The sequence below is a fragment of the Anaerobacillus sp. 63XJN7_5_ISO-PGPR-S23-430 genome (assembly GCF_056173695.1).
On record NZ_CM149686.1, the window covers coordinates 2415893 to 2473225 of the forward strand.

Annotated in this window: 64 protein-coding genes (1 of these 64 running past the window's edge); 9 read left to right on the forward strand and 55 right to left on the reverse strand. The window is 39.9% G+C overall.

Translation table 11 applies throughout. The features are described from left to right. From AC0VYJ_RS12715 to AC0VYJ_RS12730, 4 genes are all read left to right on the forward strand, one after another. Positions 1-171, forward strand: partial view of an alanine/glycine:cation symporter family protein gene (locus AC0VYJ_RS12715; RefSeq protein ID WP_475365356.1) — the final stretch only. 1212 nt of this gene lie to the left of the window's left edge; 171 of the gene's 1383 nt are visible here — the last part of the coding sequence; its start codon lies beyond the left edge, outside the window; the stop codon is at positions 169-171. A 112-nt stretch (positions 172-283) separates the two neighbouring features. Further along, the gene (locus tag AC0VYJ_RS12720; protein WP_370314233.1) at positions 284-448 is read left to right on the forward strand and encodes a YjcZ family sporulation protein; all 165 of its coding nucleotides are present in this window, start codon (positions 284-286) and stop codon (positions 446-448) included. Positions 449-645: 197 nt separating this feature from the next. Further along, on the forward strand, positions 646-1179 hold the full coding sequence (locus AC0VYJ_RS12725; protein WP_475365357.1) for a 5' nucleotidase, NT5C type: 534 nt from the start codon (positions 646-648) through the stop codon (positions 1177-1179). Between the two features lie 10 nt (positions 1180-1189). Then, positions 1190-2104, forward strand: a complete 915-nt coding sequence (locus AC0VYJ_RS12730) for an NAD(P)/FAD-dependent oxidoreductase (RefSeq protein ID WP_475365358.1) — start codon at positions 1190-1192, stop codon at positions 2102-2104. Positions 2105-2158: 54 nt separating this feature from the next. On the opposite strand, the gene AC0VYJ_RS12735 is transcribed toward AC0VYJ_RS12730, so the two are convergent. Continuing rightward, positions 2159-3367 carry a D-alanyl-D-alanine carboxypeptidase family protein gene (locus tag AC0VYJ_RS12735; RefSeq protein ID WP_430243027.1) on the reverse strand — a complete coding sequence of 403 codons (1209 nt, stop codon included), beginning with the start codon at positions 3365-3367 and terminating at the stop codon, positions 2159-2161. 268 nt (positions 3368-3635) lie between these two features. Then, positions 3636-3800, reverse strand: coding sequence for a hypothetical protein (locus AC0VYJ_RS12740; protein WP_194221881.1), 165 nt, complete (start codon positions 3798-3800; stop codon positions 3636-3638). Positions 3801-3975: 175 nt separating this feature from the next. Here AC0VYJ_RS12740 and AC0VYJ_RS12745 point away from each other — a divergent pair, with 175 nt between their 5' ends. Then, complete coding sequence (locus AC0VYJ_RS12745; RefSeq protein WP_098443926.1) at positions 3976-4179, forward strand: alpha/beta-type small acid-soluble spore protein; 204 nt, start codon at positions 3976-3978, stop codon at positions 4177-4179. A gap of 51 nt (positions 4180-4230) precedes the next feature. Here the strand turns inward: AC0VYJ_RS12745 and AC0VYJ_RS12750 are convergent, their stop codons facing one another. The 5 genes from AC0VYJ_RS12750 to AC0VYJ_RS12770 form a co-directional block, all read right to left on the reverse strand. Next, a complete protein-coding gene (locus AC0VYJ_RS12750) occupies positions 4231-4728 on the reverse strand; it encodes a hypothetical protein (RefSeq protein WP_475365359.1) in 498 nt (165 codons plus the stop codon). 54 nt (positions 4729-4782) lie between these two features. Continuing rightward, a complete protein-coding gene (locus AC0VYJ_RS12755) occupies positions 4783-5037 on the reverse strand; it encodes a DNA alkylation repair protein (protein WP_194221883.1) in 255 nt (84 codons plus the stop codon). A gap of 102 nt (positions 5038-5139) precedes the next feature. Further along, positions 5140-5502, reverse strand: coding sequence for a YppE family protein (locus AC0VYJ_RS12760; protein ID WP_194221884.1), 363 nt, complete (start codon positions 5500-5502; stop codon positions 5140-5142). A gap of 107 nt (positions 5503-5609) precedes the next feature. Then, a complete protein-coding gene (locus AC0VYJ_RS12765) occupies positions 5610-6104 on the reverse strand; it encodes a MerR family transcriptional regulator (RefSeq protein WP_283154077.1) in 495 nt (164 codons plus the stop codon). A 333-nt stretch (positions 6105-6437) separates the two neighbouring features. Next, the gene (locus AC0VYJ_RS12770) at positions 6438-7388 is read right to left on the reverse strand and encodes a DUF2515 family protein (protein WP_475365360.1); all 951 of its coding nucleotides are present in this window, start codon (positions 7386-7388) and stop codon (positions 6438-6440) included. A gap of 98 nt (positions 7389-7486) precedes the next feature. Here AC0VYJ_RS12770 and recU point away from each other — a divergent pair, with 98 nt between their 5' ends. Together recU and AC0VYJ_RS12780 are read left to right on the forward strand one after the other, a co-directional pair. After that, positions 7487-8092: a Holliday junction resolvase RecU gene (gene recU / locus AC0VYJ_RS12775; RefSeq protein WP_194221886.1), complete on the forward strand. Its 606-nt coding sequence runs from the start codon at positions 7487-7489 to the stop codon at positions 8090-8092. Between the two features lie 78 nt (positions 8093-8170). Continuing rightward, positions 8171-10879, forward strand: a complete 2709-nt coding sequence (locus tag AC0VYJ_RS12780) for a PBP1A family penicillin-binding protein (RefSeq protein ID WP_475365361.1) — start codon at positions 8171-8173, stop codon at positions 10877-10879. Between the two features lie 103 nt (positions 10880-10982). Here AC0VYJ_RS12780 and nth read toward each other — a convergent pair whose 3' ends face one another. The 18 genes from nth to AC0VYJ_RS12870 all read right to left on the reverse strand — a co-directional run bounded on the left by nth (position 10983) and on the right by AC0VYJ_RS12870 (position 28073). Continuing rightward, a complete protein-coding gene (gene nth / locus AC0VYJ_RS12785; protein WP_475365362.1) occupies positions 10983-11645 on the reverse strand; it encodes an endonuclease III in 663 nt (220 codons plus the stop codon). A gap of 88 nt (positions 11646-11733) precedes the next feature. Beyond that, on the reverse strand, positions 11734-12450 hold the full coding sequence (locus AC0VYJ_RS12790) for a DnaD domain-containing protein (protein WP_475365363.1): 717 nt from the start codon (positions 12448-12450) through the stop codon (positions 11734-11736). Between the two features lie 210 nt (positions 12451-12660). Further along, positions 12661-13953, reverse strand: coding sequence for an asparagine--tRNA ligase (gene asnS / locus AC0VYJ_RS12795; protein WP_475365364.1), 1293 nt, complete (start codon positions 13951-13953; stop codon positions 12661-12663). 146 nt (positions 13954-14099) lie between these two features. Then, a complete protein-coding gene (locus tag AC0VYJ_RS12800) occupies positions 14100-15287 on the reverse strand; it encodes a pyridoxal phosphate-dependent aminotransferase (protein WP_194221891.1) in 1188 nt (395 codons plus the stop codon). A 22-nt stretch (positions 15288-15309) separates the two neighbouring features. Beyond that, complete coding sequence (locus AC0VYJ_RS12805; RefSeq protein WP_283154073.1) at positions 15310-15807, reverse strand: cell wall elongation regulator TseB-like domain-containing protein; 498 nt, start codon at positions 15805-15807, stop codon at positions 15310-15312. A gap of 12 nt (positions 15808-15819) precedes the next feature. Further along, on the reverse strand, positions 15820-15990 hold the full coding sequence (locus AC0VYJ_RS12810) for a YpmA family protein (protein ID WP_098443938.1): 171 nt from the start codon (positions 15988-15990) through the stop codon (positions 15820-15822). 324 nt (positions 15991-16314) lie between these two features. Continuing rightward, on the reverse strand, positions 16315-17139 hold the full coding sequence (locus tag AC0VYJ_RS12815; protein ID WP_194221893.1) for a ComEC/Rec2 family competence protein: 825 nt from the start codon (positions 17137-17139) through the stop codon (positions 16315-16317). Between the two features lie 43 nt (positions 17140-17182). After that, on the reverse strand, positions 17183-19978 hold the full coding sequence (gene dinG / locus AC0VYJ_RS12820; protein WP_475365365.1) for an ATP-dependent DNA helicase DinG: 2796 nt from the start codon (positions 19976-19978) through the stop codon (positions 17183-17185). Between the two features lie 210 nt (positions 19979-20188). After that, positions 20189-20572: an aspartate 1-decarboxylase gene (gene panD, locus AC0VYJ_RS12825; RefSeq protein WP_283154071.1), complete on the reverse strand. Its 384-nt coding sequence runs from the start codon at positions 20570-20572 to the stop codon at positions 20189-20191. A gap of 3 nt (positions 20573-20575) precedes the next feature. Continuing rightward, a complete protein-coding gene (gene panC / locus AC0VYJ_RS12830) occupies positions 20576-21439 on the reverse strand; it encodes a pantoate--beta-alanine ligase (RefSeq protein WP_430243047.1) in 864 nt (287 codons plus the stop codon). Next, positions 21436-22275 (reverse strand): 3-methyl-2-oxobutanoate hydroxymethyltransferase, encoded by an 840-nt coding sequence (panB, locus tag AC0VYJ_RS12835; RefSeq protein WP_475365366.1) that lies wholly within the window; start codon positions 22273-22275, stop codon positions 21436-21438. The genes panC and panB overlap by 4 nt, the downstream gene beginning before the upstream one ends. A 261-nt stretch (positions 22276-22536) precedes the next feature. Beyond that, the gene (locus AC0VYJ_RS12840; protein ID WP_475365367.1) at positions 22537-23514 is read right to left on the reverse strand and encodes a biotin--[acetyl-CoA-carboxylase] ligase; all 978 of its coding nucleotides are present in this window, start codon (positions 23512-23514) and stop codon (positions 22537-22539) included. Beyond that, positions 23499-24686, reverse strand: a complete 1188-nt coding sequence (locus AC0VYJ_RS12845) for a CCA tRNA nucleotidyltransferase (protein ID WP_475365368.1) — start codon at positions 24684-24686, stop codon at positions 23499-23501. Before AC0VYJ_RS12845 ends, AC0VYJ_RS12840 begins: the two co-directional genes overlap by 16 nt. Further along, positions 24683-25819: an N-acetyl-alpha-D-glucosaminyl L-malate synthase BshA gene (bshA, locus tag AC0VYJ_RS12850; RefSeq protein WP_194221899.1), complete on the reverse strand. Its 1137-nt coding sequence runs from the start codon at positions 25817-25819 to the stop codon at positions 24683-24685. The genes AC0VYJ_RS12845 and bshA overlap by 4 nt, the downstream gene beginning before the upstream one ends. Next, positions 25816-26529, reverse strand: a complete 714-nt coding sequence (gene bshB1, locus AC0VYJ_RS12855; protein WP_475365369.1) for a bacillithiol biosynthesis deacetylase BshB1 — start codon at positions 26527-26529, stop codon at positions 25816-25818. Before bshB1 ends, bshA begins: the two co-directional genes overlap by 4 nt. Beyond that, the gene (mgsA, locus tag AC0VYJ_RS12860) at positions 26510-26920 is read right to left on the reverse strand and encodes a methylglyoxal synthase (RefSeq protein WP_194221901.1); all 411 of its coding nucleotides are present in this window, start codon (positions 26918-26920) and stop codon (positions 26510-26512) included. Before mgsA ends, bshB1 begins: the two co-directional genes overlap by 20 nt. 11 nt (positions 26921-26931) lie before the next feature. After that, positions 26932-27732 carry a 4-hydroxy-tetrahydrodipicolinate reductase gene (dapB, locus tag AC0VYJ_RS12865; protein WP_475365370.1) on the reverse strand — a complete coding sequence of 267 codons (801 nt, stop codon included), beginning with the start codon at positions 27730-27732 and terminating at the stop codon, positions 26932-26934. A 2-nt stretch (positions 27733-27734) separates the two neighbouring features. After that, complete coding sequence (locus AC0VYJ_RS12870; protein WP_194221903.1) at positions 27735-28073, reverse strand: nucleotide pyrophosphohydrolase; 339 nt, start codon at positions 28071-28073, stop codon at positions 27735-27737. 243 nt (positions 28074-28316) lie between these two features. On the opposite strand from AC0VYJ_RS12870, the gene AC0VYJ_RS12875 reads away from it, so the two are divergent. Then, entirely contained in the window at positions 28317-29186 is an 870-nt protein-coding gene (locus tag AC0VYJ_RS12875; RefSeq protein WP_475367490.1) for a YitT family protein, read from the forward strand. 36 nt (positions 29187-29222) lie between these two features. On the opposite strand, the gene AC0VYJ_RS12880 is transcribed toward AC0VYJ_RS12875, so the two are convergent. The 23 genes from AC0VYJ_RS12880 to aroC form a co-directional block, all read right to left on the reverse strand. Then, positions 29223-29900, reverse strand: a complete 678-nt coding sequence (locus tag AC0VYJ_RS12880) for a zinc metallopeptidase (protein ID WP_475365371.1) — start codon at positions 29898-29900, stop codon at positions 29223-29225. Between the two features lie 114 nt (positions 29901-30014). After that, positions 30015-30776: a sporulation protein YpjB gene (locus tag AC0VYJ_RS12885; RefSeq protein ID WP_475365372.1), complete on the reverse strand. Its 762-nt coding sequence runs from the start codon at positions 30774-30776 to the stop codon at positions 30015-30017. Positions 30777-30835: 59 nt separating this feature from the next. After that, positions 30836-31429 (reverse strand): lipoprotein heptaprenylglyceryl N-acetyltransferase LhaT, encoded by a 594-nt coding sequence (lhaT, locus tag AC0VYJ_RS12890; protein ID WP_475365373.1) that lies wholly within the window; start codon positions 31427-31429, stop codon positions 30836-30838. Positions 31430-31518: 89 nt separating this feature from the next. Then, positions 31519-32286 carry a menaquinol-cytochrome c reductase cytochrome b/c subunit gene (locus AC0VYJ_RS12895; protein WP_194221908.1) on the reverse strand — a complete coding sequence of 256 codons (768 nt, stop codon included), beginning with the start codon at positions 32284-32286 and terminating at the stop codon, positions 31519-31521. A 64-nt stretch (positions 32287-32350) separates the two neighbouring features. Continuing rightward, positions 32351-33022, reverse strand: coding sequence for a menaquinol-cytochrome c reductase cytochrome b subunit (gene qcrB / locus AC0VYJ_RS12900; RefSeq protein ID WP_194221909.1), 672 nt, complete (start codon positions 33020-33022; stop codon positions 32351-32353). Positions 33023-33034: 12 nt separating this feature from the next. After that, positions 33035-33532 carry a ubiquinol-cytochrome c reductase iron-sulfur subunit gene (locus AC0VYJ_RS12905; protein ID WP_194221910.1) on the reverse strand — a complete coding sequence of 166 codons (498 nt, stop codon included), beginning with the start codon at positions 33530-33532 and terminating at the stop codon, positions 33035-33037. Positions 33533-33665: 133 nt separating this feature from the next. Next, positions 33666-34136: a YpiF family protein gene (locus AC0VYJ_RS12910; RefSeq protein ID WP_430243061.1), complete on the reverse strand. Its 471-nt coding sequence runs from the start codon at positions 34134-34136 to the stop codon at positions 33666-33668. After that, positions 34117-34953, reverse strand: coding sequence for a GNAT family N-acetyltransferase (locus AC0VYJ_RS12915; protein WP_475365374.1), 837 nt, complete (start codon positions 34951-34953; stop codon positions 34117-34119). Before AC0VYJ_RS12915 ends, AC0VYJ_RS12910 begins: the two co-directional genes overlap by 20 nt. A gap of 184 nt (positions 34954-35137) precedes the next feature. Beyond that, positions 35138-35674: a ReoY family proteolytic degradation factor gene (locus AC0VYJ_RS12920; RefSeq protein ID WP_194221913.1), complete on the reverse strand. Its 537-nt coding sequence runs from the start codon at positions 35672-35674 to the stop codon at positions 35138-35140. Between the two features lie 67 nt (positions 35675-35741). Beyond that, positions 35742-37016, reverse strand: a complete 1275-nt coding sequence (locus AC0VYJ_RS12925) for a tetratricopeptide repeat protein (RefSeq protein WP_303530994.1) — start codon at positions 37014-37016, stop codon at positions 35742-35744. After that, positions 36986-37945, reverse strand: a complete 960-nt coding sequence (locus AC0VYJ_RS12930; RefSeq protein WP_475365375.1) for a hypothetical protein — start codon at positions 37943-37945, stop codon at positions 36986-36988. The genes AC0VYJ_RS12925 and AC0VYJ_RS12930 overlap by 31 nt, the downstream gene beginning before the upstream one ends. A 444-nt stretch (positions 37946-38389) precedes the next feature. Next, positions 38390-39676 (reverse strand): 3-phosphoshikimate 1-carboxyvinyltransferase, encoded by a 1287-nt coding sequence (aroA, locus tag AC0VYJ_RS12935; protein ID WP_475365376.1) that lies wholly within the window; start codon positions 39674-39676, stop codon positions 38390-38392. 13 nt (positions 39677-39689) lie between these two features. Next, positions 39690-40796 (reverse strand): prephenate dehydrogenase, encoded by a 1107-nt coding sequence (locus AC0VYJ_RS12940; RefSeq protein WP_430243068.1) that lies wholly within the window; start codon positions 40794-40796, stop codon positions 39690-39692. After that, positions 40793-41896 (reverse strand): histidinol-phosphate transaminase, encoded by a 1104-nt coding sequence (gene hisC, locus AC0VYJ_RS12945; RefSeq protein ID WP_475365377.1) that lies wholly within the window; start codon positions 41894-41896, stop codon positions 40793-40795. Before hisC ends, AC0VYJ_RS12940 begins: the two co-directional genes overlap by 4 nt. 9 nt (positions 41897-41905) lie before the next feature. Beyond that, the gene (gene trpA / locus AC0VYJ_RS12950; protein ID WP_194221919.1) at positions 41906-42733 is read right to left on the reverse strand and encodes a tryptophan synthase subunit alpha; all 828 of its coding nucleotides are present in this window, start codon (positions 42731-42733) and stop codon (positions 41906-41908) included. Beyond that, on the reverse strand, positions 42726-43913 hold the full coding sequence (gene trpB / locus AC0VYJ_RS12955) for a tryptophan synthase subunit beta (protein WP_430243072.1): 1188 nt from the start codon (positions 43911-43913) through the stop codon (positions 42726-42728). The genes trpA and trpB overlap by 8 nt, the downstream gene beginning before the upstream one ends. A gap of 2 nt (positions 43914-43915) precedes the next feature. Then, entirely contained in the window at positions 43916-44554 is a 639-nt protein-coding gene (locus AC0VYJ_RS12960) for a phosphoribosylanthranilate isomerase (RefSeq protein ID WP_194221921.1), read from the reverse strand. After that, positions 44541-45311: an indole-3-glycerol phosphate synthase TrpC gene (trpC, locus tag AC0VYJ_RS12965; protein ID WP_475365378.1), complete on the reverse strand. Its 771-nt coding sequence runs from the start codon at positions 45309-45311 to the stop codon at positions 44541-44543. The genes AC0VYJ_RS12960 and trpC overlap by 14 nt, the downstream gene beginning before the upstream one ends. Further along, the gene (gene trpD / locus AC0VYJ_RS12970) at positions 45304-46329 is read right to left on the reverse strand and encodes an anthranilate phosphoribosyltransferase (RefSeq protein ID WP_430243076.1); all 1026 of its coding nucleotides are present in this window, start codon (positions 46327-46329) and stop codon (positions 45304-45306) included. Before trpD ends, trpC begins: the two co-directional genes overlap by 8 nt. Beyond that, on the reverse strand, positions 46322-47773 hold the full coding sequence (gene trpE, locus AC0VYJ_RS12975; RefSeq protein ID WP_242057404.1) for an anthranilate synthase component I: 1452 nt from the start codon (positions 47771-47773) through the stop codon (positions 46322-46324). Before trpE ends, trpD begins: the two co-directional genes overlap by 8 nt. Positions 47774-48113: 340 nt before the next feature. Next, positions 48114-48476 (reverse strand): chorismate mutase, encoded by a 363-nt coding sequence (gene aroH, locus AC0VYJ_RS12980; protein WP_430246211.1) that lies wholly within the window; start codon positions 48474-48476, stop codon positions 48114-48116. Continuing rightward, positions 48473-49549: a 3-dehydroquinate synthase gene (gene aroB / locus AC0VYJ_RS12985; RefSeq protein WP_475365379.1), complete on the reverse strand. Its 1077-nt coding sequence runs from the start codon at positions 49547-49549 to the stop codon at positions 48473-48475. The genes aroH and aroB overlap by 4 nt, the downstream gene beginning before the upstream one ends. Before the next feature lie 2 nt (positions 49550-49551). Next, positions 49552-50724 (reverse strand): chorismate synthase, encoded by a 1173-nt coding sequence (aroC, locus tag AC0VYJ_RS12990; protein WP_194221926.1) that lies wholly within the window; start codon positions 50722-50724, stop codon positions 49552-49554. Between the two features lie 280 nt (positions 50725-51004). Between aroC and AC0VYJ_RS12995 the strand changes: the two genes are divergently transcribed. Beyond that, positions 51005-52423 (forward strand): amidase, encoded by a 1419-nt coding sequence (locus AC0VYJ_RS12995; protein ID WP_430246207.1) that lies wholly within the window; start codon positions 51005-51007, stop codon positions 52421-52423. An 80-nt stretch (positions 52424-52503) separates the two neighbouring features. On the opposite strand, the gene ndk is transcribed toward AC0VYJ_RS12995, so the two are convergent. From ndk to AC0VYJ_RS13030, 7 genes are all read right to left on the reverse strand, one after another. After that, entirely contained in the window at positions 52504-52947 is a 444-nt protein-coding gene (gene ndk / locus AC0VYJ_RS13000) for a nucleoside-diphosphate kinase (protein WP_194221928.1), read from the reverse strand. 103 nt (positions 52948-53050) lie between these two features. After that, on the reverse strand, positions 53051-54019 hold the full coding sequence (hepT, locus tag AC0VYJ_RS13005; RefSeq protein WP_430246204.1) for a heptaprenyl diphosphate synthase component II: 969 nt from the start codon (positions 54017-54019) through the stop codon (positions 53051-53053). Positions 54020-54061: 42 nt separating this feature from the next. Next, positions 54062-54775 (reverse strand): demethylmenaquinone methyltransferase, encoded by a 714-nt coding sequence (locus AC0VYJ_RS13010; RefSeq protein ID WP_475365380.1) that lies wholly within the window; start codon positions 54773-54775, stop codon positions 54062-54064. Positions 54776-54778: 3 nt separating this feature from the next. Then, positions 54779-55606, reverse strand: coding sequence for a heptaprenyl diphosphate synthase component 1 (locus AC0VYJ_RS13015; protein WP_430246200.1), 828 nt, complete (start codon positions 55604-55606; stop codon positions 54779-54781). 213 nt (positions 55607-55819) lie between these two features. Beyond that, on the reverse strand, positions 55820-56041 hold the full coding sequence (mtrB, locus tag AC0VYJ_RS13020) for a trp RNA-binding attenuation protein MtrB (RefSeq protein ID WP_098443979.1): 222 nt from the start codon (positions 56039-56041) through the stop codon (positions 55820-55822). Positions 56042-56064: 23 nt separating this feature from the next. After that, a complete protein-coding gene (folE, locus tag AC0VYJ_RS13025; RefSeq protein WP_194221932.1) occupies positions 56065-56631 on the reverse strand; it encodes a GTP cyclohydrolase I FolE in 567 nt (188 codons plus the stop codon). A 118-nt stretch (positions 56632-56749) separates the two neighbouring features. Continuing rightward, positions 56750-57022, reverse strand: a complete 273-nt coding sequence (locus tag AC0VYJ_RS13030) for an HU family DNA-binding protein (protein ID WP_048309232.1) — start codon at positions 57020-57022, stop codon at positions 56750-56752. Positions 57023-57333: the final 311 nt, after the last annotated feature.

Genomic DNA, 57333 nt, shown 5'->3' on the forward strand with positions numbered 1-57333 from the left:
GGAGGACTTCAATTTGTTTGGGAGCTAGTCGACATTACACTCGCCTTGTTTGTTATCCCAAACGTTATTGCGATCTTATTCCTTAGTAAGGAAGTGAAAGAACTAACAGATGACTACAAATTAAATTTCTTAAAGCAAGCCCAAACGAAAGACAAAGGCATTAGTTCATAAGAAATTCACATGGGACATTCACCTAATTTAGGTTCCTCTCCGCTCCTGCCTATATCTTTTCTAGACGGAAACATACAGTGGTAAAGAAAGAGAATTTAAAGGGGGACCTAATATGTATCATGCAAACAATGCACCATACGGAAATGAGCCTTACCAACCAGTAGCTGGAGCTTCTTACGGCATGCCTTGTCACCGACCAGCTGGAAACGGCTTTGCGCTAATTGTTGTACTATTTATCCTGCTTATTATAGTAGGAACAGCTTTTATTAAATGTTAGTTTTTAACAAGCAAGAGCCACTTGGTTCTTGCTTTTTTTAGTTACGCTATGTTAGCTTAATTTTCGATTTATAGTTCATTCATTTTTTGATGAGTCAAAAATCAAGAACGTTCGTTCCATGTCCTTTCCTGAACAATTGTTCCAATTAACTTTGCCTGTTATAGTGATAAAGAATGTATGATGAAAGAAGTGAGACAATGAAAACCTTATTAATCGATATGGACTCGGTTATATGTGACCTTATGTCTGAATGGCACCAGAGATACAATAATGATTACAATGACGACTTGTCTGTTGAGAAACTTGAATGCTGGCGATCTGAAGACTATGTAAAAAATGAGTGTGGAGCTAAAATTTATGAATACCTTGATCAGCCAGGTCTATTTCTTGAACTCAAGCCTCTACCACATGCTATTGAAGTATTGGAACGTCTTTCATCCGTGTATGATGTTATGATTGTCACGAGTAGCCGTACATATGCTTACACTGAAAAAGAACAATGGGTAGAAAAACACCTTCCGTTTATCGGCAAAAGAAATTTGATTTTCTCGCATAGAAAAGAAATGATTCGCGGAGATTTATTATTTGATGATGCTCCACACAACCTCATCGCATTTAAAAATTCAGGGAGAATGGCCATTGCGATGAACTATCGTTATAATCAATATGTCGACGTCCCTCGCGTGAATAACTGGTTGGAATTTGAAGAATGGCTTTCAACATGGAAGTGAGGGTACGGTGGTGACTCAACGAACAGATTTGCTAATAATCGGTGGAGGACCCGCTGGAATTTCTGCTGGAATATGGGCTAAAAGACTAGGCATTAATCATTTATTGCTTGAAGCAAAGGATAGCCTTGGGGGGCAATTAAGTACAATCTATAATCAAATTGTAGACTACCCAGGTATGGTGGTTGCAAACGGTCAGGTTCTACAGGAACAGTTCATAAAACATGCTGAGGAAATCATGTGCGATTATGTTACAAACACTCGCGTAAAGTCGATCGATTGGACTAATCGGATACTTCAAACAGCAGAAGGTAATTCATATATATTTCGCTCTTTGCTTATTGCTTCAGGGTCTTCCCCACGTAGGCTAGATGTTCCTGGTGAACAAGAAATGATCGAGCAAAAAGAAGTATACTCGGCAACTCGAGATAAATTGAAATTCAAAGGCAAACATGTTGCTGTAATCGGGGGCGGAGACCGCGCATTCGAAGGAGCTCTTCTTCTTGCTGAAGCTGGTTCTCAAGTTACACTAATACATCGTTCTGATTGTTTTAAAGCTCGTAAGGAATACAAAGAACCTGTCATGCTCCACCCAAACATCGACATACTAACAAAAACGTTTATTACAAAAATAGATGGAAAAGGAAAGAAGAAACTATTCCTCGCTGACGAAGATCATCACTTTACAATGATGGTTGATGGTCTGTTCATTCGAATTGGTGTTAAACCAAACACTGAACCTTACGAGGATGGCATTGACGTCGATCAGGAAGGATACATTCGATGCAACTCTTATGGTGAAACATCTCTGCCATTCGTCTATGCTGCAGGAGATGTTTGCACTAGACCGCTGTTATCAAGTATTGCCTCCTCAGTTGGACAAGGAATGACCTCTGTCAAACAGCTATCGTTCTTTCTTGAAAATTAAAAAAGGACCCTGAGGTCCTTTTTTAATTTTCAATGTTAGGTTTGAAAGTTGATTTTAAGGAAAAGTTCGATGTCTTTTTTGAGAAGAGTGACTTCTTCCAAAAAATAAAGATAGTAAAATTACCACAAAAACGCCGATCCCAAAATAGAAAATATTTTCACTAGACAGCAATGATGCTGTTTCTTCATCTTTTACTTTTGCTGCTGGTTTTGTTTCACTTTCCACTATTGTCGCACCTTTGTCTTCTTCTAAAGAATTCACTTCAAGAAAATCAGCATCCAGAATGGAAACATATGAAGCCCCTTTACTTTCAAGAATATTGTTATCAGATATGGTAAGATCTAGCTCGTCATCTCCAACTTGATAAAGGGTCATATCCTCAGAAAGACTATATTCCTCATTATTTCCAACTCCTAAATCAGTCCCCTTCTTATACTCAACTGGCGTGAAAGCATTAAACCCATAGTTAAGCATGGATAATGTGTCCTGATAAGCGATTTGATCATCGTTTGCTTTCATCGTAACAGCAATCAATTCTTGACCGTCTTTTGATGCGGTTGTCACTAAAGTGAAGCCAGACTCTGAGACATACCCATTTTTTCCACCTGTAACAAAGTCATAATCGAGTAAGAGTCGATGATGGTTAATAAGCGTCGTTTCCCAATCTTCACCAACCCATTCTAATTTTTTGATTCCTATCAAAGATCGAAACTGCTCATTTTTCATGGCGTACTGTGTTATTCTAGCCATATCTTCTGCAGTCGTTACATGATTCTCATTAAAAAGTCCATTTGGGTTAACAAAATTCGTATTTTTGACACCAATTTCTTCACGTAAAAATTCGTTCATATCTTCAGAAAACGATTCCACGCTTCCACTTAAATGCTCAGCTATAGCGATTGCAGCGTCATTTCCGGAATTAACCATCATTCCTTTAACTAATTTTTCTAACGAAACGATTTCTCCTTCTTTCAAATACACCCTAGTACCATCTGCTTTACGTGCACGCTCGCTTACCGTTACCATATCATCCATCTCTCCGGATTTAACAGCCATAAATGCAGTCACAATTTTCGTAATACTCGCCGGGTACATTTCGTCATTGCCATTCTTATTAAAAAGAATTTGTCCTGTTTTGCCATCGATCAGTATAGCGGTTTCGCTTCTTACATTTGGTAGTTCCTGTGCTTGCGTTACTGATGGAAATAAGCTTACAGTTAAACATATGACCATTATAAGATTCGAATAGTGTTTTAGAATCATGGAAGCTCCTCTTTCTTTTAAATGCTATTTAAACTGTTCGTTCCATATTTTCATACATTGTCTAGTATAAAAGACCTGATCCGTTTTCTATTATAGCTAAGAGTGGTAAAACAGAAAATACTTATTTCTTTATACCCTCTCTAACAACTTTTAATATAAAAGTATTGGAATGAACTAATTTTTCATTTTCTTTTTTATTTGTGAATCCTGAATTTGATAGAAGTAAAAATAAATTCAACCATAATAAAAACCGCTCAGGGCGGTTTAGTTAAGAAGCATACGATCCTTTCCACTGCTCTACCATGGTTTGAGGGGCACTCCAGCAGACCCAGGATACAAGCACTTTATTTTCTTCAGATATCACCAACCAATATTCCAACCTTCTTTTATCGAGGTTTTGATAAAATCCTGTCTTAGTAATAAAGCGATCCATTCTTATATCCCTCCAGTTCATTAGTCTCTAAATAACATATTCGTTACCCAAATACAGAACCCTCTAAATTTTCAGAAAAATGAACGTCTCCGTAACTACCAAAAAGTTCCTATATTAAGATTGTATATCATTCTTTACTCCTGAGCATTATATTAGTCAAGGAGGTGTACACAACATGGCAAACAACAATAGCTCAAACAATCTGGTAGTCCCTGGTGTACAACAGGCTTTAGATCAAATGAAGTACGAAATTGCTAGCGAATTCGGCGTTCAACTTGGCCCAGACTCCACTGCTCGCTCTAACGGTTCTGTTGGAGGAGAAATCACTAAGCGCCTTGTCCAAATGGCTGAACAGCAAATGGGCGGCGGAAGCTACTAATCACCAACTGCATAGTATGGATATAGAGGGCGGAGCAATCCGCCTTCTTCTTTATTCTCCAAGTAATGTTGAAGTTTGTACAGCATGTGCAATTAACTCCGAAAGATCACTTATTTGATCTTCATTAATTCGACGGTTAAATTCTAAAACAATGTGAGTCTTTAATTGTTCCGCATCCTCGTATGGGAAAGATATCGTTTGTCGGATAGCAGGTCGATAACCCCAAATACTTCGGATATCTTCTTCAATCTGTTCACAGTCCTCTGCATCTGATATGGCAACATCAAACAGAATTTTGATTTCACATCCTGCTTGAACATGCTCTAGCTTAAGCTGCTCCGCACTGAAATTAGCTAGATCAGCAAAAAGTTCAATCGTTACATTCACATGTTCATTTTCACTAAACTCTACTTGATACTTTCTTGAAAGACAAGCTAAATCAACCAGATCTTTTCGATTGATGATGGAGATCTCACCATCAAGATCTCGATCATATAGCTCTCCCTCAAGAACTACTTTTACATTCTCATATATAGTTGGATCAAACATCCTGTCCCCCTCCTTACATTCTCACTATATCATGAATAAAGGAGGGAAAAGTCATTAAGAATTAGCACGTGGATGTGATCGAGCAAATTGAATAAAGGTTTCTTCGTCTCCAATTTCGCCACATGCCCCACATTGAACTCGTATGCTTGGTCCTTTATAAACCATATGGAATGGATCAGCTTTTCCCTCTTCTATAATAGACATCACTTCTCCAGATTGAGGATCTAATTTAACTGAAGTCGCTTTTTGCTCAATTTTATTAAATCTCATTCGATTGGTTTTACATCGTGGGCACAAATACGCAGTCATAAACTCACTCCCTTTTTCTTTAGTGTTACTCAAAAAAAGGGAAATTTATTCATTTTAGTATGGTATGTGAAATTATACATTAAATAACGAGCATCAAGCTCGTTATGTTACTTGCTCAATTATTTTTTCAAGTACATATTCAACAGATTGGACACGCTCATTAAATTTCTTAGGTCCAGTATCCTTCTGCCACGCCACAACTGAAACCATTTCTATATTTTCGAATGTGTTTTTAATTTGAATTGGATATAAATATTTAGGCTTGTTTTCCATTACCCATGCTCTTGCTAATGGTTCCCATACCTTCAAAATCTCAAGTGCTCGATCGGCAAAAGGTTTCACTTCTTCATAGAAGTTAACTTTGTACGTATCAAGATGTGTGCGAGTAGTATATTGTACTCTCGCTTCTTCATTTATTGTGATTAGCTGTTTTGTTAGCTTTAATAATTTTTGTGTATCTTCCATTTCATTCACCCCTACTCCCTTATCCTACCATACTCACTGGTCACCAAACACATACAAAAACCTTATATCCATTTAGGACATAAGGTCAGAAGGGAACGTAAAGATCTCTAGAAACTGAATAAACTCATGATCCAGGGACGCTTGCCTTTGCCCGTCGACTGACCTACCGCCTCTTGTATCGAAGTATGATCCTCAAGCTCAGATAATTTTTCTTCTAACGAAGAAACTTTCTTGACTAGCTCTTCCAGTTCAGATCGATGCTGAAGTACTTGAACGGTGATAACCTCATTAGCTTTTTCATCTAACTGTCGCTCAAGCTGTTCTAGCCTTACTGAGAAGCGATCTAACCTTTGCTCAAATCGTTCCGGTGTTACCATTGCAACTTTTGAATTGTTTTTACCAGCTGATTTAATTTTCTCCATTGAGTAACCCCTTCTTAAATCGTTTTTAATCGATTTTAGCTCCTCAAGTGTTTCATTAGAAAATAAAAAGTGGCCAAGTTCATTCTTCTCACATGATAGGTCAAAATACTTAACCCAACGCTGAACAGTAGTAGGGTTTACACCAAGTTCATCCGAAACTTGCTTTGTTTTTAATAACATGCAATCCCATCCCTTCTGTCATTCTCAGGCCTTCGCCTGTTAGTTTGTATACGTAATATTCGCCTTTCTTTTTTATTTGCCTTCTTCGTTGACAAAACTAGTACGGTTTCGGCAAAGGTAGTGGTTTAATGCTAAAGGAAAAGGATTTCGACAATGAATAGGAATGTTTTTGTAACATCTGCTCAAACTAAAGTAAGGAGGTGTCAGTATAATGACCAAAAAGCAAAAACTTGATCAAACAAAACGTAAAGGCAAAACTCAGGAAGAAACTAGAACTGGATATGGAAATAAGAAAATGGAAGGACCAGATCGACCTTCCACTTAAAAGCAGGGCTATTTCCTGCTTTTTTGTATGAGCAGATTTTCCACTTCCATCGCAATTCTGATCTGACTTCTCTTTCTTTCATACCAATCTGAAATGAGAACTTTATCTGGTAATTCCGCTTCAACTTTCATCATTTTTTTTACTAGTAATTGACCTCTAAACCAATCTTTCTTATCCTGTTGATGATGAGGAATAATTGGATAAACCTGTCTTAACATTGGTCCCTCTCTTCTCTTCCCCATGAACCTTTCATAATCGTAGCGTGATCCCGTTGGAGCAACTTTCATTGCAAAATGATAAAATGCACTAAAATAATTAGGATGAAAGAGGAGCTTAGCTAAGCTTTTTCCTAGCTTAATTCGGTTACGGGTATGACGAAAACCACTAACTGATAAACCAAATAGCTCTCCCCTCACTGTCGGAAAAAGAACTGTGCTAAAATGGAACCAATCTTGAATGGTGAATAGCAATGAATGAAATACCTTCTTAGCATATAAATGATGTTCCATAAGCGGTCCTTCAATCACGTGCTGCTCATTAATAATTAACGCCGTCATTAAACGATCCTGATCACCTAACTCAAGAAAAGTTTTCCATTCTTCTAACATAAAGCACGATATTCCAAGATCTCTACCAAAATGGAAGAAGGAAGTGCTTGCTTTCTTACCTAGCTCATAGAGCAATAGCTGTGGGGCTGCGTCTGCAAAGATGATCCAATTAGCTCGTTCATATGCGAGGAATAACTTCATTAATTGCTCTTCCTTGATTGCCTTAGGAAACCATTCTCCTTGTAAGTCAGTCATACTCCAACCGGCATTTCTAGAAACCATTGCGGCGAGGAACGACCATTTTATTTCTGGATTCCGATTGAAAAATTCCTGATAAAATACGGTACGTGAAATATTGTCAATGTTCCATTTTTCTATCGCTTTTGTGATTGTTTTAGGGACGTTCTCCACAATTTTTTTCACCTGCTTGAAACATTTTTGTCGTACAACTCGTAATAAGTAAAGTAAAATAGATTCAGTGCACCTTTTATACAGAAAGGATGGTTAACGTGCCGATTCGATATCCGAACGGAAAGCCGTACGTCCCTTCGGCTCAGAATCAGCTAGCAAGTCAGAAACAAAAAACATACAGCAATCGCGGTATGACATTAGAGGAAGATATTAATCATAGTAATACGTATTATCTCTCAACAGGCAAAGCTGTTATACACAAAAAGCCTACGCCTGTTCAAATTGTTAACGTTGATTACCCCAAACGAAGCGCAGCCGTGATAAAGGAGGCCTACTTTAAGCAGGCATCTACAACTGATTATAATGGCGTATACAAAGGCAGATATGTGGATTTTGAAGCGAAGGAAACAAAAAACAAAACAGCTTTTCCATTAAGTAACTTTCATCAACATCAAATTGAACATATGAAACAAGTTCATGAGCATAACGGAATATGCTTTGTGCTTTTACGTTTTTCAATCACTGACGAAGTTTTCTTAATGGATGCCGCTATGCTCTTTTCCCACTGGGAAACAATGAAAAATGGTGGAAGAAAATCCATAAAAAAAGAAGAGATTGAAAAGCAGGGAACGCTTATTCCTTATACCTATCAACCGCGCATTGACTATATCAAAATTATTGATAAAATGTACTTCAGTTATTAAACAATTGGTTTTAATTCATAAAATGAAGGATTCATTCGAATCCTATTAACAGTACAGGCTTGAAAGGCAGGAATATTCATGAGTGAATATCAATCACGTCAAGAACGACGTAAATCAAATGACAAGAAAAAGAAGTCCCCGAAGAAAGCTGGGAAGAAAGGCATTTTCAAAAAAATCTTTCTAACCCTCGTTATTTTGTTTTTAGTTGGTTTAGTTGCTGGAGGAATCACCTCTATTGCTTATATCAACAATGCACCAGAGCTAGATCCAGAAAAGCTTACGAATCCACAGTCCTCCATCATACTGGATAAAAAGGATGAAGAAGTTCAAACTCTCGCAGGAACCGATGCAAGAGAAGTCGCTAAAATTGATGAGATTCCGGATATTCTAAAAAATGCTTTTGTCTCTGTTGAAGACACTCGTTTCTATGATCATTTTGGAATTGATCCACGAAGGATTGGCGGAGCTGTTCTTGCAAATATTACGCAAGGGTTTGGCGCCGAGGGTGCTAGTACGATTACACAACAGGTCATCAAGAACTCTCTCTTAACATCTGAAAAATCATTAGAACGAAAAGTTCAAGAAGCTTATCTATCCATTAAGCTTGAACAAGAATATTCAAAAGATCAGATCTTAGAAATGTATTTAAATAAAATTTATTTCGGTAATGGTGCATGGGGAGTTGTTGATGCAGCCGAAACTTATTTTGGCAAAAACATTACAGAAGAAGACTTAACACCTGGAGAGGCCGCACTACTAGCGGGACTTCCGCAGCGTCCTACCTACTATAATCCATATGAATACGCTGATCAGGCCGAACAGCGTAGAAATGTTGTTCTTAGCTTGATGGAAAAACAGGGCGTTATTACAGCTGAGGAAGCTGACAAATATCAAGCAGAAAAAGTTAGTGACATGGTTGTTGCATTAACAGAAGATAAAGAAACAGATCAATATAAAGTCTTCATGGATCAGGTTGTGAAAGAACTACGAGAACGTGATGATATTTCAGAAAAAGATATCTACTCAGGGGGACTTGAAATTTACACGACCCTTGATACGCGCGCTCAAGATATTACAACTGATGTCATCGCAAACTATCCTTATTCGAATGAAGACATGCGATCAGGGCTTGTCCTGATGGATACTAAGACTGGTTCGATTAGAGCCATTGGTGAAACGCGTAAAGATGAGAACGTGATTACTTACGCAACAACAGGAAAGTTTCAGCCAGGATCAACAGCTAAACCGATTGTTGCTTATGGTCCTGCAATTGATACCGAGCAGTGGTCAACTGGCCGCTCCATTAAAGATGAGCCTCTAAAAATAGGTGACGCTAATATTCGTAACTGGGACCGCGAGTATCGTGGTCAAGTATCAATGAGACGTGCTCTTGAGATGTCTTATAACGTTCCGGCTGTTAACACTTTCCTTGAGATTGGTAAAGAACCTGCTCAAGAGTTTGCTAACAAGCTTGGTATGGATTTGAAAGATGAAGACATGGTACCTACTGCTGCTATCGGAACATTTAGCACCTCCCCCCTTCAAATGACTGGTGCTTATGCTGCTTTCGGTAACGGTGGAACGTATAATGAGCCTCACACGGTACGAAAAGTGGTCTTTCCTGACGGAAGAGAGATTAACATCGAACCTGAACCAGTAAAGGCAATGAATGATTACACAGCCTACATGGTTAGCGATATGCTTAAATCCGTCGTAAACGAAGGAACTGGAACAGATGCTAAAATTTCCGGTCTACCTGTCGCTGGTAAAACGGGTACGACAAACCATCCTCAAGAAGTCGTTCAATCACAAGGCTTCCCTACATCAGGTATTGTAAGAGATGCCTGGTTTGCTGGATATACTACGGAGTATTCCATGGCAGTATGGACAGGATTTAACGAACCAAATAAGCACTATTTAGATTCTAGCAAAGGCGAAGATGATACTTCCAAGCTCCTTTTCAAAGAAATTATGAGCCAAGTATCTGAAGGTATTAATACTGCCGACTTCCAGAAGCCCGACTCGGTCGTAGAGGTTGGCGTTGAGAAAAGCACTGGTCTATTGCCAAGTGACTACACGCCAAAGGATCAGATCGTCTATGAGCTATTTGTAAAAGGTAGTACGCCAGAAAAGACTTCTGATAAGTACAAACAACCAGACGGCGTCAAAGGACTTTCTGGAAAGTATAATGCTGACTCCAATAGCATTTCACTATCATGGCAGCCTGGTGAAGATAAGAGCTTCACTTATAAAGTGGAAATGGCTGTAAATGGTGGAGGTTATCAAGGGGTGACCGAAACAGGAGATACTGGATTTACGTTAGAAAATGCCCAAAAAGGTAGCGAATATAAATTTAAAGTAACAGCCGTTTCAGACTCAGGAGTATCAACGAAGCCGGCTGAAACATCCGTATCAGTTCCTAAAGAAGAAGAACAGGAACCTGAGGAGCCTACAGAAGAAGATACAAACGAAGATAGTGAAACACCGCCGGACGAAGGTAATGATGAAAATAGCGATGCTGGAGACGGAAACAGTGGTGACAATCAGGGAGAAGAAGAACCTCCAGCTGACGACCAAAGTGGCAACACTGATGAAAGTGGTAACGGAGGCCAGGATCAAGGAAACAATGGTTCTGGAGAAAATCCTGGTAACGGGTCTGGGAACGGTTCTAGTGACGGTTCTGGATCTGGCAATGATTCTGGATCTGAGACTGATAATCCTGGTGACACAGGAAACACAGGTTCAAACGCTCCACCAGCCAGCACACCACCTAATGAGGAAGAATAGCTTTAAAGCCCAATCTGCAATGCAGATTGGGCTTTATTTATACTTATTTGATTTAAAGACTAACTAGTTCTGTTTATTAATTCATTGTAATAATACATAAAATCTATTTGCCTTTCCGAGCACGCTGATTCATTCTCTTCTGTCCTTCTCGGCATAGCTCGAGAAGTGGACAAATTTCACATTGCGGAGATTGAGCTTTACAATGGTACCTTCCAAAGAAAATAAAACGATGGTGAGAAACGGACCACTCCTCTTCTGGAATTTTTCTCATGAGCGTCTTCTCAACTTCTAGAACGGAATCCTTCCATCTGCATATACCGAGCCTCTTGCTCACTCTCTCAACGTGGGTATCCACGGCGATCGCCGGAACATCAAAAGCTACTGAAGCAATGACGTTAGCCGTTTTTCTTCCAACACCTGAGAGCTCCATTAGCTCTTCCCTCGATTCAGGAAGAGAACCGCCATATTGTTCAACAACCGTTCTGGCAAGCTTTTTTATATTTTTTGCTTTATTTCGAAATAAGCCGATCCTTCTTATATCGTTCTCGAGTTCTTCTATGGGTACTTGAAGAAAGTCTTCAGGACCGTTATATTTTTCAAATAAACCAGGAGTAACTTTGTTTACTAATGCATCTGTACATTGAGCTGATAATACAACTGCAATAGCAAGCTCAAATGGAGTAGAATGATTCAATTCACAATGGGCATCTGGAAACATCTCTCCCATCGTATCAAGAACTGTTCTTATCTTGGCTTTCGTTAGCAAAAGTCCGTCTTCCTTTCTTATGTCTAGTATAGGCTTTAATTTGTTCATAAACAAAAAGCGGAAGCAACACTTCCGCTTTACATATGACCTATCTTCCAAGCCAGTTATATATAGGAGCACTCTGACCTGAATCTTTCTTCACATCAGGCTTAGCAGGTGCTTTTTTATCATATTGGTGCTTTCTAAACTTCTCTCCGTAGGAACGTGCCTGCTCTAATGTCTTAATGCCGTTTCGCTTCCATTCAAAGAGTATGCGGTCAATGTAGCGAAAGTTTAGCTTTCCAGCAAGAACAGCTTCTTTTAACGCCCCTTTAATTAACTCAGCATCATGCTTATCACCATCTATCCACATGGCAAGCGTCTCGCATTCAATGGGGGAAAGTGGCCTTGCAAATTCACGCTCAAACAACGTGTAAAGACTTTCTTCATTCTCATCGTTTTTCGCAGCAGCCTTCTCTGCTTCTTCTTGCTCGATCGCCTTAAAAATTCGCTCCCACAACGGGATTAGCGAATAGACTTCAGAATAATAATTCTTCGATTCATTCTGGTGTTCCTCGATCGTTAAAACACCTTTTTGCATAAGCTGCTGTATTTTATCTAGACAAGCTTGTGGTGAATATGTCATTGCTTGGGCAAGTTCCTCCGGTGTTGGAAAAGAATTCCCCCGTTCAATAAAACTGTGTAGTCTAATTAAAAAGAAGGCATCTTCTTCATGTAAACCAACGCTAACATAGTAATTGAGCAAGAGCCTTGGTACTGAAACATGACCTTCATTAATGATTTGAATGATGTGTTCCTTCTTCATCCCATCCACCTCTACCTTTCATTATAGCACGCCGGCATTTTGTGATGGGAGTAGAAAAATCTGGCTATGTACTTTCACGTACATACCATTTTTTCCTCTCATCTTCTAATCTTATCCATCTTCACTTCGTGAAATGCTTTAACCTACGGCTTTTTCATCAGATAAAGACGCTTCTTTCACATTGAAAGAAGCGTCAGCTTTGTTAGTTTATCACGGATATAGTCTATTTAAAAGACGTGGGAACGGAATTGTTTCACGCACATGTTCCACACCAGATAACCATGCCACAGTTCGTTCTAATCCAAGACCAAAACCAGAATGTGGAACAGAACCATAGCGGCGAAGTTCAAGATACCATTTATATGCATCGTCTGTAAGACTATGTTCTTCATATCGCTGCTCCATAAGTGCTAAATCATCAATTCTCTGACTACCTCCAATGATTTCACCATAACCTTCTGGAGCGATTAAATCAGCGCATAGAACAACTTCTTCACGCTCAGGATCAGGCTTCATATAGAACGCCTTAATGTCCTTAGGATAATTAGTAATGAACACTGGTTTCTCAAAGCTTTCAGCGATTGCAGTTTCATGAGGAGCACCGAAATCTTCGCCCCATTCAATATCTGTAAAGCCTTTATCTTTCAATAGCGTAATCGCATCATCATAAGAAATGCGAGGGAATGGCGCTTGAATCGCTTCTAGTTTCGAAACATCACGTTCAAGTGTTTTTAACTCAAGTTGACAATTATCTAATACAGATTTTACAAGGAAGCTAACATACTGCTCTTGAACTTCAAGACTTTCGTCATGATTCATAAATGCCATCTCAGGCTCAATCATCCAAAATTCGATTAAATGACGGCGCGTTTTTGATTTTTCAGCTCGGAATGTTGGACCAAAAGAAAAGACGCGTCCAAAAGCCATAGCTGCTGCTTCCATATAAAGTTGTCCACTCTGTGATAGATAAGCATCTTCTTCAAAATATTTTGTATGGAAAAGATCTGTTGTACCTTCTGCAGAGCTCCCTGTTAGAATAGGCGGATCAATTTTAACGAAGTCATTTTCATTAAAGAATTGATAAGTTGCACGAATAATCTCATTTCGAATGCGAAGAATAGCGTTTTGGCGTCTAGAGCGAATCCAAAGGTGACGATTATCCATTAAGAATTCTGTACCATGCTCTTTTGGCGTAATTGGATAATCCACAGCTTCATGAATTAATTCAATGTTAGTAACAGTTAATTCATATCCTGATTGTGAACGATCATCTTCACGGACAACTCCTGTCACCCATACTGAAGATTCTTGAGTTAAATTCTTAGCAGCTTCCCATGCTTCTTCTGTTACTTCCTTCTTAACCATAACGCCTTGAATGAATCCCGTTCCATCGCGAAGCTGAAGAAACTGGATCTTTCCGCTTGAACGTTTATTATGTAACCAGGCTCCAATTGTAACGGTTTGTTCAACCTGTTTATTTACGTTAGAAATCGTTGTTTTCACTTCTTATTTCCCTCCAACTAATTAGAAAAAATTGGCGCACATTCTTTATACAATAAGAGAATAGCGCCATGAATTAATTTGTTTAAATAGATGAATCTATTGTTCGGTTCTTATTATACCGATTATTTGACCATACAACAACTTGCTTAAACTGTCTGTTTCGTTTTAACAAATCGTTCAATTCGATTTATGGCTTCAAGAATCACCTCAAGTGATGTTGCATATGAAAGCCTAACATTATCAGGAGAACCAAAGCCGGATCCAGGTACAAGCGCTACTTTCTCTTCTTCAAGAAGGCCTTTTACAAACGCATCAACAGAATCAAAACCTGTCTTCTCTGCCGCTTCTTTAGCATTAGGGAAAAGATAGAATGCTCCTTGTGGCTTCACACATGTAAATCCAGGAATCGCATTTAATTGTTCATAAACGGTGTTTAATCTACCTTCAAATGCTTCTTTCATTTCACTAACAGGCTCCTGTGACCCTTCATACGCTGCTAGAGCTGCATATTGGGAAATGGAAGTTGGATTTGAAGTGGAATGGCTTGCAAGGTTTGTCATTGCTTTAATGATCTCTTTTCTCCCTGCAGCATAACCGATTCTCCAACCTGTCATGGAATGGGATTTGGATACTCCATTAATAATAATCGTTTGATCCTTCAATTCAGGTGAAAGCTGTGCGATAGAAGTATGTTCTGCTCCATCATACACAAGCTTTTCATAAATCTCATCAGAAACAATGAGAATGTCATGCTCTAAACAGAATGCACCTATTTGCTTAAGCTCTTCAGGTGTATAGATCGATCCTGTTGGATTAGAAGGAGAATTAATGATCACAGCTTTTGTATTGGACGTTACTGCTGCTTCAAGTTGAGAAATTGTCACTTTAAATGACTGTTCTTCTTTACCTTCTACATAAACGGGCTTGCCACCAGCAAGCTTAACTTGTTCAGGATAACTAACCCAGTAAGGTGTAGGAATAATAACCTCATCACCTTCATCTAGTATTACCTGGAACAATGTGTAGAGAGCATGCTTCGCTCCAGTACATACAATAATTTCATCAGCTTTGTACGTTATATTCTGATCTTCTTGGAATTTAGCGATAATGCTTTCTTTTAGAGGAAGAATGCCTCCAGAAGGAGTATATTTTGTTAACCCTTCATCCATTGCTTTCTTCGCTGCTTCAAGAATGTGAGATGGTGTATTAAAATCTGGTTCACCTGCACCTAATGCGATAACGTCATGTCCTTCAGCCTTCAATGCTTTTGCTTTTGCAGTTATTTCAAGCGTAGCAGACGGTGTAAGAGCTGCTACACGTTTAGATAAATTCATTTCTCTTCCTCCCTTAATCACATTAACTTTGTTTTATTGAACGAGATCGCCAATATTCACCATTACTAAAATAATAATATGCAAATGTATAGCGGTTGTCGGTATCAATGAATGTGGCTTCCCATACAAGCACTTGCTTCTCTTCTTGATTGATTTCAATACCTGGTTTAATATTAATGACTTCTTGTGGAGAAAATTCTTCAGAAAGCTTCTTTTTGATGGCTTCTAACGTAACGCCGTCTTCTATTTTCTTTGTGACAAGCGCCCCATCCTTTCGTGGCACGAAAACATAAACCTGATCTCCATCTGCATCGCTACCTTTTAAGACAACATATGCACTATTTGTACCATGATATTGAACCGCTTCATCAACTTTTTCTATCACCGATTCCGATTCAGCTCTCTCAATCGCTTTTTCTTCTAGCCGATCAGGTTGATCGGTTACGGAAGAATAAAATGAAATGCCTTGCCAGATCAAAACTGCTAAAATCACGCCTGCAATTATTCCTATTACTCGCATTCGCTCACCCTATTATGTACGATAGATTGTAAAAATCATCTGGTCCTGGTCTTCTTCATCAAGTGCAAGTCCAAACATTAAATCTTTTTCTTTTAAGGTGCGATTTAACGAATCAACAATTTTGTAAATATCGAGGGATTTACTAACCTTCACAGTCGACAATACTTCAATGTTGCTTTCCATTGCTGTCATCTCCCTATAGTATGTGTTTTAAGCTGCCAATCCTTTTATAGAGACGTTTTCTCACTCAGGGATAAATTTACTACTTATAGATGCAAAAAGGTGTGACAAACTATAAGTACCGTCAAAGACGGTGCACTATATCTGCTCCACTTCCAACAGTGCCTGCGCCTTGCGCAGGCTATTTTAGTGGGACGGTTTCATGCGATTCATTGATCCCTCATGGAGATATGAGACACTTTTTCTATAAGAAAATAGGACGGCTTCTTTTCTATTCCTATTTTTAAATAAGTTACGGGATTTTGCAACAAATACTATGACGAATTTTCATCTAACTTCTTTAGTAGGAAGTGTGATAACGTCATAACGATCATGTTGCAACCTTAGGGTTACGCTTCCGATTCGGTATGGGTAATAGACATCAGTCCAGCTTTCACTTAACCGTTCAAGCACTGATTCACTTACATCAATGTTATTGTGACGAAAAATCACGGCCATTTGTGGATCGATGGCGTTCAATAATTCGGTTGAAGTTCCATTACCTGATCCGAAATTCGCAACTTTCAATACCTCTACTGCTCTCCCGGAAGACGCGATCTCTTCCTCTAGTTCGAGATTCGTTTCTCCCATCAGTAGTAAATCCTGACTTCCTAAGGATAGCACAAATGTTACAGAACCCGCCTTAGATATGTTTATAATTTCGACATCAACGCCATCCATCAGTGTAAGCTTTTGATTTATCTTTAAGTTAGTCTTTTGAAGATGAGTTGGTATCTTCGTAAGAAATGCCTTTTCTGCTTGATCAGATAAAAATACTTCGTCTATATCAAAATATTTGAGCAATGCAGTGAAGTTTCCTGTATAAGCTTCCTCAGCATTCGTAAGCCAAACTTTTCTCAGCTCCTTCACCTGGTACATCTGTAGTCGATTCATTAGCTCTTTTTCGGAAAGGCTACTCCCTGTATTAATCAGAATTGCCTCTCCATCTGATCCTTGTATCAAAACCGCTTCTCCAATTGATAGATCAAGAAAAGTTACGGCTACTTCGTGGTGCTTAAGGTGTAAGTCAACAGATTGGATAGCTGCGTCAGCACCCGGGCAAGCCAAACTAAAAAAAAGGAAGCTCGCACTAAGTAAAAGTAATTTCTTCATCACAAAACCCTCCTGTAGAATTAGTTTGTGATGAAGTGGAGCTTTATAACCAGAGATCTAATTCATTTACTAATTCTTCCGTTGTCCCTTTCATAAGTGGAACGTCAGGGAGTGACTTTACAAATGAACGACCGTATCTTGTAGAAATGATTCTGCGGTCAAATACAAACACAGCTCCTCGATCTCGCTGTGATCGTACAAGCCGACCAAAACCTTGTTTGAATCGAATGATTGCTTCAGGTAGAGAAAGTTCCATAAATGGATTTCCACCTGACTGCTTCAGTTGCTCTGATCTAGCCTGAAAAACGGGATTATCTGGTGGTGAAAACGGAAGACGAACAATGATAAGGCAGCTTAAGTCTTCGCCTGGTATATCTACGCCCTCCCAGAAGCTGCTTGTACCAAACAGAATCGCTTCTTCACTTTCCTTGAAATTCTTCGTAAGCCTTACTCTACTTCCACTATCTACGCCCTGACTGATCAAAGTTAACTCGTCATGAACAATGAGTTCCTTCATACGGTGGTGAGCTTTTTTGAGCATATCATAAGATGTAAAGAGAACGAGCATTCTCCCTCGAGTCACGCGGGCAATTCGAAGAATCGCTTCTGTAATATGGTCTACAAACTGATTGTCCGATACATCTTTAATCATTGGTAAATCAGTCGGAATCATTAGCCTTGCCTGTTCACTATAATCAAATGGAGAATGATATTGGTGAATAAGTGGTCCAAACTCCTCTAATCCAAGTCTGTTAATAATGAAATCAAACGAATTTCTGACAGTTAGCGTTGCAGAGGTAAGCAAAATACTCTTTTTCTTTCCAAAATAGTCGCTTGAAAGTAATGAACCTACCTCAACAGGTCTACTAAACAAAAAGGCTGAATTTAATGAGCCCTTCGGATCAATCTCCACCCACTTCACATCATTTTCGCTTTCGCTTAGTAAGAGGTAATCTACTTTTGAAAGTTCCTCCAAAACAGAAGCATGAATTCCTTTAAAATCAGCTGAAGTGTTCAATTGCTCTCTTGTGAGTTCATCTTCTTTTAAATCAAGTTCTTTTTCTACCTTCTTTAAACCTTTATCCAAATCTTTCAAGTAGAACACTAATCGATGAGCTGCTTCTTGAATAGCTTCCCATGTAGGACCGTTTTCATCAGAAATACGATAGCTTAATCGACCAATTTCATTCGAACGACGAGTGTTTTTCTGAACGTAACGATGAAGCATGCGAAAAAGCTCATCTACATCTCCAAGAATCGTCTTCACATAAGCATCAATTTCCCTTTTGGTTTCATCTATTTCAATTTCAAGGTTTTTGAGGATACTAATTACCTTTCCGTAAATGCCATCACCATCTTTTAATCCCATCCGAACAAACCCTTGTAGAATAGAAAAGTAATCCGTTTTAATACCGAAGAATTCTGTAGCAATATCTTCTAGATGATGGGCTTCATCAATTACTGCCTGTTGATAAGCGGGTAATAATTGATGGTCGTTAATTAAATCACTAAATAATAAAGCGTGATTTGTGATGATTAAATCAGCATTCATCGCAAAGCGCTTTCTTCGATGGTAAAAATCACGGGAGAACCACGGAGAACGGTGGTTTGCAGATACAGCGGCATCGCTTTTCACCTGTTGCCAAAAAAGCTTGCCTCCACTAGAGAGATTTAATTCCTCCACATCCCCATAATCTGTTTCTAGCAACCATACGAGAATTTGAGCTTTCGTTAAAATCGTATCATAATTATCTTCTTCTACATGATGAAGCTGCTGTTCAAATCGCGTTAAATCCAAATAATGACTTCTGCCTTTGATAATCGTGGCTCTAAAAGGGAACGGCAAAATATCACGAAGAAACGGTAGGTCTCTTTGTAATAGCTGTTCTTGTAGTTGGATTGTATGCGTACTGACAACAACAGGCTTACCTGTATTTTTGGCATGAACAACCCCAGGTAATAAATACCCTAAAGATTTTCCTATACCCGTCCCAGCTTCAATCAAAATGTGCTGATTTGTTTCAAAAGCTTCTGAAACCTGCTTCATCATGTCACTTTGACCTTCTCGCACTTCAAAACCGGGGATAATCTTAGACATTTTTTCCTCAAATTCATTCTGGGCATCATGGAACGCGATACGCTTCTGAAGTGACTCAACTTCGTCTACTTGCTCTTGTAATTTAATCGCTATATCCCGAAACACTTCAAAATTCCCTTCAGGCTCAATCCGTTTCTGCTTATCTTGAATAAGCTCATGAAGGACTACTTCTATATCACTATAAAGCCGAGTTGAAAGCTCCTCGAGCTGCGTTAACGTTACGAGCGGTAAATCATCCATCTTATCAAATAGATAAAGCAAAAGTTCCGCTGTTACCTCCGCATCACTATCTGCTTGATGCGGATTATCATGCTGGATTTCTAAAAACTCTGCTAGTGAAGATAATTTATAGGCCTCTGCTGTAGGCAAGAGGATTCGTGCAAGTTCTACTGTATCGAGCGTTGGTCCAGTAAAAGCCTCATATCCACTTGAATCAAGCTGTGCATTCATGAAATTAAGATCAAATCGAACATTGTGCGCAACAAAATAAGCACCGTCAAGACGTTTAAGAAGTTCAGGTGCGACTTCTTCAAATAGTGGCGCATCTTTAAGATCTTCATCCGTTATCCCTGTCAGCTGCTGAATAAATAACGGTAGTGGTTTTTCAGGATTAACAAACGAAGCATATCGGTCAACGATCGTGTCATCCTCTACAACAGCAAGTCCAATTTGAATAATGCGATCCCCGTTTTTGGGGGAATTACCGGTTGTTTCAAAATCTATAATTGTATATCGATTCATACGTTTTCACCTCAGTTGCTTAAACCGTTCAAGCGGTCACCTTACTAACTTTATCATTTTTTCTATGGAACGGAAAATAATTTCTTATAACCTGAGATAAGAATCCACGAAAATGCGATAGATTCGATTGTGAGGATATGATTTGAAAGGAGTAAAACTAGGATGGCCCTTCAAAAAAAAGCCCTGGACCAAAGTCCAGAGCGTAGGTATTTATAATATAGTCGCCTCAGGCTCTACCCCAATCATATCGATGATCGTATTGTGCTCGTCCATAATCGCAACACGAGGCGTAAAGTTTCTGGCTTCTTCTTCACTCATCATGCCATAAGCGACAATGATGACGACATCTCCCTCTTGAACAAGACGAGCTGCAGCACCATTCAAACAAACTACACCTGACCCTCTTGCCCCAGGAATAATATACGTTTCCAACCTTGCACCATTATTATTATTAACGATTTGAACTTTCTCATTCGGTAGCATACCAACCGCTTCGATAATATCTTCATCTATCGTGATGCTTCCTACATAGTTCAAATTTGCTTCTGTCACACGTGCTCGATGAATTTTCCCCTTCATCATTGTTAGAAACATGTTCTACACTCCTATCGCTATTTCGCTTTTTAGCGCTACAATATTATCTATTAGCCTTGCAGCAGAGAATTGAACGGCAACCGCTATGATAACGTCTTCTGTTATCACATGTACCTTCTCTAATGCAGGGTAGGCTAACACTTCTACATAATCAATACTTCCAGAAGTTTCGCTTAAGTAAGTTGAAACGATGTCTTTAATTCGTTCCGGATTTATTTCGCCATCACTAAGTGCTTTTGAAGCAGCACTTAAACTTCGTGAAAGTTGAATGGCTTCTTTCCGCTCGGTCGGTGTTAAATACACATTCCTTGAACTTTTGGCAAGCCCATCCTTCTCTCTAATGATAGGACAAGGGACAATCTCAACAGGTACATTAAAGTCATCGACAAGCCCTTTTATCACAGCTACTTGTTGAGCATCCTTCATACCAAAATAAGCTCGATCAGGTAGTGTAATTTGCAACAATTTCAAAACGACTGTAGCTACGCCATCAAAATGGCCAGGTCTAGATTCACCACATAATGTATTAACACGTTCTTGAACGGTTAGCTTTGTCGTACGCTCCTTCGGATACATTTCCGTTACATCAGGATAGAATAAAACATCTACTCCTGCCTGACTAGCTAGTTCTTCATCTCGCTTTAGGTCTCGGGGATAGCGATCAAAGTCTTCATTTGGACCGAATTGAAGTGGGTTTACAAACACACTCATGATAACGCAATCATTTTGCTTCACAGCTTCTCCCACAAGGCTCATATGCCCTTCATGAAGATAACCCATGGTTGGTACAAACCCAATCTTCTGACCTGATCTCATCGCTTGTTTTGAGAATGATTGCATTTCGTTAATAGTCTTTATAATCTTCATAGCCTTGTTCCTCCATACATTCCTGAAAGCTGCTCCTCTTTCATATTAAATGAATGTTTTTGTTCGGGAAAATGACTTCCTTTTACATCAGAAACGTATTGTTCAACAGCTTTATGAATTAAGTTGGACACGTTAACATATTGCTTGACGAACTTAGGTACATGACCAGAACCATATCCGATCAAATCATGATAAACGAGTACCTGGCCATCAGCTTTGACCCCTGCTCCAATCCCTATTACTGGAATAGAAAGCTCGCTAGACACAATTTCAGTCAGCTGTTGCGGCACACATTCAAGTACTAGGGCAAATGCTCCAGCTTCTTCAACAGCTTTCGCTTCTTTTACTAAAAATTCGGCACTTTCTGATTCTTTCGCCTGTACTTTATATCCCCCAAGAACACCTACTGATTGCGGAGTTAATCCTAAATGCCCCATCACTGGCACTCCAGCTGAAGTTAACTTTTGAATATGATGGATAACTTCTCCACCACCTTCAAGTTTAACAGCGTGAGCTCCTGCTTCTTGAAGTAATCGACCAGCATGAGAAAGCGTTTCAGAAACGCTGCTATGATAAGTGAGAAACGGTAAATCTGTAACGATAAAAGTATTTGGGGCGCCTCGCTTAACCGCTTTTGTATGAAGGACCATATCATCCATCGTTACTGGAATAGTTGAGTCATAGCCGAGCGCCACCATTCCAAGTGAATCACCGACTAATAACAAATCAATATGAGCTTCTTCTACTAACTTAGCTGAGGGATAATCATATGCCGTAAGCATAGCAATTGGTTCGTGATTTGCTTTCATTTTTCTAAAATCACTCGTTGTTTTCATATCTTTTCCTCCTTTATTCAGAGGAATACCGCACAAAAAACTCCTGAAATGGAATTGCAGCAGACAGGGGTATCCCATCAGTCTATGACAACATAGACTAGCTGCAACGCTCCATCTTCAGGAGGTTACTGTATCGGTCTCATCCCTCTGTCCCAGTCCATATGGATCAAGGCAGATTATTTTTTTGAAGTTACGATTGGTGCGGCTCCATCCGGATACCACCCTTACATCTGTTAGTATAGCAGAAATCATCAGCTATAGTTAACAAATTTCGATATCTGCTGAATAAATGTAATGCATCTTACCACTTTCATCTTCCAAAAGGAGTACCCCTTCTTCTGTTATTCCTTTCGCAAGGCCTTCAATCACACCATTCAGAGTTCTCGCCTTAATTCTTCGACCAAGACTGACGGCATAACTTTCCCAAAGTAGCTTGATCATTCTAAAACCGTTATTTAAGTACTCTTCATATAGCGTTTCAAGTTCGTTTAAGATAGCTGCTAATAACACTGAGCGCTTTATTTCTTTTCCTAATTCAATCCTAAGGGAGGTAGCTGTCGTTAAATCTTCTGGAAAATCTTCTTTAGAGGCATTGACGTTAATACCCATTCCAATAATAATTGATTTAATTTGATCAGCTTCTGCTTGTAGTTCCGTTAGGATTCCAACTACTTTTTTTCCATCTATAAGAATATCGTTTGGCCATTTAATTTCTGCTTCAAGCCCTGTTTGTTTACGGATGGCATGGACAACACTAACAGCTGCGATAAGAGTGAATTGAGGGGCCCTTTGAGGCGGTAATTTTGGACGAAGTATAATGCTTGTCCAAATACCACTCCCAGGTGGAGAATGCCACGAACGTCCAAGCCTTCCTTTTCCCGCTGTTTGCTCATCAGCAACAATGATCGTACCGTCTGCTGTCCCTTTATGCGCATATTCATGCGCAATAAACTGGGTCGATTCGACAGTAGGATATGTGTAAATGGTTTTGCCAAGAAAATCTGTTGTTAATTTTAAGCTGATTTCTTCTTTACTTAACATATCTGGTCTAGAAACAATTCGATAACCTTTTTTCTGAACAGCCTCAACCTCATATCCGTTTTTACGAAGTTCAGATACATGTTTCCAAATGGCTGTTCTAGATACATTAAGCGTCTCGCTGATCATTTGACCAGAAACATATGATTCTGCATGTTCTTCAAGCATTTGCAGCAGGCGCTGCCTTATTGAGTCTGCCACTGTTCAAGCCACCTTTTAATGCTGGATTTCTCATTCTTTATCTCTTCTGTTATAACAGCATGCTCAATTTGTTTAAGAGCTTCTCCAACCCATGGCCCGGGCTTTGTACCCTTCCATTTAATCAATTCTTCTCCAGTCACAACAAGCATTTCGGCTGATGTTATCACTAGTTCTGAAGCGATTCGATCCACTTTCAAAAGATTTGGAGCGCGCTTTTCAAAAACAGATATAAGCCGTTCGCTTGACCTTACTTCGGGTATAGCTTCGTATATGCGCCACCTGCTCCAGCCCTCTCTTTTAACAAGATCGACATTCCTTAATAGAAATTCGACCTTTTTAACGATCCGATTTGGTAAGCGCCATTCTTTAAGAAATCGAACGGGATCATCTGTAGTCCGCGCAAGAAAAGCCCATCTCTCTTCTTCCGTGGCCAGATAGTGCAAGTACCTTGTCTCTTCAAGCCATTTCTCTAAGTTTTGGAGTCCTGGTAAAATTTGATGCAAATGTGCTTGAACAAGCTGATTGATGGCTGAATGAACAGCCTTTCCGTACAACAATTTGCTTACCTCAATTTGAATTCTTTCAATCGCCACACGCTTAAGGAGAGGCGCGTACAGTATTAACGCTGCTTCCGTTTCTTTATCCAACGAAAAGTCCAGGACACTTTGAAACCGAAGCGCTCTTACCATTCGTAGAGCATCCTCTTGAAAACGCTCAGCAGGATCTCCTACAGTGCGTAAAAGGCGACGTTTCAAATCATCTAAACCATCGTATAAATCAATCACATCCCCCTTTATTGAAAGAGCCATGCTATTGATAGTAAAATCTCGGCGCCCAAGGTCATCTTCAATCGTTCCAAGAAATGATACAGCTGATGGATGTCTAAAATCCCGGTAACCTTTTTCAGAGCGGAACGTTGTCACTTCAAAAGAAAACTCCTTATAGACGACCGTCACGGTGCCATGATCAATCCCAGTAGGTACAACTTTATCGAATAGCCTCATTACTTCTTCTGGTTTAGCAGATGAAGCAATATCAAAATCAGCAACAGGTATACCTAGTAAAGCGTCTCTCACAGCTCCTCCAACAATGTAGGCTTCAAATCCAACTTCAGTTAGGATGTGAAGCACTTCCATACATGTGTTGTAAGCCTTCCCTTTTAGGTCAATCAAGTCAATGCCCCTTGAAGTGTTTTATAATAAAGGGCTTCATATTGTTCTAGAATCCGTTGTGAAGCAAATCTCGTTTCAACAGCTTTTACAGCTGCCGTACTCATTCTCTCATGCAGAGCGTCGTCAGATAGCAACTGCTTTGCGTAAGCAGAAATCGTATCTATATCACCGACTTCTGCAATAAAACCGTTCACATCATGTTCGATCACTTCTGGGATTCCCCCAATGTTCGTACCAATGGCTGGAACTCCACAAGCCATCGCTTCAAGTGCAACAAGCCCAAAGCTTTCTTTCGAAGAAAGCAATAATTTCAAATCACAAATGGAGAGAATTTCGGCGACATTTTCTTGTTTACCAAGAAATTTCACTTTATCCTTCAAACCAAGTTCATTAACGAGTTTACATGCAACTTGAATTTCAGGACCGTCTCCTATGAGTAGCAGCTTCGCTGGCATGTCATTTTGAATACGATGGAACACCTTAATGACATCCGGTACCCGTTTCACTGCTCTAAAGTTTGAAATATGAACAATCACTTTCTCCTCTTCCGAAATACCATATGTTCTCCTTAAATCGGCAGGCGCTTTTGGATAATAAATCCTTTCATCAACAAAGTTATACACTGTATCGATCTCTTTATCTGTTTCAAGGAGCCGATGCGTTTGTTCAACGAGATCATCTGACACAGCTGTAACTCGATCAGATTTTTCAATCCCAAATCGAATCAATTGTGTTAAGGAAGGATCATAGCCAAGCACGGTAATATCCGTACCATGGAGCGTTGTCACAATTTTTATGTCTCCTCCCACCATTTCTTTAGCAAGAAAAGCACAGACCGCATGCGGAACAGCATAATGTACATGAAGCAGATCAAGGTTTTCTCTTTGAATAACCTCTGCCATTTTACTTGCAAGGGTTAAATCATACGGAGGATAACGGAAAACCGCGTATTGATTTACTTCAACTTCATGAAAATAAATATTCGGGTGGAACGTATCCAAACGGAAAGGAACGCTACTCGTAATAAAATGGACTTCATGCCCTTTTTCAGCAAGCATTTTACCAAGCTCAGTTGCGATCACTCCAGAACCCCCGACAGTTGGATAACAGGTAATACCAATTTTAAGTGTCATTTGCTTTCTCCTAACGGAAATTCTTCCATACATAACAGATTCTTTGCGATAAACCCTTCCGCATAATCTACTCCAGATTCTTTGCCATATAAGTATTCACGATTGATTACTTTCTCAACGTAGCCATTCGTTAGTGGAGTTGAGACGCTTCCGTTACTTAGAACGAATTGACTTTCATAGGCTTCTAGAGACTGTTTCTTTGCTTCTATTTGATGTGAAATATTAATTGTAAACTGAGGGCGGTGAAATCCATTAATAAAATAATAATAGACCTGACTTACTTTATGAGCAGATCCTAATTCAGGATTGTATTTTCGGATTCCAGCTGAAAAAACCGCTTCTTCAACTAAACGAGCAGCATGTTCATGATCAGGATGGCGGTCTTCTGGATATGGAACAAAAATAGCCTTAGGTTTTGTGCGGCGTATTAATTTAACAAGGGAAGAAACTTTATCATCAGAGATCGTCAATCCACGGTCAGGAAACTTCATATTCACCCTCGTTTTAACAGATAAGATTTCTGCCGCATTCCTTGCTTCATGGTGCCGTATAAACACGGTCCCATTAGATGATAGGTCTGCCTCGGTTAAATCACAAATCCCCGTCTGTTTACCTTCGTCGGCAAGTTTCTTTAATGTTCCAGCCATTCCAATCTCAACGTCATCAGCATGAGCTCCGAACGCAAGTATATCAAGTGTTATTTCTTCCATGTACAATTTCTCTCCAATCCAATTCTCCCCTAGCAAGGGCATGTACAAGAATCTCTGCACTGCCCATATTTGTTGCTAGCGGGATATCGTATACATCACAAAGCCTAATAAGAGCAGTTATATCAGGCTCATGAGGCTGTGCTGTGAGGGGATCTCGAAAGAAAATCACTGCATCCATATCGTTTTCTGCAATCATAGCGCCAATCTGCTGATCTCCACCAAGAGGTCCTGATTGATACCGGTGCACGTCTAATCCCGTTTCATCAATAATTCGCTTACCAGTTGTACCAGTTGCAAAAAGTTCGTGTGGATCTAGAATCATTTTATACGCAAGAGTAAAACGAACAAGATCATCCTTTTTCTTATCGTGCGCGATTAAAGCGATTTTCATAAGGTCATCCCCTACTCCATAATATTTTCAAGACCATAGACAAGCTGATCAATTTTCAAAACCGTTTCAACAGCTAACTGCACACCTGGCATAAAGGAAGCTCGATTCATTGAGTCATGACGAATTTTCAACGTTTGTCCTTCTCCACCAAATAAAACTTCCTGATGAGCAACAAGTCCCGGTAAGCGTACGCTATGAATTCTCATTCCTTCATAATCTGCACCACGCGCACCTTCTAAATCCTCACGCTCATCTTCATGCCCCTGTTTCTTTGCATCTCTTACTTCTGAGATCATTTTCGCTGTTTTGACAGCAGTTCCTGATGGAGCATCAAGCTTACGATCATGGTGTTGCTCGATAATCTCAACGTCATCAAAATATTTAGCTGCCATAGAAGCAAACTTCATCATAAGAACTGCACCGATAGCGAAGTTTGGAGCAATAATGGCTCCTAATTCTTTTTGTTCAGCTATTTTGGATAATTCTTCAACATCATCATTAGAAAAACCTGTTGTCCCAATGACAGGACGGACGCCATGATTAAAAGCAATCTCCATATGTTTTTTTCCATATTCAGGCGTTGTTAGATCAATTAATACATCACATTCTACTTCTGACAAGCACTTGTCAAGATCCGTATACACAGGAGCATCTAGCGACGGAAGTCCTTCGATATCCGCTACCGTTTGCCCTGTTTGTTTGCTGTCAATAACTGCAGTAAGAGTAAAATGACCTGTACGATCTACCAACTTCACTGCTTCGCTCCCCATGTTTCCTCTTGGTCCTGCGATTACGATTTTCACTTCTTGCATGCCTATTCACTCTCCTCTTCAATTCTCGTCCATCGATCTTTGTCTCTCGTGTTAAATTTAGTCATCACTTTTCCAAATGCTTCATCAAGATCTATATCTAACGAATTTGCAAAGCAGGTTAGTACAAAGAGGAGATCTCCCATTTCATTTTCAATGGTACGCTCTTCCTCTGTATTTTTTTTCGGTTTTTCACCATGGTAATGATTAATTTCACGTGCAAGCTCACCAAGTTCTTCGGTCATTCTTGCTAGCATCGCAAGGGGAGTAAAATACCCCTCTTTAAACTGACTTATGTATTGATCTACCTCTTTTTGCATCTCACTAATCGATCTATTAGCCATCTGTCAAACCACCTTTCACATCATTTCTTATGTTAGCTAAAAGATAGGCATTTGACAAATGTTTCACAAGTTTTTTCTTTATCAAATCTTCACCTCGTCAGATCTTTAACACCAAATTCGTAAAATCTAACAACATATTCTTATCAAACCTAAAGTGAGTATAACAGATTCAAATTGCTGTCTGCTCAGTATTTGATTATAATGAATTCTGTTGGCTCTACTGGAGGGATAGGAGTGGTTATTATGGAAGGCATACGTGGAAAAAATGTATTGTTCATCTTACTTGGGTCTGCAATCTTTGCATTTGGCCTTGTGCATTTCAATATGGAAAATAATTTAGCGGAAGGTGGCTTTACTGGCATTACCCTTTTGCTATACTTTCTATTTCAAATTGATCCTGCGATTAGTAATCTAGTTCTTAACATTCCATTATTTCTAGTTGGATGGAAGTTGCTTGGTCGAAAGGCATTTATTTATACGATTATTGGAACCGTTTCCTTATCTGTGTTTCTATGGATTTTTCAGCGATATTCCGCTCTATCCATCCCACTTCAAGACGATTTAACTCTTGCAGCATTGTTTGCAGGAGTGTTTGTAGGGGTTGGTCTTGGCATTATCTTTCGTTATGGAGGAACAACCGGTGGGGTGGACATCATAGCGCAGCTCGGTTCTAAATACATTGGCTGGAGCATGGGTAGAACGATGTTTATTTTCGACTTTTGCGTTATAGCTTTATCACTTGTTTATTTAAACTATAAAGAAGCGATGTATACATTATTAGCGGTATTTGTAGCTGCTAGAGTCATTGACTTTATCCAACAAGGGGCATATTCTGCGAAAGCGACCATGATCATATCTGAGAATAATAAAGAAATCGCTGACAATATTATGAAGCAGATGGATCGGGGAGCGACCGTATTGAATGGAAAAGGCAGCTTTTCCGGTCTTCAAAAAGAAGTTCTTTATTGCGTTGTTGCTCGAAATGAAATTGTACGTTTGAAAAATATCATTCGACAGGTTGATCCACATGCTTTTGTAGCCGTTAACGATGTTCAAGATGTTTTAGGTGAAGGCTTCACCCTAGATGAAAACAAAAATCCCATCGACCAATAAAAAAATCTCGCCCCATAAAGGGCGAGATTTTTTTATTTAATCTTCGTTCATTCCTATAAAGATGAACACAAAGCGGAGTAATTCTAATAGAGCAACTACTGCTGCTGCAACATATGTTAAAGCCGCTGCATTCAATACTTTTTTCGTTTCTCTTTCTTCATCATTTCGAATAACGCCTGTTGATACAACTTGTTCCATTGCTCGATTTGAAGCATTAAATTCAACTGGAAGTGTTACCAATTGGAACAACACAGCTGCACTCATAAAGACGATCCCAAGTAAAATAAAGTTTTGCGATGCCATCAAAATACCAGCGAGAATGATGAAATAGCTAAAGTTTGAACCAATATTCGCCACAGGAACAAGCGTATGGCGGAAACGAAGCGGTGCATAGTTCCGCTCATCTTGAATCGCGTGTCCTACCTCGTGTGCAGCGATCGCTGCTCCCGCCACTGATTGACCATGAAAATTACCTGATGATAGTCTTACTGTTTTTGAGCGAGGATCATAATGATCCGAAAGTTGCCCGCGCACTTCTTCAACCCCTACAGAATATAACCCATTTTCATCGAGAATTTTTCTTGCCACTTGAGCACCAGTCATCCCAGACGAGTTTGGAACTTTTGAGTATTTTTTGTATGCGCTCTTCACTCTACTCTGAGCCCAGAGTGGAATGATCAACAAAAGCGCAAAATAGACTAGAAAACCAGCCATTTCCATTCCTCCATCATATGTGTAATTGCTTTCTAAACTGTTATTAACGTCAATTTTAGTCAAATCCCACTAGAAAGTCAATCACACTGTTTCAGGTTCACAAGATCTTCAAATTTAATCGGCTTGTTTCCTTTTTAAGCCTTCTTTTTCGCCTCTGTATTTTCGATAGGTCACATAAATCAGTGTCGCGATGATAATACCTCCAATTGAAACAATTAACCATAAAAGGGAAGATTCCTCAGATGAAGAAGGATGGTAAGCTCGTTTGAAATCATCTTTCATGGTTTGCAATTGACCCGATAATTCTGAATTACGATCAGACCCATATCGCTCAATAAATGCAATATGCGAATCAAGTCGTTGCTGAGTTTCAGGCGAGAGATCAATTGCCATCGCTGGGCGTATTACACTGTACGTTCCAATAAAACGATCCTTACTCGCATTGTAGACGTCTACGTCTCCGTGTTCAATAGCGGTGGACATTTCGGTAATAAGCGGGAGAATTTGGTCATCCGTCTGTTTCCACATTGGCTGATCTTCAGCTACTAGCGCATCAACAGCCAGACGAAATTCCGTTAAGGACTGAATTCTTTGATCAACTGCTTTATCCATAGCTGTCACTGCCTTTAGTGCACGGTCATGTGTATTGAGGATCACTCTTAATTCAGTAGTCGAAAGTTCACCAGACTGATCACCTGGAAAAGCATTAGAAAATTCATCAAGCATCGTTTTAGCACGGTCAAACTTCTCTTGTTTGCCAAATTCCAACGCATTTGCTGCTATATCATTCCAGACTTGTTTCGTATCTGTTTCCGAAGCATGTACATTGACGGGAAGCGTCAAAAGCAACACTACAAGGAGCCATCGTCTACCCATTCCCTGTCCCTCCTTCTTCCTACTTCAATGTATGAAGAAATGGACAAGAGTAGACCATCTTAGATAGAAAGCTGATAGCGTCCTTTTCGAACAGATAAGAAATAGACAAGAGCTAGAGAAAAGATCGACAGCCAGAATGTAAAATATCCAATAAGCGGTGTATACTCACTTAATATTGAATAACTTGGCATTTGACCGAAAACATAATCGATCACATCATTATGTAATGTCCATATCGCCACTAGCACGAGATGCCACAACTTAATTCTGTAGAAAGGAGTAAAAAGCAATCCTTCTATCGCCATTCCAAGATGAGATAAGATGAGCATAATTGCGATAGGAGATAGCTGTCCTGTCACAACCATCACTAGAGCATTCATAATGACCGCCCAAATCCCATACTTGAATAAAGTCACGGCAGCTAGACTTTCCATCAGTGGCCAATTTTTACCGAAGAGAAAGGCCAGTAAAACAAAACAGAAAAACAGACTCGCTGTAGGACTATCCGGAACAAATAGTAAAAAGATAGGCTTTGTTTCTGCTAACTGCCATCCATACCAGTAATAGCCGTATATGGTACCCGGAATGTTAATGATCAACAGAAGTAAAAGAAAAGGTCTTGATTTTAGCAGGTATAAAAATTGAGAAATCATAGGCATCTCCTTTTCAATATCTTTCATCGATTGAAGTGCATAAGCAATTTAAATGAGAAAAAGCTGACTGTAACAGTCAGCTTTTCATCTTATTTATTTGCTTCTGCCGTTTCGACAATAAATTCAGCTAGCTTCTCACGTTCTTCATCAGAACCTTTAAAAGCATTCGCTGGCATTCCGCCGATCCCGTTCACAGCAATGTCCATAATCGACTCTTTGGTTTGCTGTGTTTCAAGAAGAGATGGACCTGAACCACCTTGAAGGCTGTCCCCATGACAACCAATACAGGATTGTCCAGAATAAATGGCGTAACCTTCTGATTCTTTGTCAACTTCAGCTTCAACAATTTCCCCTTGCTTTGCTGCTTTTTCCCAGTCATGAGTTACAACTGATTCCCACGTCAAGTATACCGTTGAAATAAGACCAAGTAACATAAGCGCTGTCGCAACAGGACGCTTAGCTGGTCTTCTTTCTGGACCGCGGTCAAGCCATGGAGCAAGAAGAAGTGCACCAAATGCAAGGCCTGGCATAACAACTGTACCTACAAGCGTATAGTCACCGGCGGCAAATTTGTACTTCAAGAGCTGGTATAAGAAGAGAAAGTACCAGTCAGGAAGCGGCGTATAGGTCGCATCTGTCGGATCCGCTACACGCTCGAGTGGAGATGGATGGGCAATTGTTAGTGCTAGATACCCAACTAGAAATACAGCACCTACCATCCACTCTTTTAATAAGAAGTTCGGCCAAAACGCTTCTGTTTTGCCGGGGTACTCTGAATAATCTTTTGGAATGTTAGGCTTTCTCTGCGCAGGAATACGCGAATCGCCAACAAACTTCATTCCTTTTCCGCGATGCATCTGTCCCCCTCCTTCGTATAAAAAATTGTGTCGAAATGATCATTATAAGTTCTGAGATTACATCTTATAGCGGGCCAGAAATACCCTGTTTACGAATCATGATAAAGTGAGCACCTAGCAATCCAAGAAGTGCAGCTGGCAAGAAGAATACATGAATCGCAAAGAAACGAGCGAGCGTTTGAGCTCCGATAATTTCTCCACCTGCAAGAAGAGTTTTTGCCCATTCTCCAACCACTGGTATAGTCACTGCAATTTCAAGACCAACCTTCGTTGCGAATAGCGCTTTCATATCCCATGGTAAAAGATATCCTGTAAACCCTAGACCAAGCATAACGAAGAAAATCAATACACCTACAACCCAGTTTAATTCACGAGGTTTTTTGTAAGAGCCGGTAAAGAACACGCGAAGGGTATGTAGAAACATCATAACGATAACGAGACTGGCTCCCCAATGGTGCATTCCTCTTACAATTTGTCCGAATGCTACTTCGTTTTGAAGATAGTAGACAGACTCCCAGGCATTCACAATGTCAGGTACATAATACATCGTAAGGAACATCCCGGATAGAATTTGAATAACGGTAATAAAAAACGTTAAACCGCCGAAACAATAAACAAACGCCGAAAAGTGATGAGCAGGGTTAACGTGCTCTGGCACTTCGTGATCTGCAATATCGCGCCACATTGGCGTAATATCTAAGCGTTCATCTACCCAATCATAGATTTTATTTAACATAGATTACGCCCCCTAACGTGGTTCAGGTTTTCCGAGGTAAAGTTTTCCATCTTCAACTTTCTTGTTGTAAACATCAAGCGGCGCAAGAGGTGGTGTTCCTTTTACATTCACACCATCTTTTGTGTAACGGCCACCGTGGCACGGACAATAAAACTGATCTGGATATGCTGCGTTTGAAGCCCAGTCCACCGTACACCCTAAGTGTTTACAAACAGGTGAAAGTGCGACGATTTCGTCTTTTTCATCTTTGTAAACCCATGCGGATTGAGTGACCTCAGATTCATACCAACCGTCTACCTGGTCAATTTTGAATTCTTTACGAACAGGTTTGTTCGTAATCTCACTTGTGTCCATTACAGGAACAAAATCCTGCTTGGCACCTTCTTTTAATAATGGATCAATTGCAAAACGAACCATCGGCATTAGCATTCCTGCTGCCATAAAACCGCCGACACCAGTCAGGCTGTAGTTTAGAAATTGGCGTCTTGTTACTTCCTTCTTCTTCGCCATTGGTTTCCCCCCTATCCTATGAAGTCAGTCCAGCCGGACATAAATAGTACATACATATAACTAGGACATTCCTATGATAGCGTAGTCACTCTTGCTCTGTCAATATTCGGATTGGTCTTTAGCATGCCACAAACTAACTATTTATATTACTTTGCCACGTATTTGTTACAAATTGTAAAACTTGTTTCACTTGCGCTGATACCGTTTCCATTTTATATTGTTCATCCATATGCTCTAGAGGGATCGCTGGCATCCATAGCATAGCACTATCTAACTGATCTTCAAGTTGCTTCCATTCAACATCGGCTGTTAGGGTAACAATGTGCTTAATTCCACCTTCGAATAACTCTTGTTCTACTTTTTTTAGACGTTCTACTTTTGATAATGATTCCTCAGAAGTCAAATAAGTAAAGGAAGGTAATAATAATAGACGCCCTTTTAACTGTCTTTCAAGCTCACTTGCTATTATGTTTATATATTCTCCCATCGATACAGTTGTTTTTATGCTACTCGTCATCGATATCGGGACAAGCGGAAGCACAGCAGTATCTACATATTCTTTTTCTTTTTCAAATAGAGCGATATCAGCTTCTGTCCATTTCATTTTGATAACTCCTTTTCTGTCCATATAAGTGCCAAATGGTTTGGTGGGACTTCATTTCTAGCCACTTCGCTTCTTTCATTGGTAAATCAATCCAAATCGTTCTCGCTTCCTCGCTTGCACAGTTGCTTGCAATCTCCCACATTTCTTTACTATAAAGGACCGTTTCATTAAATACTTTCACATGCAAATAAGAAGCTCCCTTCTCCTCCTTCGTCATCATAAAGCTTCCATATTCATTTAGAAAGATCTCAGTGCTATCAATGTAAGAAGACGATAGAGAAGGAACGAAGGGAAGTGGATAATAGATTGAATACGGGAAAAAAGAATGACTATTATTTCCCCATTCTTTTTCTATTAGACCTTTCTTTTCTGTTCCGGTCACTTTTTGAAAAGGTGACGTCACGATGTCACCAGAAACAGAATGAGGACTTATACGCGATGAGACTATAACTGCCTCAAGGTTCATATGTAAGTGAGGTGCTAAGCGATTACCTGCTATATTATACTCTTCTGTCGCATACCCGATCCATTTCACATTTGAATTGTTATGTGCTTCTTTACGTAGGAAGTTCATTAATGCTGAAGCAACACCTTTACCACGATAGTCAATATGAGTTCGCAATCTACCTAGAACGGCAGCTTCATCTTCATAGAGCGTCATCCCCGCTATGCCGATTAATTTCCCTGCTTCAAAATAGCCGACCATCTTCTCTTCTTTAATCAACCTTTTAATAATCCGGACGACATAGTCATCTTCAATTCCAGTCGGCATTTCTTCTACAAGAGCGATATCATTCCACTCTAAACTTCGGATCAACACGTCTTCTCCTCTCTTGACTGTGAGTCGGTTAACTCAAAACGAATTCGACTAGCGACATTCATTTCTTTCTTAGTATACCATCTGTAAGATCATCGATGAAGGGGTATTCTCGAACGCACGTTCCAAGTATATGCTCATAACGATAGCCACCAAAATAAAAAAACCCTTGAAAAATCAAGGGTTATAAATTACTTAATTGCTTGCTTAAATTTTTGAACGCCATTTCATCATTGCGATCCAGTGCTTCATCAATCTGCTTCAAAATCGATTCTTTCTTGAACCGTGTAAACGACTCATCAAGAACCATTTCAGCCATAAATGAATACTTTTTATCCGCTGCCATATTTTCTGGTAAAAATGGATTTTCCTCCAGAACAGCCACATAGTGTGGAGAAACGTTTTTACTCTTGAAATTCAATTGAATGTAGATAGGCTCGTCCTGATTCAGACGAATGTCATGAAATGATTTTTCAGGGTCAGTCGTGATGATGTTGTGCTTATAAAAACGGAATGGAGCATTTTCTACACAATGAGTTGAGATCACAAGCGCCTTTGGACAAAACTCAGCATTCTCAACAAAATGTACGTTACCCATGAGCACTTCATCGCTTATTAAATAATTTAACAGCCAGACACATTCACGTTTCTTCACCTGGTATTTCTTCAAAAACCATTTCAGAAAGTCTTTCTTTTCAACGACAGAAACGGAGCTGCTCATAGCGATTCCTCCCTGAGATTTTCCTAATTTAACAATTCGTCATTGAACATAAATTTCCTTCTTCGCCTTACTCCTCTTTAAATGTTTCTTCTTCAAAGCGCAGTACTTCTTCCTCAAGATGAACGAGCGTTGGGTCCAACTCCAAAGCTAGCTTAAATGCATTAACAGCTTCTTCACGCCGACCCTCTTCAAACAAAAATCCTCCATACTCTTCTAAAAAGATCGGATCGTTTCTGAAATAAGTATATGCGTTTTCATAACGTTTTATGGCATCTTTATACTCTTCTACCTGCGCATAAGCAGTTGCAGCAGACCAATCTAAGTAAGGATCGCTTTGATCTCCTTCTTCAATATTACGTAGTAGATCAAGGATGTCTTCATATCTTTCTTCTGTTCTAAGATACGTTGCAAGCGTCTTCGCTGCTTCAATGTGCGTTGGATTAATAGCTAGTAATTCGCGTAAGTACTGTTCACCGCTTGCGTTATCATGAGTTTTATAACTTAACCTGCTCGCTTGCAAATAGAGCTCTTCGTTAAATTCATCCACCTTTATTCCGTCTGCTAGTACTTGAATTGCTTCACTAGTAGCGCCCTCTTCTTCATAGGCTTTTGCGAGGTATGGATAAAGCGTGCTGTATTGTGGATCAACTTCCTTCAGTTCGTTAAATGCGTTAATGGCTTTACGGTATTCACTTATTTGTAACGCTGTGAAAGCATATCCAAAGAGTGCATTAATTTCGCGAGCATTCTCAAGGCCTTTCTCATAGTAAGTAAGCGCCTCTTCAAATTGTCCGCTTCCACTTAGGGCTTCAGCTAACCTCAGTTCAATGTTCTCATTCGCAAGCTCTCCCTTAGTTCCGAGTACTGATTCATAGTAAGGTACAGCTTTTAAATGATGCCCTTGAGTGAGATAAAACTCACCTAGTCCAAAATCAATGATTGGCTCATCAGGTGAAAGACGCTTTGCTTCCATTAATTTTTGTTCCGCAACCTCTTCCAAGCCTTCTGTTTGATATAGATCCGCAAGCAAGAGAAGCGCCGGCGGATAAGCAGCATCACTTTCATCTATTTTATTTAATGCGGCAATAGCCTCCTGCTCTTGTTCAAGATCAACATAGCATTCAGCTGCCTGTACAAGTAATTCTCCTTCATTTGGATAGTGTATTAACAGTTCCTCTACTACATCTCTAGAATCTTCAATCAGTCCAAGACTATAGTAAATGTTTGACAGATCATATAATGTTTCATGATCTGCATCTTTTCGTACTTCTTTCAATTCTGTTAAACCTTTTTCAAAGTTCCCCGACTCAATTAATGAGACAGCCTGCTTAAGACGCTCCACGTTCCAAAACTCCTTCTAACACTACTTTTTTTATTTCGATGACTCGCAGTAAAAAACGATGGTCTGTGAATTTTCAAATGTTGACCATATCCTGGTTTTAGGAAAACATGATGATTCACTTTCAGTAATTCACCACGAAGTCCTGAAATGATTGGGTCTCTTCCATCATAATCAAGAAATAGTTCATCTTCAACTTGATTGCCTGAATTCGTTCGATAGAGATTAAAATCAAAATCCGTTCCTGTAAGGATTCCACCTTTTTGAGGATAAAAACCAATTCGCATTAATATTGGTTTAGGAAGCTGTCTCCTTCTCAATAATTCAGGATAGTGGAATGCGTCTAGCCCTTTGAGTACCGCTTCATCAAGCAATTGTGGAAGCTTAAGTTCTATAGCATCAGAATTCCACGTTTCGATAAATGAAAACAAAGGCACAAGCATGGCATGATAAGGAAAATTCGCTTGAACGATCCATTCAGATACGAATTCTTTCCATTCTTCCTCACGTTTAAAATCAATTACAATGAACGGAACCTGGTAACGTGCACACTTCCTAATAACATCTGGAGTCACTTTTGTGCTGTCCATTCGTAAACCAAGAGCATAGTCAATAGGAGAATTCACTAGGTATGATAACGAACGACTGATCTCTTCTTCAAATGTATAAGCATGTTTTATTTCGGTTAACGCTAGAATCGAAGTGACGCCTTGTAACATGTATTCTCTCATTAATTCGATAAATCCACTCTCTGGTTCTCTATTGTTTATTTCTGAAAGATAAACTTTCCCAGCCATCATTGAAAAACCGTTCAAGTTGCAACGGACTCCTTTATTAAGCTTTCCAACCTTCGTCTTATAAGATAACAATTCATCCGCAACCAACTTATAATCAGTGCCATCTATAGATGCATTTTCATAAAGACGTTTCAAACAAGCGCCCCCCTGCCATTTTGTTTATGACAGGCTATGTTTTAAAGAACTTGTTTATGTTATAAAAGCACCAATGAAAAAAATTCCCTGTGCCGAAAGCCTTTGTTAGCGCTTTCAAAACACAGGGACAAAATAAATATGGATAGGAGTGGAGAGAAACCATTACTATTCTTAGTATAACAGGGTATTCCAGAAAATCAACAGATTCTTTAGAAAATTTCGGTTTTTATCCAAAAAGCGTAAGCGCCCGTTTAGAGCCGACTAGCGCTGGAAACTTTCACTCTGAACACGCCCTTTGTGTTCAGAGTGAAAGGCGAAGCGTCTCGAGGCTCTGGGCGCTGAAGCTGGACACCGAATAGCGTAAGCGCCCGCTTAGAGCCGACTAGCGCTGGAGACTTTGTGCGCCAAAAGATGGGAGGTGTTGTCACATAAAAAAGCAGGTTCCTAGGAACCTGCTCTTAGTTGTTTCAAATGTTCAAAGAAATCAGGATATGAAACTTTGATTGCTTCAGGTAATTCAAGCTGGACAGACCCCTCTGTAATGCAACCTGCGACTGCAAGCATCATTCCAATACGGTGATCACCTAAACTTGAAACCTGTCCACCATGGAGGCTTGTAGGGCCTTCTATAACCATTCCATCTGGTGTTCCTGTTACAGATGCTCCCAACGTTTGTAATGCTTCAACGACTGCATCGATACGGTTTGTTTCTTTTACTTTTAATTCTTCCGCATTTCGAATAACCGTTTTTCCATTAGCCTGCGTAGCAAGTAAAGCAATAACTGGAAGCTCATCAATCAATCTAGGGATCATCTCCCCTTCGATCGTTGTTCCCGAAAGATCGCTAGTACTAATTGTTAAATCAGCCACTTCTTCCTGATTCACAACCCGCTTGTTTTTAATGGACAAAGAAGCTCCCATCTGTTCAAGAACATCTAATATACCTGATCTTGTCTCGTTAATCCCTACGTTTAATAGGGTTAAGGTGCTATTAGGAACGATTGCTCCTGCTACTAGGAAAAATGCAGCTGAGGAGATATCACCTGGTACTTCTACATTTGTAGCGGTTAGATGCTGTCCCCCTTCAACGCTGACAGATAAACCGTCTCTCTTCACTTTGACACCAAAACTTTCTAACATATTTTCAGTGTGGTTTCGTGAACGATGAGTTTCTGTAACCGTTGTAACGCCATCAGCTTGAAGACCCGCAAGAAGAATACCTGATTTCACTTGGGCACTCGCTACAGGTGAATCATATGTAATACCACTAAGATTACCGCCTCTAATCGCTATCGGAGCAAACGTGCCATTCTCTCTCCCATCAATTGCTGCACCCATTTGACTTAATGGAACTGTTACGCGATTCATTGGTCGCTTTGCAATTGACTCATCTCCAGCTAATACAGAATGAAATGGTCTTCCAGCGAGTAAGCCCATCATTAAACGAAAGGTCGTTCCAGAATTCCCTACGTCGAGAAGCTCTGATGGCTCACGAAGACCTTCGATACCTTTCCCTTCTACCACTACTGAAGCTCCGTCTTGTTCAATCTGAACACCCATTTGTTTAAAGCAAGAAATCGTACTTAAACAATCTGCCCCAGGAAGAAAATTTGTAATTCGAGTTGTACCTTTTGCAATGGAACCAAACATAATGGCACGATGAGAAATTGATTTATCTCCAGGAATTGTAACTGTTCCTTTAAGACTTTGTGCTTGCACAATCGTTTCCATAGTCACTTACTCCTTATTTATCATCTACATACGTATCGAAGTCATGATCAAGGACCACTTTTGCATTGTCACGGTCTTTTTCTGAGCGAAAACTCACTCTAAGAACACCCATAATATCTTCTCGTGTCTCGATGATTCGAATATTTGTTATTGAAATTTCTTCAGTTGCAAGTTTTTGTGTAACGCTAGCGATGACACCAGGCTGGTCTTGAACGTCGAGAAACAAATCATAAAAAGCAGGGATAGCTCCTCTAGATCGAACAGGTAACCCATCTCGAAAGTCCTTAGCGTCTGAGAAGTAATCGTAAATACGATCTCCGTCTTCTTTTTTAATATAACCTTGAATTCGATCTAACTCGAGCTTCAAGTCTTCAGTCATCTGCAGTAAGACAGATTTGTTTCTTAGAAGAATATCACGCCACATCACAGGACTAGCTGATGCTATACGGGTAATATCCCGAAACCCTCCTGCCGCAAACCTCGCTACATTATAGCTCTGATTATTATTTCGATCACTAACAAAGTTAACCAGACTTGCTGCTAATATGTGAGGGAAATGACTAATTAATCCTACTAAATAATCGTGCTCTTCAGCGTCTAATTCAACAAATGTAGCATTAGTTGAACTTAGTAATGCTATTAGAGCATCTAATTTTGATTTGTTGACCGATTCATCAGGTGTCAAAATATAAAAAGCATTCTCAAACAAATGTGATTTTGCTGCTGTTACGCCGGTTTTGTGAGAACCAGCCATTGGGTGACCACCGATAAAGGTAACGGAAGGACTTAAGATTTTTTTAGCATGAGTTACAATCGAATGCTTCGTGCTACCCACGTCAGAAATAATCACATTGCTCTTCAAATTGATTTTGGCTAATTGTTCTAAAATTTGTTCTGTTTGAACAACCGGGGCAGCAATCATAATAAAATCAGCGGTTTGAACGGCTTCTTCAAGCGAAGAAGCCGTTTGATCTACAACCCGAAGTGCCATAGCTAGATCCAACTGATTCTGGTTTACATCATACCCCGTAATGACAGCATCGTGATGCCCTGCTTTTATGGCTAGAGCAATTGACCCTCCTATTAATCCAAGGCCAATAACCGCAACATGTTTACTCATGACTGTTCCTTTCTCTTTTCATCAAGAAATTGAGAAAGACAGCTAATGATTTCTTTGTTTTGCTCCTCTGATCCAACTGTTATTCTAGCTGAAGTTGGAAAACCAAGCGCAGAACCAGAACGGACGATGTATCCTTGTTTCATCAAGTATTCAAACACTTCGTCTGCAGGTATACCAAAATCAATTAATACAAAGTTCCCTTGAGAAGGATAAATGGATAAATCGTATTGCTCACAAAAAGCATAATAAAGCTCTCTGCCTTTTTCATTTTCTATTCGACACATATCAATAAACTGCTGATCCTTGAGAGCAGCAATTGCCGCAGCTTGCGCCACACGTGAAGTGTTAAACGGCTCTCGTGAAGGTTCAATTGAGGCGATTACTTCCGGGTTAGCTACTCCATAACCGACGCGAAGAGCAGCAATCCCATATGCTTTAGAAAACGTTCGTAAAACTACAAGGTTTTTATACTCTGAGAGCGCTGATAGCGTATCAGGAAAATTCTTCGCAGTAACATATTCTTTGTAAGCCTCATCCATGACAACTAGAACGTGATCTGGAACCTTTTTCAAAAATGAAAATAGTTCTTCTTCTGGAATATGCTCTCCTGTAGGGTTATTTGGTGAACACACCCAAATGATGCGCGTATTCTCATCAATGGCTTTTAGCATCTCTTCTAGTTGATGCTTTCCTTCAGTCAGTGGAACCTCACAAATTTCTGCATCTTCAATAACTGCGTTATGGCGATATTGCGGAAAAGTTGGTGTAGCCATCACTGTATTAGTTCCTTTTTCAAGATAAGTTCTGCAAAGGATTTGAACGACTTCGTCTGATCCATTACCGAAAACAAGCTGATCTTCATTTACATTAAGATGCTTTGCTACCTCAGTCCGAAGAGAAGCTGCATAGCCATCTGGATAAATGTGTAATTGCGACAGTTCCTTTTCAATGGCTTCTTTCACTGTTTGGGAGGAACCATATGGATTCTCGTTTGAAGCGAGTTTAATTACTTGTTTGAGACCAAGCTCTTTTTTTACTTCCTCAATTGGCTTACCTGGCTTGTAAGGGGTTAACCCTTTCATTTGTCTTTTTGGAATCATGCCTGCACCTCACGAATGGATTTTCACTTTCCCATATGGAGAAATCAAATTTCGTACATATGCCCGAATTTGATCTATCCCTTCTTTCTGGGATGCTTCTTTCTTCAACACTTCCACTTGTTCCTCAACTTGACGAATAATCGCACTACCAACAATAACGCCATCACAGTGCTCTTTTAGCTTTTCAACTTGTTCAGGAGCCGAGACTCCAAAGCCAACCGCAACTGGAATCATACTATGCTCTTTCACTCGATCGAGAAATGTAAAGACTGAGGAATGAAAGTCAGTCCTCGTTCCCGTAACACCGAGTGACGAGACGCAATAAAGAAATCCAGTAGCTTCTTTCGAAATGGCCTGCAGTCTTTTATCTGAAGTTGTTGGCGCAACAAGAGAAATCAGCGCAGTCTCATTAGCATTGCAACTTTCTCTCCACTCTTCACTTTCTTCAAAAGGAAGATCTGGAACTAATAGTCCGTCAATATCATTTTCTCGCACTAAAGCGAAGAAGCGTTCTTCTCCTAATTGTAACAAAAGATTGTAATAAGTAAATATCACAACTGGAATTTCAAGTCCTTTTTCTCGCATTTGTTTCACGAGACCCATCGCTTTCTCAAGGCTCATTCCGTGTTCTAATGCACGTAGTGACGCACGCTGAATCACTGGACCATCTGCTAGAGGATCAGAATATGGAATACCGAGTTCAATTGCATTAGCTCCTTCTTCTTGAAGCATCAATGCTAAATTAATAGTCGTTTCTTCTGTTGGATCACCAGCTACAACAAAAGGTATGAATAGATCGTTTCGTCCATCTACATGTTTCTCAAATCGTTTATTCATTAACGTCACCTCCAAGATGTTCCATTATCGTGTGCACATCCTTATCTCCTCTTCCTGAGAGGCATACAAGAATAACTTCATTTTCGTTCATGTCTGGCGCTTGCTTAATTGCTTCAGATAGCGCATGAGCACTTTCAATCGCCGGAATGATACCTTCCTCTTCAGATAGAACTTTTAATGCATCAAGTGCTTCATTATCAGTAATTCCTGTATATGTCACGCGACCCGTTTCATTTAAATAGGCATGCTCAGGTCCAATTCCAGGATAATCGAGTCCGGCAGAAATTGAATGTGGCTCTTGAATTTGTCCCGTTTCGTTTTGCAATAAGTAAGTAATTGAGCCATGAATAACACCGAGACGACCTTCAGAGAGCGTTGCGGCGTGTTCTCCAGTATGAATTCCCTTACCGGCAGCTTCTACGCCAATCAAGCGAACATCATCTTTAAGAAATGGATAGAACATGCCCATTGCATTACTACCACCTCCAACACAAGCGATTACCTTATCGGGTAATACTTCCATTTGTTCGCGTGATTCATCACCGATCACGCGCTGGAAATCCCTTACCATTTTCGGGTAAGGATGCGGGCCAACTACAGAACCAATTAAATAGAACGTATCTTCCACATTTGCTACCCAGTACCGAATCGCTTCATTCGTCGCATCTTTTAATGTTTTGCTACCAGAAGAGACTGGGACAACTTCAGCACCGAGAAGCTTCATTCTGAACACATTCAATTCCTGACGTCTAATATCCTCTTCTCCCATAAACACTTTACATTCTAATCCAAATCGAGCGGCTACAGTTGCAGCTGCAACACCATGCTGGCCAGCACCTGTTTCAGCAACAATTTTTTCTTTCCCCATACGAACGGCAAGAAGAGCCTGTCCAATTGCATTATTTAATTTATGTGCCCCTGTATGGTTAAGATCTTCACGCTTCAAATAAATTTGTGCCCCGCCAAGTCTTTTTGATAAGTTTTCTGCATGTGTAATCGGCGTTGGTCGACCTGAATATTTTTTCAGTTCCTCATGATAACTCGTCATAAATTGTTCGTCTGCCATTGCTTCGTTTAGCGATTGTTCTAATTCTTCTAACGCATACATCGCTGTTTCCGGAACATATTTACCGCCGTATCTTCCATATCTACCGCGTTGATCAGGTACAGTTGTTGACATTGTTATCCCAGCCTTTCGATTATGGTGTTCATTTTCGTTTTATCTTTCCTATCATCGGTTTCGATTCCACTTGATACATCTATTCCATCTGGATGGTAGCTTATCAATTCTTGAACATTATCTGGCTTTACTCCACCTGCTACAAATAAAGGCACCCTTTGCTCAGCCGCTTCAGCCTGATATGACGGGATAGAATCCCAATCAAATCGTTTTCCGGTTCCTCCCCATTGTCCAGGTAGTTTGGTGTCAACGATATATCCATCAGCGATACCTTCGTACCGTTTCATTTCATCTAGAGATCTTTTGCCATGATGAATCACTTTCCAAATCGTTTTCCCTGTCATTTGTTTAATCTTGGCCGCGAAAGCTGGTGTTTCATTACCATGGAGTTGGAGAATATCAAGCGGTACTTCACTTACCGTTTGCGCTAACTCTTCTAATTCCGGGTTCACAAACACCCCTACAATTTTCGTATCATTCAGCGGTGGATAATCACTTAACCAACCTTTAACTTGTTCATCCGTAACGCGACGTACGCTATTTGCAAAAATAAATCCTGCATATGGGACACCGCTCACTCTTACGCTCTCCCAATCCTCTAACGAGCGATTACCGCACAGCTTAAGTTCAGGCTTTCTCATGAACTGTTTCACCAAACAAATGCTTAATTCCCTTTTCATAAGTACCATCTCTCATAAGGGCCTCACCTACTAGTACGGCTTTCGCTCCCGCACTTTTCACGTCTTTAATATCCTCGTAAGTTGATATGCCGCTTTCGCTAATCATCAATGTTGACTGAGGAATATACTGGCTGAGTGAGTGTGTTTGTTTAGTAGACGTTTCAAATGTTGCGAGATTCCGATTGTTAATTCCTATGACTTCTGGAGTAAAGTGATCAGTAAGCGCTTCAAGCTCTTCTTTGGAATGTACTTCAACAAGGCATTCTAATCCTAAATTTGAAGCATAATCATAAAATTCCTTGGTCTTTGTTGCGCCAAGCGCTCGCACAATTAATAGAATAGCATCTGCACCAATACGTTTACTCTCTTCAATTTGTCTTTTATCAATAATAAAGTCTTTCCGTAAAACCGGTAAAGACACGTGCTTTTTAACTTCTATTAGGAAGGAATTTGCCCCCATAAAGAATGACTCATCCGTTAAAACAGAAATGGCATCCGCTCCTGCTTTTTCATAAGCTTTAGCTACTTCTAGAGGATCAAAGTTGGCGTTGATAATACCTTTTGAAGGAGAGGCTTTTTTCACTTCTGCAATCAATCCTAATTCATGGGTTGGCTTACGCAAACTTCCTACAAATGAAACATTTGTCACTTTTTCATCATCCGGCATAATAAACCGTTCCATCTCTTCGTGCTTCACTTTAATAATTTGATCAAGCATGAACATTCAACTCCTTGTTTGCGCTTAATGCATTTAGTTGCTTTCGACCAGTTCCATTCGTAATGGCTTCTTTAGCCATCTGCACACCTTCTTTAATAGTTGCACACGCTCCTGCAAGGTAGAGAGCTGCTCCAGCATTATAGAGAACAATTCCAGTGCTAGCTTCATTTCCTTCATCGTTAAAAATTCGTTCAATTAAACTCGCACTTTCTTTTGAAGTGTTGACCACTAAATCCTGAGCGTTACCTGTTGATAGACCAACTTCTTCAGGTGTGTGGCGATAAGTCATGATCTCACCATTTCTTAATTCGACAAAATCAGTGTAAGTTGAAATAGAACACTCATCGATTCCTTCCCCACCAGTCACCAGTAAAGCGCGTTTTGTTCCTAGACGCTTTAATGCTTTCGCCATTTTCAATGCTTTGTCATGACTATAAACACCAATTAGCTGTGACTGACTACCGGCTGGATTTGCTAGCGGCCCCAGGCTATTAAAAACCGTTCTAAAACCAATCGCTTTTCGAGCACTTACAGCGTGCTTCATAGCTACATGGTAATTCGGAGCAAATAGGAAACACATGTTTCTTTCCTTCAGAGTTGCAACAGCTTCGCTACGACTTGATTGTGTAGGGATACCGAGCTCATCAAGAACATCTGCGCTACCACTCTTAGAGGAAACAGCTTTATTACCGTGTTTCGCAACTTTGACACCCAGACTAGATACGAGTATGGCTGAAGCAGTTGAAATATTGAAGGTAGAGTGGCCGTCCCCTCCTGTACCACAAGTATCGATTAGCGGCAGTCCGCCATGATCAAGCTGAACAACATGGTTTCGAAGGGAGCGAACAAACCCAGTCAATTCATCAACCGTTTCTCCCCTCATTTGGAGAATGGTTAGGAAGCTAGCAATTTGTGCATCATTCGCTCTTCCTTCCATAATAACATCCATGACCTGTTCTGCTATGGATTCAGCCAGCGTGTGCCCCTCCATCATTCTGCTTAATTGTTCTTTAAACATTTAGCTGCTCCTCCTTTTTGTCGAAAATGGCTTCCGCTACCTGAATCGCTTTAATAAGAGCACTCGCCTTATTTCGCGTCTCTTCCCATTCGCTCTCAGGTACGGAATCAGCTACGATCCCTGCTCCTGCTTGCACGTATGCTGTACCGTCTTTGATCACCATTGTTCGAATGGCGATACATGAATCAACATTGCCATCAAATCCTATATATCCAATAGCTCCTGAATAAATGGATCGCGAAGTTGGTTCAAGCTCGTTCAATATTTGCATCGCCCTTACTTTTGGCGCACCAGAAACTGTACCTGCAGGAAAGGAGGCTACTACCGCATCTAAACTAGTAAATCGAGGTGCCAAAACACCTGTTACTTTAGAAATAATGTGCATCACATGAGAGAAGCGTCCAATGTCCATTAACTGTGGTACTGAAACACTTCCGTATTCCGCTACTCTCCCAACGTCATTTCTTGCAAGATCGACGAGCATATAGTGTTCTGCTCGTTCCTTCTCATCTTCAAGCAACTCTTCAGCGAGCTCATTATCTTCTTGAGCTGTTTTTCCACGTTTTCTCGTCCCTGCTATTGGATCGATCTCAATTTTCCCATCTTGTACCTGAACTAATTTCTCAGGTGAACTACCGATGATTTCTACATCGTTCATTTTTAAATAAAACATATATGGTGATGGGTTAATAACTCGGAGAACTCGATAAAGATCTAATCCTCCAATGGTGACATCTTTTTCAAACCTTTGAGATAATACCGCCTGGAAGACATCCCCTTCTTCAATATAAGATTTTATTTTATTAACATCATTTAAAAATTGCTGCTTTTCATAGTTCGATTTAATTTCAGAGAAATCCACCTCATGTGAAGCATCTTCAGGAAGAAGCATCACTTCACCTTGATTAGGCTTTGATGCAAGAGAGACAAGTTCTTCCATAATCGAAAAAGCATCGGTATAAACTCGTTCAACATCTAAAGCCTCTTTTACCCTGGCGTGATGACAAACTGTTAATCGCTTTAAATGATGATCATAGATTAATAAATTCTCACAAACCATAAAATGAACTAACGGCATATCTTCGTCCCGGTCAGGATGAACTGGAATCTTGTCAAATTGACTAACGGCATCATAGCCAATATAGCCAACAGCTCCACCATAAAAAGGGAAGTCGTGATCTGGTAGCTTAGGATTTAAATATTCAAATAGCGCTTTTACTCCTGACTGGAAATCATTCCGTTGAAGGATTCTATTCCCATCCACATCATTAACAGAGAAAACACCTTTTTGTTCAACCAGGGAATAGACTGGATCTACTCCTATAAATGAATAGCGTGACCAGCTTGACTCTTGATCACTACTCTCTAATAGAAAGCTTGCTCGTTTACCTATATTTTGAAAAATCTGAATGGGTGTTGTCGTATCAAGGAAATACGACTTCATTAATGGGATCATCCCGTAAGTTTCGGAATCCCTTTGAAAAGAAGAATAATTTGAAGTCAACTTTCTCACCTCTCCATTGTTAGTCATGGAGAATGGAAAAGCTGAGTAATCCGAGGATAAAAATGTGGTATAACAAATAACAGACTGCAATTGTCTGAATGTTACCAATATCGAAAAAGGGTATAATAAAACCCCCTAATAACCTCAGGGGGTGTATAAACGTATCCCTCTAAGCTCTCCTCAACTCAACTATCCTATTCTCTGCTCTCTCAACTCGTAATACCTAATCGTGCCTCTGCTCTAAAACTTATTTCTATCCTAGTATGATGAATCTCATTTGTCAACTCGCAAGATCTGGACGAAGTGACACAGCTTTCCCTAAGTAAATGTGATTAATTTCATCCTGGTCAATTGTTGTATTCACCGTCATTAACAGTCGAATACACATCGGTAACGCTCCTTGAACAGGGATTTCTGATGAGCAAAGCAACGGAACGTTAGACCACCCTTTAAATGCTCGAACTGCTTCTGCAGGGAATACAGCATCTAAATCCCCAGTCATCGTAAACTGAATGGACGCCACCATAGCAGGATCGATTTTATTATGTTCGATTAGTTGTTCTAGTAATGTCGTCGTTGCATGAATAATTTCATCTTTTTCATTAAGGTTAACTGTCGTTGCTCCTCTAATCCCGCGAATCAATGTGCTCCACTCCCTTCCATACTAGCTCGAAGCAGTTCAAGGGCAGATTCATCGTCTATCATCACCTTAACAGGCTGACCGATCTTCTTTAATAAAACAAATTGTAATGTTTTGTTTTCCGCTTTTTTGTCTTTCTTCATCCGGCCAACTAATTGGTGAATACTAAGCTCATTCGGAACTACAGTAGGAAGACCGATATCTTGAAACCATTTCGTTATTTCATCCATACGAAACGTTGTTTGAAAATATTCCTCACTTAATTTGAGGGCATAGATCATTCCGATAGCAACCGCTTCTCCGTGTGTCATTTTTCCATATCCAAGCTCTGATTCAATCGCGTGACCTAGTGTATGACCAAAATTCAAGTAAGCTCTGATTCCTTGTTCGCGCTCATCTTCCTTCACAATTGCGCCTTTGACACTAATACCCTTCTTGATAATGAATTGAAGCTCTCCATCTGTGTATTCCTGAACTTTCTTTCCTCTATCCATTAGCCATTGTAAAAACGATTCATCATGTATGAGCGCATGCTTGATCACTTCACTAAATCCTGAACGCCATTCACGATCTGGAAGGGTTCTTAGACACTCCGTATCAAAAATAACGGCTGACGGCTGATGAAAGGCACCAATTAAATTCTTACCTACTTCATGGTTAATTCCTGTTTTCCCACCAACGCTTGAGTCATGAGCTAGTAACGTAGTTGGAATCTGAATAAATTCAATTCCTCTCATGTATGTAGCGGCAGCAAAGCCGGCTAGATCACCTACTACCCCACCACCAAGAGCGATGATGCAGGCTTTTCGATCCAACTCAGCTTTAAGTAATGCCGTCATTACCTCATGGTACATAGCGAAAGATTTCGATTCTTCTCCAGAAGGAACAACGAAAGTCCGGATATTCTCATGTCCTTGAATTGAAGATAAATATTTTGCTTCAACTGCTTCATCTGTAATAATGAAAAAACTTGAATAAGAAGCGTAATCAATCAGATCTCTCCATTTGTTTCGAATCCCAGTTCCAATATGAACAGAATAACATCCCCCATTTGTATCAATCGTTATACTGTCCATCCTTAAAACTCCCGGCTATATGTCCTGAAGCGTTCAAGCGCATCTGCAATTTCTTCAATACGATCATGACCAAACTTATCAAGAATTGAACACGCTACTTCCCATGCGACAACATTCTCAGCAACAACGCTTGCGGCTGGAACCGCACAGCTATCAGATCGTTCTATACTCGCTTGGAATGGCTCTTTTGAATCGATATCTACACTTTGCAGTGGTTTGTATAATGTTGGAATAGGTTTCATAACCCCTTTCACAACGATAGGCATACCGGTTGTCATACCACCTTCAAAACCACCAAGGCGATTAGTTTTACGTGTGTATCCCTCTTCCTCAGACCATTGAATTTCATCATGGACTTCACTTCCAGGAATTTTTGCTGCATCAAAACCTATTCCAAATTCAACACCTTTGAATGCATTAATACTCATAACAGCTCCAGCAATTTTCGAATCAAGCTTTCGATCATAGTGAACATGACTTCCAAGACCTACAGGCAATCCTTCTACGATAACTTCGACGATTCCACCAATTGAGTCGCCATTTTTCTTTGCATCATCAATTGCTTCCATCATTTTCTGACCAGCTACTTCATCAAGACTTCGAACAGGCGATTCTTCTGAAACACGCTGAATTTCTTCAAGAGACATACCACCATCGTATTGACTCTCAATTCCTCCAATCATGCGCACGTGCCCAGCCACCTTAATACCAAGTGTCTTAAGTAGTTTTTTAGCTACAGCTCCAGCAGCAACTCTTACTGTTGTTTCTCTAGCAGATGATCGTTCTAACACGTTTCTCATATCTCGATGATTGTATTTAATAGCGCCGTTTAAATCTGCATGACCAGGTCGCGGACGTGAGATTTGACGCTTCATGTTTTCTTCTTGTTCTTTTGTTAATGGTTCAGCACCCATGTAATTTTTCCAATGTGTCCAGTCTTTATTTTCTACGACAAGTGCAACTGGAGCACCAGTTGATTTCGCGTGACGAACACCACTTAGAATTTGAACCTGATCCTTCTCAATTTGCATACGGCGACCTCTCCCGTATCCAAGTTGGCGCCTCGCAAGTTCTGTATTAATATCTTCTGCTACTAGCTCAAGACCAGAAGGAAGTCCTTCAAGTATTGTCGTTAGCTGTGGTCCGTGTGATTCTCCTGCTGTTAAGTATCTCATCTCTATCTCCTCCATTTTGCTTTGGCGCTTTTACGTACTACTATATCACACCATCTAAAATTCGTGTAATTATTTTTAACTTTTTCAATAATGGTTGGGCATATCCTAACATAATTTAACTAAAAAAACACAATTTTTTTATTCTTCCTCTCTGTTAAGACCCCCTATTTACTACTACTGTTAACCACGTTATGTTTATGGTTAAAAGCGATACTTGATTGCCTCATGAGCCATATTTCGTTACAGTTGACGGTATAGTTTAACTTAAGGAAGTGTACAGATGGAAATTACAAACCTAACCGCTCAATCCATGGCCAAAAAAATAATGACAAAAGAACTTTCACCTGTTGAAGTAGTGCAAAGTCATCTTGAACGAATAAAACAATTAAATCCTAAATTCAACTTATTTATCACTATTTTCGAAGAAGAAGCTTTAAAAGAAGCAAAAGGAGCTGAGGAAGAGCTGATGAAAAGTGGTGTGCGTGGTCCTTTACACGGAATCCCAATCGCCCTTAAAGACCTCACCCCCGTAACTGGTCGCCTTACTACCTTTGGCTCTCCAATCTTTAAAGATCACATTGCCCAATCAGAACCAACGATAGTTAAAAGGATTCGTGATGCTGGTGCAATCATCATTGGAAAAACGAACACTCCTGAATTTGGACATAAAGGTACGACAGATAACCTTTTAGCTGGGCCAGCAAAAAATCCGTGGGATTCATCTAGAACGGCCGGTGGCTCTAGTGGTGGATCTGCTGCTGCAGTAGCAAGCAAATGCGTTCCGTTGGCAGAGGGAAGTGACGGTGGCGGATCGATTCGAATTCCTTCGAGTCTTAATGGCATTATCGGCCTCAAACCAACATTTGGCCGCATTCCATTCGATAGTTCACCGATCAATCGCTTCGGAACCACACAGCCTTTTGTACATTATGGTCCAATGGCGAGATCTACCGAAGACGCGGCATTACTTCTATCGGTTATGGAAGGTTACGAACCAAATGACCCTTACTCTGTTCCAGTACCAGAAAGTAACCTACAACAAGAAATGCAGCTGGGAGTGAAAGGAAAGAAATTTGCCTATACAGAGGATTTCGGGTTATACCCGTATGACCCAATGATTCTAGGCCCAATTGAAGAAGCTATTTCCATATTACGTGATCAAGGGGCTATAGTAGAAAAAATCCCCTTCCAATTTGAGATGAAATTAGAAGAATTAATTTCTTTCTTTAATAAAATGTGGTTTGCGGGGTTAGCGTCTGCTTACGGATCCCTTTACGACCGTTTCCCATCTCAATTTAGCTCATCTGTCTCTGACATGATTGAAGCAGGCAGAAAGCTCAGTGCAGTAGAATTGAGAGAAACTGAAATGAAGAGAACACAAGTGTGGAACATCATCCAAAAAGAACTTAATCGTTTTGATGCCATACTCTCTCCTGTAGTTGGGGTAACCGCTTTTTCACACCAGATCGAAGGACCGGATCGTATTAACGGAAAAGCATCCGCCCCTATCTCTGACTGGATGATGACACAGCTTTATAATTGTACCGGGCACCCGGCTATATCAATACCCGTTGGTTTAGCACATTCAGGCTTACCAGTAGGTCTTCAAGCGGCATCTAAGAAATTTAACGATAGTTTATTGCTTCGAATTGCCCATACTATTGAAATCGAAAAAGGTTTCCAATTTCCAAACTTATAACTCAAGATTTCATGTAATAAAAGAATCCGGACTAGTTGTCCGGATTCTTTATATAAGCGCTTTCATTTTGTTGTAAAAAATCAAACCCACTTTGAGATCGTTTTCGCATACTCATTTAGTTCATTTTCATTAAAAAATAAAGCGATTTCTCTTTCAGCACTTTCTGGAGAATCTGAACCGTGAATGACATTCATACTTACTTGCACTCCATGGTCACCACGTATCGTTCCTGGACTTGCATCTTTCGGATTGGTTGCCCCCATCATTGTACGTGCTGTTGAGATGACGTTCTCACCTTCCCAAACCATCGCAAAGACAGGACCTGATGTAATGAAATCTACTAGTTCGCCGAAGAATGGACGCTCTTTATGTTCGCCATAGTGAGTTTCTGCAAGGTCTTTTGAAACCGTCATCAATTTTGCTCCCACTAAATTAAAGCCTTTATTCTCGAAGCGTGATACAATCCCACCAATTAAATTACGTTGAACCCCGTCAGGTTTTACCATTAGAAATGTTTTCTCCACAAAAATCTCCTCACTTTCAACACTTTATATGTATAGGGCAGAAAGCATTTTTCTGCCCTTCAAAATTCTATCAAATATTCGCAAAAATAACAACATTTCCTTTTTAATGTTTCCGTTTGCCTATATATTCTGCGATTTGTCTAAGTGAGGTTCTAGCAGAATGCGAAGGTAATTGATCCAATTCATGAAACGCCTTTTGAAGATAGCGATCACTAATGTCCCGTGCGTGCTCAATACCTCCAGAAGACTTTACAATGCTTATGACTTGATTTACTTGCTCCTGAGAAGCATAGAGTTCTTCTGAGAACACATTCATGATTTCTTCCTTGTTACCTTGATTCATGGCATAAAGCACCGGTAACGTAATATTCCCCTGTAATAAATCGCCACCAGCGGGCTTTCCAAGCTGCTTAACCGTTCCTGTGTAGTCCAAAATATCATCCGTGATTTGATAGGACATTCCTACGTAATAACCGAACTTTTTAAGATGAAGCTGTTCGGCTTTCGAAGCACCTGCTGCTACCGCACCAAGTTCACAAGAGGTAGCAATAAGTAGAGCGGTTTTCCGCTTGATTCTCCGAAAATAATCTCGTACATTTTGATTCCAGTTAAATTGATCACGAATTTGTTCAATTTCACCTATGCTCATCTCAAGAATCGCAGTAGATAAAATGGTATTGGCAGCTGGTTCTTTCAATTCTGTAACGAGCTCAATCGCTCGTGCAAAAATATAGTCACCAGTATACATCGCCACACGATTATCCCATTTGGCTTTAATCGTTTTAGCCCCTCTTCTCATTTCTGCATCATCGATCACATCGTCATGTACGAGAGAAGCCATATGAATAAGTTCAAGTGCCACTGCCACATTCTTCATAAGTGGCAAATTATAATCCCCGAATTTACCTGAGAGCAAAACGAAAACAGGACGGATTCGTTTCCCTCCAGCTTTTAATAGGTGGTTAGAAGCATCCCGGAGAACAGGATGGTGAGCATCTACCGTTTGCTCCAGTTCGGATTCAATAAAAGATAAATCTTTTTTTAAAGAAGCGTATATCGTTTTTAATTTCATGAGATCCACCTTACTGATTTTCACAAAATATCTGTTCTCTTTTTATGGTTTGATTGGCTTAAATCCTCTATGCATCGCTGCAACGCCACCTGAGTATGGCTTTATGTCTACACGGCTAAATCCATTTTGAAAGAAAAGTTGCTTTAATTCATCGCGTCCAGGGAATGTGCTTGCTGATTCCTGTAACCATGAATACTCTTCGTAACTCTTCGCAAAAACTTTACCTAGCACCGGCATTACGTGTTTAAAGTAACCATAATATACCTGTCTGAATACTGGAATCGTTGGTTGACTTGTCTCTAGACAAACCACCTGACCACCCGGTTTTACTACCCGAAACATTTCTTTAATAACTTGATTGTAATCCGGTACATTACGGAGTCCAAAGCCAATTGTCACATAGTCAAAGGAATTATCTTCAAAAGGGAGATTCATCGCATTTCCATGAAGAAGTGTAACATTATCTTTTTTCTTTTCCTTGACTTTCACTTGACCTACTTCAAGCATATTTTCGCTAAAATCAAGTCCAATTGCCGTTCCGCTTTTACCGACGGCATCTGCCATAGCCAGTGTCCAGTCTGCGGTACCACAGCAAACGTCTAAAGCTGTTGTTCCCTTCTGAACGTCCATCAGTCGCATTGTATCTTTACGCCATGCTTTATGACGTTGAAAACTAATCACAGAATTCATGACATCATATCGCTTTGATATGGTTTGAAATACGTCGTGAACGCGTTCTTCTTTAGATGAAGCCATTCTTTATCCCTCTTCCGCCATTTTCTTTTCCTGTATGCCCAGTAAACCCCAATTATATTCAAATCGCTTCTGAAACAGATGATGAAGCTCTGAATGGTTATGAAGTAGCTGATCCATCTCTTTCTTCGCATGTGAAATATAAGAGTCCAGTACAATTTTCACTTTAGAAACTTGATTGGTTGTAAGCTTCGCATCTTTAACCGATAGAAGCGTAGCAGCAATCTTATAAAGGACATCGGACCCAGATTGAATGAGCCCCTTCTTACGTTCAACAAGAAGACGGTTCATATAAAAATAGTGAGTTCCAAAATTGCTCCAGTTATTTAAACCATAATGTTCAGCAACTTTCCGAACTAATATAGACTCAATCGTCTTTATGTTATCAAAGACAGATTCAATTGATGTATAGTCCGTTTGATAAAAAGCCATCTTTGCCTCATTTATTTCCTGAATGGCCTCTGAAAGAGTACGAATCAGACCATTATCTCCCCACTTAGAAAGAATATGATAATACATGCTACTAAAATAGTCACCAGCAAGCACCGTTAGCTGACGATTTTTTCGTTCACTTTCGTTCTCAATATTATCGAGTGAGATTAATTCATGCGTATCAAGTGCAATCTGCACAAGCATGATGGACAGGAGCGTATCCTGCTTTCTTTTATGTTCGAGCTTCGCTTGTTCTAATATGCCATAGAACACATATAGCTTCTCTTCATCAATAACTGGAAAATCAATAAATCGAAGCAAATATGAATGGGATAGGCGAGACTGAAGCATGTCTCGAACTCCTGCTATTTTTTTATGTGTACTTTCTTTCGGATTTGTCATATCCCATACCCCTTACATGTCTTCCAATTAGAAAAGTGAGCCAGCCGCGTCTTTTTGCGAAAGCTTACGTTTTCCATATACTTTATTTTGTCGGTTTTTTCATTGTTAAAGTATAAATTATGTATTCATTCCTAGTATAGCACAATAACCCTCTAGCTAAAACGAACGGCTAAGGTTTTGAAATGAAAGAAAAGCAGGTTATAATGTCCTGCTTTACTCTTCCGTACTTATTTCACCATGTTCTGTTTGAATGACAGCTTTTCCTCTCACCTTAACCGCAGATGTATGCTCCGTGAATTGGGCAATCATAACTTCGCCTTTATCTAGTTTCTCTGAATGATGAAATCTTGTATCAGATCCACGCGTCAACCCAATAACGTTCACACCATTTTCAAGTGCTTTAATTACAAAAAAATCGTTGCTATCACTCTTCATATCGATCACTCCGCTTAAAAGGATTAGCCCTTGATCAAACCAAGTACTTCAGATCGTGCAGCAGCGTCATTTTCAAACACGCCTCTTACTGCTGATGTAACGGTTGATGAACCAGGCTTCTTAACGCCTCTCATAGTCATACACATGTGTTCTGCCTCAACTACGACCATAACACCATGTGGATCTAATGTATCTACCATCGAATTTGCTATCGTAGATGTAATTCGCTCTTGAAGCTGTGGACGTTTCGTTACAGATTCAACAGCTCTTGCTAGCTTACTAAGTCCTGTTACCTTCCCGCCTTTTGGAATATAGGCAACATGCGCTTTTCCGAAGAAAGGAACAAGATGGTGCTCGCAAGTTGAGTAAAAAGGTATATCTTTAACTAGAACAAGCTCCTCGTGGTCTTCTCCAAAAATAGTCTGAAAATGCTCTTTTGGATCTTGATGCAGCCCCTGAAAGATTTCTTCGTACATTCTTGCTACACGTTTTGGAGTATCCAACAATCCTTCACGCTCAGGATCTTCACCGATCGCTTCAAGGATCATTTTCACTGCTTCTTGTATTTTTTCATGATTAACTTCGTACATTGTTCTTACTCCTCCATTCAGGGCCTTTATTACCTATCAAGATTCTAGCACATGGAGAAAAAGTTAGCAAAAAAGAAGAGCCGCAGAATGTGCGACTCTTCTTGGCCCTATGTATTTCTTACTTCACTGCATCCTTAAGGGCTTTACCAGGTTTAAATGCAGGAACCTTACTTGCAGCGATTTCGATTTCTTCGCCAGTTTGAGGGTTACGCCCTTTACGAGCAGAACGCTCACGGACTTCAAAGTTACCAAAACCAATTAGTTGAACTTTGTCACCCTCTTGCAAGGATTGCATAATGTTATCAAAAACTGAGTCAACAGCTTTTGTCGCTTCTTTTTTAGAAAGCTCTGCAGATTCTGCAACAGCATTGATTAGATCTGTCTTGTTCATTCTGTTCACCTCCTCTCAAGAGAGATGGATAAATACATTCATTTACTTAATGACCAATATTTATACGTTGCAATGCACGTTTAGTACGTTTGCAAGCCCTATATTATACGAAGATGCGAAAGAATTCAATACGTTTAGCTCGATTTCAACGATTTTTCAATGTTTTTTACCTATTATCTGCTAAATGAGCGTTTTGTAAACGCTCTAAAGGTGACTTTTCTATTGTCTGTTAATTCAAGCAATTCAACACTTTAGATGGACAAATGTTAGATATACTCAAGAGTTGCTAACTCAGCATAACAACTCACTAA

Excerpts from the sequence above, each read along its gene's own strand:
- lhaT (WP_475365373.1), bottom strand. The coding sequence starts at position 31,429 with ATGATTTCTCAATTTTTATACCTGCTAAAATCAAGACCTTTTCTTTTA.
- aroC (WP_194221926.1), bottom strand. The coding sequence starts at position 50,724 with ATGAGATACTTAACAGCAGGAGAATCACACGGACCACAGCTAACGACA.
- trpC (WP_475365378.1), bottom strand. The coding sequence starts at position 45,311 with ATGCTTGATCAAATTATTAAAGTGAAGCACGAAGAGATGGAACGGTTT.
- AC0VYJ_RS12740 (WP_194221881.1), bottom strand. The coding sequence starts at position 3,800 with ATGGATCGCTTTATTACTAAGACAGGATTTTATCAAAACCTCGATAAA.
- AC0VYJ_RS12875 (WP_475367490.1), top strand. The coding sequence starts at position 28,317 with ATGGAAGGCATACGTGGAAAAAATGTATTGTTCATCTTACTTGGGTCT.
- AC0VYJ_RS12910 (WP_430243061.1), bottom strand. The coding sequence starts at position 34,136 with ATGAAATGGACAGAAGCTGATATCGCTCTATTTGAAAAAGAAAAAGAA.
- AC0VYJ_RS13015 (WP_430246200.1), bottom strand. The coding sequence starts at position 55,606 with ATGACAAATCCGAAAGAAAGTACACATAAAAAAATAGCAGGAGTTCGA.
- AC0VYJ_RS12905 (WP_194221910.1), bottom strand. The coding sequence starts at position 33,532 with ATGGCGAAGAAGAAGGAAGTAACAAGACGCCAATTTCTAAACTACAGC.
- AC0VYJ_RS12745 (WP_098443926.1), top strand. The coding sequence starts at position 3,976 with ATGGCAAACAACAATAGCTCAAACAATCTGGTAGTCCCTGGTGTACAA.
- trpB (WP_430243072.1), bottom strand. The coding sequence starts at position 43,913 with ATGTCAACAACTGTACCTGATCAACGCGGTAGATATGGAAGATACGGC.
- panC (WP_430243047.1), bottom strand. The coding sequence starts at position 21,439 with ATGAAGATTATAAAGACTATTAACGAAATGCAATCATTCTCAAAACAA.
- AC0VYJ_RS12720 (WP_370314233.1), top strand. The coding sequence starts at position 284 with ATGTATCATGCAAACAATGCACCATACGGAAATGAGCCTTACCAACCA.
- AC0VYJ_RS12870 (WP_194221903.1), bottom strand. The coding sequence starts at position 28,073 with ATGGCTAATAGATCGATTAGTGAGATGCAAAAAGAGGTAGATCAATAC.
- AC0VYJ_RS12960 (WP_194221921.1), bottom strand. The coding sequence starts at position 44,554 with ATGAGAAAGCCTGAACTTAAGCTGTGCGGTAATCGCTCGTTAGAGGAT.
- AC0VYJ_RS12735 (WP_430243027.1), bottom strand. The coding sequence starts at position 3,367 with ATGATTCTAAAACACTATTCGAATCTTATAATGGTCATATGTTTAACT.
- trpE (WP_242057404.1), bottom strand. The coding sequence starts at position 47,773 with ATGAAGTCGTATTTCCTTGATACGACAACACCCATTCAGATTTTTCAA.
- AC0VYJ_RS12920 (WP_194221913.1), bottom strand. The coding sequence starts at position 35,674 with ATGAGCAGCTCCGTTTCTGTCGTTGAAAAGAAAGACTTTCTGAAATGG.
- dapB (WP_475365370.1), bottom strand. The coding sequence starts at position 27,732 with ATGCAAGAAGTGAAAATCGTAATCGCAGGACCAAGAGGAAACATGGGG.
- aroB (WP_475365379.1), bottom strand. The coding sequence starts at position 49,549 with ATGGACAGTATAACGATTGATACAAATGGGGGATGTTATTCTGTTCAT.
- hisC (WP_475365377.1), bottom strand. The coding sequence starts at position 41,896 with ATGATTCCAAAAAGACAAATGAAAGGGTTAACCCCTTACAAGCCAGGT.
- AC0VYJ_RS13010 (WP_475365380.1), bottom strand. The coding sequence starts at position 54,775 with ATGGCTTCATCTAAAGAAGAACGCGTTCACGACGTATTTCAAACCATA.
- panB (WP_475365366.1), bottom strand. The coding sequence starts at position 22,275 with ATGAAAACAACGAGTGATTTTAGAAAAATGAAAGCAAATCACGAACCA.
- mgsA (WP_194221901.1), bottom strand. The coding sequence starts at position 26,920 with ATGAAAATCGCTTTAATCGCGCACGATAAGAAAAAGGATGATCTTGTT.
- AC0VYJ_RS13030 (WP_048309232.1), bottom strand. The coding sequence starts at position 57,022 with ATGAACAAGACAGATCTAATCAATGCTGTTGCAGAATCTGCAGAGCTT.
- hepT (WP_430246204.1), bottom strand. The coding sequence starts at position 54,019 with ATGAAATTAAAAACGATATACGCTTCTTTAAAAAAAGATTTATCTTTT.
- dinG (WP_475365365.1), bottom strand. The coding sequence starts at position 19,978 with ATGAATCGATATACAATTATAGATTTTGAAACAACCGGTAATTCCCCC.
- AC0VYJ_RS12885 (WP_475365372.1), bottom strand. The coding sequence starts at position 30,776 with ATGGGTAGACGATGGCTCCTTGTAGTGTTGCTTTTGACGCTTCCCGTC.
- AC0VYJ_RS12725 (WP_475365357.1), top strand. The coding sequence starts at position 646 with ATGAAAACCTTATTAATCGATATGGACTCGGTTATATGTGACCTTATG.
- AC0VYJ_RS12805 (WP_283154073.1), bottom strand. The coding sequence starts at position 15,807 with ATGCGAGTAATAGGAATAATTGCAGGCGTGATTTTAGCAGTTTTGATC.
- AC0VYJ_RS12940 (WP_430243068.1), bottom strand. The coding sequence starts at position 40,796 with ATGAGTAAACATGTTGCGGTTATTGGCCTTGGATTAATAGGAGGGTCA.
- trpD (WP_430243076.1), bottom strand. The coding sequence starts at position 46,329 with ATGTTTAAAGAACAATTAAGCAGAATGATGGAGGGGCACACGCTGGCT.
- AC0VYJ_RS12880 (WP_475365371.1), bottom strand. The coding sequence starts at position 29,900 with ATGGCTGGTTTTCTAGTCTATTTTGCGCTTTTGTTGATCATTCCACTC.
- AC0VYJ_RS12780 (WP_475365361.1), top strand. The coding sequence starts at position 8,171 with ATGAGTGAATATCAATCACGTCAAGAACGACGTAAATCAAATGACAAG.
- panD (WP_283154071.1), bottom strand. The coding sequence starts at position 20,572 with ATGTTTCTAACAATGATGAAGGGGAAAATTCATCGAGCACGTGTGACA.
- mtrB (WP_098443979.1), bottom strand. The coding sequence starts at position 56,041 with ATGAAGAGTGATAGCAACGATTTTTTTGTAATTAAAGCACTTGAAAAT.
- AC0VYJ_RS12815 (WP_194221893.1), bottom strand. The coding sequence starts at position 17,139 with ATGAAGAAATTACTTTTACTTAGTGCGAGCTTCCTTTTTTTTAGTTTG.
- AC0VYJ_RS12765 (WP_283154077.1), bottom strand. The coding sequence starts at position 6,104 with ATGTTATTAAAAACAAAGCAAGTTTCGGATGAACTTGGTGTAAACCCT.
- AC0VYJ_RS12760 (WP_194221884.1), bottom strand. The coding sequence starts at position 5,502 with ATGGAAGATACACAAAAATTATTAAAGCTAACAAAACAGCTAATCACA.
- AC0VYJ_RS12995 (WP_430246207.1), top strand. The coding sequence starts at position 51,005 with ATGGAAATTACAAACCTAACCGCTCAATCCATGGCCAAAAAAATAATG.
- aroA (WP_475365376.1), bottom strand. The coding sequence starts at position 39,676 with ATGGAAACGATTGTGCAAGCACAAAGTCTTAAAGGAACAGTTACAATT.
- bshB1 (WP_475365369.1), bottom strand. The coding sequence starts at position 26,529 with ATGGAAGAAATAACACTTGATATACTTGCGTTCGGAGCTCATGCTGAT.
- AC0VYJ_RS12800 (WP_194221891.1), bottom strand. The coding sequence starts at position 15,287 with ATGAATTTATCTAAACGTGTAGCAGCTCTTACACCGTCTGCTACGCTT.
- qcrB (WP_194221909.1), bottom strand. The coding sequence starts at position 33,022 with ATGTTAAATAAAATCTATGATTGGGTAGATGAACGCTTAGATATTACG.
- AC0VYJ_RS12790 (WP_475365363.1), bottom strand. The coding sequence starts at position 12,450 with ATGAAGAAGGAACACATCATTCAAATCATTAATGAAGGTCATGTTTCA.
- AC0VYJ_RS12755 (WP_194221883.1), bottom strand. The coding sequence starts at position 5,037 with ATGACTGCGTATTTGTGCCCACGATGTAAAACCAATCGAATGAGATTT.
- trpA (WP_194221919.1), bottom strand. The coding sequence starts at position 42,733 with ATGAATAAACGATTTGAGAAACATGTAGATGGACGAAACGATCTATTC.
- AC0VYJ_RS12810 (WP_098443938.1), bottom strand. The coding sequence starts at position 15,990 with ATGGAAAGCAACATTGAAGTATTGTCGACTGTGAAGGTTAGTAAATCC.
- AC0VYJ_RS12895 (WP_194221908.1), bottom strand. The coding sequence starts at position 32,286 with ATGCATCGCGGAAAAGGAATGAAGTTTGTTGGCGATTCGCGTATTCCT.
- bshA (WP_194221899.1), bottom strand. The coding sequence starts at position 25,819 with ATGACACTTAAAATTGGTATTACCTGTTATCCAACTGTCGGGGGTTCT.
- folE (WP_194221932.1), bottom strand. The coding sequence starts at position 56,631 with ATGTACGAAGTTAATCATGAAAAAATACAAGAAGCAGTGAAAATGATC.
- AC0VYJ_RS12750 (WP_475365359.1), bottom strand. The coding sequence starts at position 4,728 with ATGTTTGATCCAACTATATATGAGAATGTAAAAGTAGTTCTTGAGGGA.